Origin of the sequence: Janibacter hoylei PVAS-1 (assembly GCF_000297495.1) — a bacterium.
Lineage (GTDB): Bacteria > Actinomycetota > Actinomycetes > Actinomycetales > Dermatophilaceae > Janibacter > Janibacter hoylei.
Genome location: NZ_ALWX01000068.1, coordinates 1 through 57,209, shown reverse-complemented (window position 1 = coordinate 57,209; position 57,209 = coordinate 1). Strand labels below are relative to the sequence as shown.

The following is a 57,209-nucleotide window of genomic DNA, read 5'->3' as shown; positions in this document are numbered from 1 at the left end:
ACCACCGACCAACGCCGCGTCTCCAGCGGTCAGGCGGAGCGGACCATCCCGGTCTCGTCGAGCAGGGGGTTGTGCGCGACGGGGACGCGCTCCCCTTCGCTCGGCGGGCCGGGAGGCGTGGCACCCGAGGCGAAGGGGGACCCGCCCAGCTGCTCACGACCGTGCGGCTCCAGCCAGTTCGACAGGTCGGGCCCGGCAGGCACGATGCCGGTCGGGTTGATGTCGCGGTGGACCTCGTAGTAGTGGCTCTTGATGTGGACGAAGTCGGTCGTGTCACCGAAGCCGGGCGTCGTGAAGAGGTCGCGCGCGTAGGCCCACAGGACCGGCATCTCCGCCAGCTTCGACCGGTTGGCCTTGAAGTGCCCGTGGTACACGGGGTCGAAGCGCGCCAAGGTCGTGAAGAGGCGCACGTCGGCCTCGGTGATGTGCTCACCCATGAGGTAGCGACGGGTCGACAGCCGCTCCTCGAGCCAGTCCATCGCGGTCCACAGCCGGTCGTAGGCGGCCTCGTAGGCGGCCTGGTCGCCGGAGAAGCCGCAGCGGTAGACGCCGTTGTTGACCTCGGTGTAGACCCGCTTGTTGACGACCGCCATCTCCTCGCGCAGGTGCTCGGGCCACAGGTCGGGAGCCCCCTCGCGGTGGTGCTCGCGCCACTGGGTCGAGAAGTCCTCGGTGATCTGCGGGAAGTTGTTGGTCACGACCTGGCCGCTCGGCACGTCGACCATCGCAGGGACGGTGATCCCCTTCGGGTAGTCGGGGAAGCGGGCGAGGTAGGCGTCCTTGATGCGCGGGATCTGCAGGACCGGGTCGAGGTGGTCCGGGTCGAGGTCGAAGGTCCAGCTGTCGGCGTCGTGCGTCGGGCCGGTGATGCCCATCGAGATGACGTCCTCGAGGCCGAGGAGCCGGCGCACGATGATCGCGCGGTTGGCCCACGGGCAGGCCCGGGAGACGACGAGGCGGTAGCGCCCCGGCTCGACCGGCCAGTCGCTCGACCCGTCCGAGGTGATCCGGTCCTCGATGTACGCGGTGTCGCGGGTGTAGTCCTTCTCGACGTAGCTGCGCTGTGCCATGTCCACCACTTTAGTTGAACCTTGCACTTTTTTCCACCTGTGCGAAGGTGGCCGCGTCGAAGGCGACGATGCGCGCCTCCTCGACGGCCGTCGGTGCCGACCGGATCGTCTCCACCGCTGCGGCGATCGCGTCGTCCTTGGGCCAGCCGTAGATGCCGGCGCTGACGAGCGGGAAGGCGACCGAGCGCGCCCCCCAGCTCGTCGGCCACCTCGAGGCAGCGGCGGTAGCACGAGACGAGCAGCGAGCGATCGCGTTGTCCCGCAGCGTGGTTGGGCCCGACCGTGTGGATCACCCAGCGCGAAGGGAGGTCCCCTGCCGTCGTCCACCCCGCATCACCCGTGGCCAGGCCGCGGGGGAAGCGGGCGATGCAGTCCTCGAGCACGGCCGGGCCACCCGCGCGGTGGATCGCCCCCGTCGACTCCCCCACCACCACGCATGGCGGAGTTGGCGGCGTTGACGATCGCGTCGACCTGCTGGGTCGTGATGTCGCCCCGGACTGCGGTGAGCTGTGGCATGGGCACCATGCTGCCCGGCGGCGTGTCGGACTGCAGTTCATCCCCGTGGACGACGACAGGCCCCGGAAACCGGGGCCTGTCGGTCACGTCGCCGCATGAACTGCAGTCCGACACGCCGTCGCCTGCTGCGGTTACCCCTCACGTGTCGCCATCACCGCGACGACCCCGTCGACCTCGCGCTGCCAGACCTCCTCGGGAACCTCGGGCAGGAGGTCGTCCCACTCGACGGCGAAGGAGCCGATGACCTGGGGCAACCGGGCCGGCCGCACCATGGCCAGGGTGTGCAGGTGCGCGCTGCCGTCGCCCCACTTGCCGAGATGGACCCGGCCCGCGTTGGGCAGGGCGAGCAGCGCGTTGTGCAGGCGGTGCACCAGCCGACCCCACTCCCCCGCGAGCTCCTCGTCCATGTCGCCGAAGTCCATGTGCGCGCGGGTCTGCAACCACAGCGACAGCAGACCGCCGCGCCCTTCACGGTCGGCCGAGAGCACCCACCGCTCATTGCTCCAGACGACCCCCTCATCGGGGTGCTCGCACCGCCAGCACGCGCGCCCCCCTTCGCCGTCACGGACGCGGTCCGCCTCCACTGGTGGGAGCAGCTCCTTGGCGACCACGCGGCCACCCTCGGCCGCCCAGGGGAAGGCGGGCCACTCGACGAAGTCCAGCGAGGGCGCGTCGGTGCGCGCCCTCGCCAGCTCGAAGATCTCCTCGGCGCTCTGCGGCACGTCGGCTCCTCGTCAGCCCTTGGGCATGGCACCGAGCCGCGCGAGCAACAGCGCCTCGGCGGTGCACACCCGCTCGAACTCACCCAGATGCAGCGACTCGTTGGCCCCGTGCGCCCGGGTGTCGGGGTCCTCGACCCCGGTGACGAGGATCGCTGCGTCCGGGAACTTCTCGGCGAAGGCCTGGACAAAGGGGATCGAGCCGCCGATGCCGACGTCGACCGGGTCGGTGCCCCAGGCGTCGGCGAAGGCCGCGCGGGCCTGGTCGTAGACCGGCCCCTGCGCGTCGGCGGCGAAGCCCCAGCCCTGCTCGTCGAGCTCGACCTCGACGGTCGCGCCCCACGGCGCGTAGTCCTGCAGGTGACGCTGCAGCGCCTCCCACGCCTGCGCCGGGTCCTGCGTCGGGTTGAGCCGCAGGTTGATCTTGGCCCGCGCGCTCGCGGCGAGGACGTTGCCGGCCTCGTCGACGGCGGGGGCGTCGATGCCGATGACGACGGCGGCCGGCTTGGTCCACAGCCGCGAGGGGATCGAGCCGGTGCCGATGAGCTCCGTGGCGTCGAGCAGCCCGGACTCCTCGCGCAGGCGCGCCTCGTCGTAGTCGATCTCGGGGGCGTCGGTGTGGACGAGCCCCTCGATCGCGACATCGCCCTGGTCGTCGTGGAGGGTCGCCATGAGCCGGCACAGCGCGGTGATCGCGTCGGGACAGGCCCCGCCGAACATGCCCGAGTGCACGCCGTGGTCGAGCGTGCGGACGGTGACGACCGCACGGAGGGAGCCGCGCAGGGTCGTCGTGAGCGCGGGCGTCCCGATGGCCCAGTTGAGCGAGTCGGCGAGGACGATCGCGTCGGAGGTCAGCTTGTCGCCGTGGCGCTCGAGGATGCGCGGCAGCGACTCGCTGGCGATCTCCTCCTCGCCCTCGACGAAGACCGTCACGCCGACGGGCAGGTTGCCCGCGTGGGCCCGCAGCGCGGCGACATGCGCCATGACGCCAGCCTTGTCGTCGGCGGCGCCACGACCGTAGAGGCGGCCGCCGCGCTCGACCGGCTCGAAGGGGTCGGAGTCCCAGTCGGCGAGGTCGCCGGGCGGCTGAACGTCATGGTGGGCGTAGAGCAGGACGGTCGGCGCGCCCTCGGGGCCGTCGACGTGGCCGATGACGGCGGGGCGGCCCCCTTCGCTGACGATCTCGACGTCGAGGCCCTCCGCGCGCAGCAGCTCGGCCGTGCGCTCGGCGGAGGCCTGGACGTGGGCCTGGTCGAAGGAGTCGAGGCTGACGCTCGGGATCCGGGTGAGGTCCTCGAGGTCGGCGCGCACCTGCGGCATGAGCTCGCGCACACGGGCGCGCAGGGCCTCGATCTGGTCTGCAGTGAGAGTGGTGTCGGTCACGGGCCAGACGCTATCGCGGACGACCCGCTCGGACCCACCGGCGGCGTGCACCTAGAGTTCTCCTCGTGTTCGGACGGAAGAAGCAGCAGGACGAGACCCCCTCCCCGGTGCAGGAGCGCCCGCAGCGCGAGGGTGCGAAGAACCGCCCGACGCCCAAGCGGCGCGACCAGGAGGCGGCCCGCAAGCGACCCCTCGTGCAGGCCGACCGCAAGAGCGCGAAGGCCGCCGACCGCGCCGCCCGGCGCGAAAACGCACAGAAGATGCGCGAGGCGATGATGACCGGCGACGAGCGCCACCTGCCGCCCCGCGACAAGGGGCCGGTGCGCCGCTTCGTCCGTGACAGCGTGGACGCGCGCTTCAACCTCGGTGAGTGGCTGCTGCCGCTCATGCTCGCCGTGCTGGCCCTCAGCCTCTTCGCCGCCGAGTGGGCCACCTACGTCTTCCTCGGTGTCTACCTGCTCATCATCGCCGCGATCGTCGACGCGGTGCTGCTGTGGCGCCGCACTCGCAAGAAGATCCTCGTCCGCTTCGGCGAGGACACCCCGACGCGTGGCCTGGCGATGTACACCGTCATGCGCTGCTTCCAGATCCGCCGCACCCGCATGCCCAAGCCGATGGTCGAGCGGGGCGACGCCCCGCGCTGACCCGGACACACGAAGGGGGCCTGCCACCAGCTGGTGGCAGGCCCCGTTCGTGCTCGCGGCGGTGGGTGCTGACGCGGTCAGCCCGCAGACAACGGCATCGGGCCGTAGACCTCGACACCCTCGTGCATGAGCGTCACCTGGACGACGCCGGCGCCCGCGAGGTCCTCCCAGGACTCCGCGAACCATGCCTCGGCGTCGGCCTGCGTCGGGAAGGAGACGGAGTGGCCGCTCGGGAGCGGCTGCCCGGCCGCGTCCTCGAACCGCCAGCGGTATGACTCGCTCATGTTTCCTCCTCGCGATGCTTCGCCCTCTGCGCGCCTCGCTCGTCCCTCGCTCGCGTGCTCGGCGCCGGCCTCGCTCATGCCTCCCTCACCTGCACCTCGACGAAGGGCGGCTTGGTCACCGTCGCCGCGACCTCACGTCCGCGCACGTCGATGACGACCTCGTCGCCGTCGGCGACCGAGCGATCGAGCAGCGCGAGCGCGATGCCCTGCTTGAGCGTGGGGCTGAAGGTGCCCGAGGTGACCTCCCCGACCGCGGCCCCGTCGACCTTGACGGCGCAGTGGCTGCGCGGGATCCCGCGGCCCGTGACGAGCAGGCCGCGCAGCAGCCGCGAGGACTTCGCGACGCGCTGGGCGACGAGCGCGTCCTTGCCCCAGAAGGTCTTCTTGTCCCAGCCGACCGCCCACGCGGAGCGCGCCATGACGGGGGTGATCTCGGGCGAGAGGTCGTTGCCGTGGAGCGGGTAGCCCATCTCGGTGCGCAGGGTGTCGCGGGCACCCAGGCCGCACGGCAGGCCGTCGTACGGGGCCATCGCCTCGACGATCGCGTCCCACAGCCGGGTGCCGGCGGCGGCCGGCGCGACGAGCTCGTAGCCGCGCTCGCCGGTGTAGCCGGTGCGGCACACCGTGATGTCGTGCCCCTCCCACTGCGCCTCGTCGAAGGACATGTACTCGTGGTCGACGGGCAGGCCCATGGCGGTGAGGACCTCGTCGCTGCGGGGGCCCTGCACGGCGAGCACGACGTAGTCCTCGTGCAGGTCGGTGACCTCGACGCCCTCGGGCGCGGCCTCCTGCAGCATCCGGACGACGGTCGCGGTGTTGGCGGCGTTGGGGATGAGGAAGACGTCGTCCTCGCTGCGCAGGTAGGCGATGAGGTCGTCGACGACGCCACCGGAGTCGTTGCAGCACAACGTGTACTGCGCCTTGCCGGCCGAGATCCGACCGAGGTCGTTGGTGAGCGTGGCGTTGACCAGCTCGGCGGCGCCGGGGCCGGCGACCCGCGCCTTGCCGAGGTGGCTCACGTCGAAGAGGCCCACGCGCTCGCGGACTGCGGTGTGCTCGGCGACGACCCCGCCGCCCGGGTACTCGATGGGCATCTCCCAGCCGCCGAAGTCGGCCATCTTCGCGGCGAGGGCCACATGGCGCTCGTGGATCGGGGAGGTGCGCAGGACGTCACTGTCGGTCATGCGCCAGACGCTACCGTCTCGCCATCCGGGATAGCCTCCCAGTGGTACACCCACCACTCCCCCACCGAAAGGTGCCCGTCTCGTGCCCTCGCTGATCCTCGGTTCCCGTTCGCTCGCCGCGTGGTCCGGCCGGACCCTCGTCGTCGGAGTCACCGGCGCCGAGCCGGCTCTCGCCGCCGGCGTCGACCTCCCGAAGTCCACCGTGACCCACCTCGACGCCGCCCTGCCGGTCCTCGAGGTCGGCACCAAGGTCGGGGCGACGACCACCCTTCCCGCCGTTCCGGGCCTCAAGGCCGACAAGGTCGTGCTCGTCGGGCTGGGCGAGGAGGGCGAAGGGGGTACCGACGCACTGCGTCGGGCTGCCGGTGCCGCGGTGCGCGCCGCGGGCAAGGGATCGGTCGCGCTCGCCCTCCCCCACGAGGACGACGCCGACCTGGCCGCCATCGCGGAGGGCGCCCTCTCCGGGGACTACCGCTTCACCGCGCACAAGTCCGCCCCCGGCGAGGGCGAGGACCGCGAGATCACCGTCTTTTCCACGCTCGACCGCAAGGAGGACCCGGCCTCCGTGCTCGAGACCGCCGCGACGATCTCGCGCAACGTCGCCTGGGCCCGCGACCTCGTCAACACCGCGCCCAACCTGCTCTTCCCGCAGTCCTTCGCCGAGCAGGTCCAGCAGACGGCCAAGGCGTCGTCGGGCAAGCTCAAGGTCGAGGTGCTCGACGACACGGCCCTCCTCGAGGGTGGCTTCGGCGGCATCGTCGGCGTCGGCCAGGGCAGCAGCCGCCCGCCGCGCATCGTCGTCCTCTCCTACGCGCCCCGCAGCAAGAAGGTCCCCCACGTGGCGCTCGTCGGCAAGGGCATCACCTTCGACACCGGTGGCGTGTGCATCAAGCCCTCCGCGGGCATGCTGACGATGAAGTCCGACATGGCCGGCGCCGCCGCCGTGGCCGCGACCGTCGTCGCCGCCGCCGAGCTCGAGCTGGACGTCGCCGTGACCGGCTACCTCTGCCTCGCGGAAAACATGCCGGGCGGCAACGCGCAGCGCCCCGGCGACGTCGTCACGATGCGCAACGGGTCGACCGTCGAGATCATCGACACCGACGCCGAGGGCCGCATGGTCCTCGCCGACGGCATGGCCCTGGCCGCCGAGTCGTACCCGGACCAGATCCTCGACGTCGCGACCCTCACCGGCGCGTGCGTCGTGGCCCTCGGCCCGCAGATCTTCGGCGTCATGGGCAACGACGAGGAGCTGCGCACCGCGATCACCGAGGCCGCCGACCGCGCCGACGAGCCGAGCTGGCCGCTGCCGCTGCCGACCGACCTGCGCTCGGGCCTCGACTCCGCCGTCGCGGACCTCGCCCACAAGGGCGACCGCTGGGGCGGCGCCCTGACCGCGGGCCTCTTCCTGCAGGAGTTCGCCAAGGACTCCGACGGCGAGCAGATCCCGTGGGCCCACCTCGACATCGCCGGCCCCTCCTTCAACGAGGGCGGCGCCACCGGCCACCTGCCGAAGGGGGGCACCGGCGTCGCCGTCGGCACCCTCCTCGAGCACCTCGCCAACCTGGCCTGACCCGCTCCCCGAGAACGGTTCGAAGAAGAAGCGCCCGGTCGACTGGGCGCTTCTTCTTCGAGTGCGCAGTCACGGCAGCGTCAGCGGCGGCAGGGTGGGGGTCGGCCCGACTCATGGAAAAGTCCCGACTCTGGGCACGCACGGTGCCGTGCCTGCATCAGGGGTCGGGACTTTTCCTTAGGGCCACCCCCAGCCCTGCCCCGCGGGCCGCAGCCCTGCCCAGCGAACGACGCTCGCGCGCTCAGGCCCTACGCTGGGGCCGGTCCGTGACCCCGGACACACCCCCGTGCAAAGGAGCATCTCGTGGCAGACCCCGCGACCCCCTTCGACCTCGTCATCCTCGGAGCCGGCAGCGGCGGCTACGCCTGCGCCCTGCGGGCCGCGCAGCTCGGGATGAAGGTCGCGCTCGTCGAGGAGGACAAGATCGGCGGGACCTGCCTGCACCGCGGGTGCATCCCGACCAAGGCGCTCCTCCACGCGGCGGAGCTCGCCGACGGAGCCCGCGCGGGGGCGGCCCACGGGATCCTCACGACCTTCGACGGGGTCGACACCGCAGCGCTGCACGCCCGCAAGGACAAGGTCATCGGGCAGCTGCACAAGGGCCTGACGGGGCTCATCGGGCAGGCTGGCATCGAGGTCGTCCGTGGACGCGGTCGCCTCGTCGACGCCGGCACGGTCTCGGTCGACACCGCCGAGGGCGTCCGGACGGTCAGCGCCAAGACCGTTGTGCTGGCGACCGGTTCGTACGCACGCACCATCCCCGGCGTCGAGCTCGGGCCGCGCGTGATGACGAGCGACCAGGCGATGGACCTCGAGACGATCCCGCAGCGGGTCGCGGTCCTCGGCGGTGGCGTCATCGGCGTGGAGTTCGCGTCCATGCTGCGCAGCTTCGGCGCCGAGGTGACGGTCGTCGAGGCCCTCGACCGGATCGTCGCGGCCGAGGAGCCGTCGATCTCCAAGCACCTGACGCGCGAGTTCAAGAAGCGCGGCATCACCGCGAAGACGTCCACCCGGGTCGCATCCGTCGAGGCCGACGAGCACCGCGCGGTCGTGCACCTGGAGGGCGGCGACGCACTTGAGGTCGACCTCGTGCTCGTGGCCGTCGGCCGCGGACCCCGCAGCGAGGGCATCGGCCTCGTGGAGGCCGGAGTCGCCGTCGAGCGCGGCTTCGTCCCGACGGACGAGCGGCTGCGGACCAATGTCGAGGGCGTGCGCGCCGTCGGCGACCTCGTCCCCGGCCTGCAGCTGGCCCACCGCGGATTTGCGCACGGCATCTTCGTCGCCGAGGACCTCGCCGGGCTCGACCCCGCACCGGTCGACGACGTGACGATCCCCAAGGTCACCTACTGCGACCCGGAGATCGCCTCCGTGGGCCTGTCGGCGGACGCCGCGAAGGGGGCCGGCCGCGACGTCGAGACGGCCACCTATCCCTTGGGCGGCAACGGCCGCAGCATCATCCGCGGGACGACCGGATCCGTGACCCTCGTGCGCGAGAAGGACGGCCCGGTCCTCGGCGTGCACATGATCGGTCTCGGCGTGAGCGAGCTCATCAGCGAGGCCCAGCTGGCCGTCGGGTGGGAGGCGCACCCCGAGGACATCGCCCCGCTCGTGCACGCGCACCCGAGCCAGGGTGAGGCCTTCGGCGAGGCCGCCATGCTGGCCGCCGGCCGACCGCTGCACGCCCATGCCTGAGACCGCTCGGCCGACGGGCCCGGCCGGACGCCGATCCGTGCCACGCGCGAGCGTGGGCCCTGTGGACACCAGCCCACCGACTCGTGAGAGTCTGTGACGTATCCCATCTCGATAGAAGGAGCAGAGGCGCATGTCTGAGCGGGTGACCATGCCGGCACTGGGCGAGTCCGTGACCGAGGGCACCGTGACGCGATGGCTCAAGAATGTTGGCGACACGGTCGAGGTCGACGAGCCGCTGCTCGAGGTCTCGACCGACAAGGTCGACACTGAGATCCCTTCGCCCGTCGCGGGCACGATCCAGGAGATCCTCGTCGAGGAGGACGAGACCGTCGAGGTCGGCGCCGACCTCGCCGTCATCGGTGACGGTGACGCACCGGCCTCCTCCGACTCCGGCGACGACGCGCAGGAGGCTCCTGCGGAGGAGACCCCCGCCGAGGAGCCGCAGGCCGACGAGCCCGCCGCCGAGGCCGAGGAGGCTCCCGCCGAGGAGCCGCAGGCCGAGGAGGCCCCGGCCGCCGAGTCCTCCTCCGGTGACGGCGACGGCACGACCGTGGCGATGCCGGCTCTCGGCGAGTCCGTGACCGAGGGCACCGTCTCGCGGTGGCTCAAGGCCGAGGGCGACACCGTCGAGGTCGACGAGCCGCTGCTCGAGGTCTCGACCGACAAGGTCGACACCGAGATCCCTTCCCCCGTCGCGGGCACCCTGACCAAGATCCTCGTCCAGGAGGACGAGACGGTCGAGGTCGGCGCCGACCTCGCGATCGTCGGTGGCTCCGGTGGCGGCTCGACCGAGTCCGCCCCGGCCGAAGAGCCGAAGCAGGAGGCGCCCACGGAGGAGCCGAAGGCCGAGGAGCCCAAGGAGGAGCCGAAGGCCGAGGAGCCCAAGGAGGAGCCGAAGCAGGAGGCCCCCAAGGAGGAGCCGAAGCAGGAAGCCCCCAAGGAGGAGCCGAAGCAGGAAGCCCCCAAGGAGGAGCCGAAGGCCGAGGAGCCCAAGGCCGAGCCGAAGCAGGAGGTGCCCGCCGCCTCCGGTGGTGACGCCGCCGCCTACGTCACCCCGCTCGTGCGCAAGCTCGCTGCCGACAACGGCATCGACCTCGCCCAGGTGACGGGCACCGGCATCGGTGGCCGCATCCGCAAGCAGGACGTCCTCCAGGCGGCCAAGGCGAAGAACCAGCCGCAGGAGGCTGCTGCTCCGGCCGCCGCTCCGGCTGGCGCCCCCGCTGCTGCGGCCCCCGCGGGCGTCCCGGCCGGTCTGGAGTCCAACGTCCCGCAGTCCAAGCGCGGCACCCGCGAGAAGATGACCCGCCTGCGCAAGGTCATCGCCGAGCGGATGGTCGAGTCGCTGCGGGTCTCCGCCCAGCTGACGACGGTCGTCGAGGTCGACATGACCAAGGTGGCTCGCGTGCGCGACGCCGCGAAGGCCGAGTTCGCCCAGCGCGAGGGCACGAAGCTCTCCTTCCTGCCCTTCATCGCCCAGGCCACGGCCGAGGCCCTGAAGGCGCACCCGGGCGTCAACGCCAGCGTCGAGGGCGACGAGATCGTCTACCACAGTCAGGAAAACCTCTCGATCGCGGTCGACACCGAGCGCGGCCTGCTCACGCCGGTCGTGAAGAACGCCGGTGACCTCAACGTCGCCGGCCTCGCCCGGGCCATCGCGGACGTCGCCGACCGCACGCGCAACAACAAGATCACGCCGGACGACCTGTCGGGTGGGACCTTCACCATCACCAACACCGGCAGCCGGGGTGCACTCTTCGACACCCCGATCCTCAACCAGCCGCAGGTCGCGATGCTCGGCACCGGCGCCATCGTGCGTCGCCCGGTCGTCATCACGACAGACGACGGCGGCGAGACGCTGGCGATCCGGTCGATGATGTACCTCGCGCTCACCTACGACCACCGCGTGGTCGACGGCGCCGACGCGGCCCGCTTCCTCGGGACGGTCAAGGCCCGTCTCGAGGAAGGTCGCTTCGAGGCCTGACATGAGCACACGACGACAGCGCATCGCCATCACCGGAGCCTCCGGACTGATCGGCGGCGCGCTGTCGTCGTCCCTGCGCGCGGACGGTCACGAGGTCGTGCAGCTCGTGCGTCACGAGCCGAAGGGAGACCACGAGCGTCCGTGGGACCCGGCCACCCGCGAGCTCGACCCCGGGGTCCTCTCGGACGTCGACACCGTCGTGCACCTGGCGGGTGCGGGCGTGGGTGATCGGCGCTGGACCCCGACCTACAAGATGCTCATCCGCACCTCACGGGTCCACGGCACGGACCTCGTGGCCCGCCGCGTCGCCGAGGGTGCCGGACCGACCCGGCTCGTCACGGCCTCTGCGGTCGGGTACTACGGCGACCGTGGCGACGAGGTCCTCACGGAGACCTCGGCCCCGGGCCGCGGCTACCTCGCCGGTGTCGTCCGCGACTGGGAGGCCGCGGCCGCACCGGCAGTGCAGGCGGGCGTCCCGGTGGCCCACGCGCGCACCGGTATCGTCCTGGCAGCACACGGCGGCGCCCTCAGCCCGATGCTGCGGCTCGCCCGACTCGGTCTCGGTGGCCCCCTCGCGAGTGGGCGCCAGTGGATGCCGTGGATCAGCCTCGACGACGTCGTCGGCGTCTACACGAGGCTGGTCGAGGACGCGTCGGTCACCGGAGCGGTCAATGCCACCGCGCCGCACCCAGAGCGCCAGCGCGATCTGGCGAGCGCGCTGGGTCGCCACCTCCACCGCCCCGCCGTCCTCCCCGCGCCCCGCCCTGCCCTGCGCGTGGCGCTCGGCGAGTTCGCCGACGAGGTCCTCGCCTCCGCCCGGGTGCTTCCCCTGCGGCTCCTCGAGGTCGGCCACGACTTCGCCCACCCGCACCTCGACGACGCCCTCGACCACCTGCTCTGACCGCCGCTGGGTGCCGCGGACCCCTCAGTCCGCCACAGCCCGGACATCTCGCACCCGCCACGCGTCGTCGTGCCAGGCGAGCACGAGGTCGACCCGCTGCCCACGCCGCCCCGGGCGGGGCGTGCGCTCCCCCTCGGCCGAGACCACCTCATAGGCGGACTCGTCGACGACGACCCGCAGGACGGCCCTGACCCCCGAGGTGCGCTGCAGCCGAGCCGATCGCACCGTCATCGTCACCCCGCGGTAGCGCTCGCCCGTCCGCTGCAGCTCGTCCAGCAGGGCGAGGTCCGCCTCCCGAGCAGGCGAGCCCGGCACGTCGAGCCGCTCGACGGCAGCCCGGTCACGCTCGACGACCACCTGCCGGCGCAGCGAGGTCAGCTCCTGCGCGAGCAGCACCGGCGACTCGCGGGTCGCCGCCCGGTCGGTCTGCACACCCGCGCGGGGCCCACCGGGAGTCTCCGACGGCTGCGACCGGGTGCTCACGGCGTTGGCCGGGTGGCCCGGCCCGCTCCCCCCTTCGGCAGTGGCGAGCTGACGCCACGGCACGAGCACGACGAGGGCGAGCGCCAACCCGCAGGCCACGACGACGGCCGGGCGGCGCGAGCCGGCGCCCGCACCCGCGGCAAGCCGGGCGATGGCCCGGGGTTCACTCCCTTCGGTCGTGGGCTCCACGTCCCGGGTCAGGTCGATCGGCTCGTCCCGCCGACGACGGGGCGCGGCGTGGCGCCCTCCCGTGGACCGGGGTCGCTCGTCCTCCTGACCCTCCCGCTCCCGTCGCTGCCACCACCGGCGGCTCGGTGGTGCCTCCGGCGCGGCGACGAGCTCCTCCTGCCACTGCGGTACGTGCACCTCGTCGTCGGCCGCCGACTCGCGCAGCCGACGGGTCAGGCTGCTCGCCACGTCGCCCGTCGACGTCATCCGCAACGGCTCGGCAGGCGCGGCGTCGAAGACGCCACGGGCCACCTCGTCGGCCTCGGGCCGCGCATCAGGGTCGGTCGACAGGCACGACTCCACGACCGCGACGAGCTCCGGGGCGTCCGGCACGAGGTCACCCAGCTCGGCCCGCTCGGCGATGTGCCCCGGCGGCTCCCCGACGAGGCACAGCCAGGCGAGCGCCCCGAGGGCGTGGACATCGCTCGCCCGGGTGGGGTCGCTCCCTTCGAGCACCTCCGGGGCGACGTGACCGTCGGTGCCGTGCACGTCGCCGGGCGCCTCGCCGGTGAGCCGGGAGCAGCCGAGGTCACCGATGGCCGGGCGACCCGTCGAGTCGAGCAGCACGTTGCCCGGGCTGAGGTCCCCGTGGACGACACCGAGGTCGTGCAGGCCGGCGAGGGCCTGCGCGACCGGCGCGATGACCGTGACCGTCTCGCCGACGGTGAGGTGACCGCGCTCGGCGACGACCCGACCGAGGCTGCCGCCGGCGAGGTACTCGAGGACGAGGGCGGTGCTCGGGCCGTGCTCGGTCTCGACGTCGACGGTCTCGTGCAGGGCGACCACGTGCTCGGCGGCGGTCTGCTGCAGCAGCGCGTACTCCCGCACCACCTCGTCCTCGCTGCCCGCAGCCAGCACCTTGACCGCGACGAGCTCGTCGTCGTCGACCCGACGCCCTCGCCACACGGTGGCGCTCGAGCCGACCCCGATCACCCGGGTCAGCCGGTAGCCGGGCACCTGCGGCGGGATCTCGTCCATGCCGTCACCATGGCGCAGATCGCCGATCCGTCCGCGGAGTTCTCCACAGGGGGCGCGGCGTAGGCTGGCCGGATGCGTTTCGAGGAGCTGGGCTTCGCCCCCGACACCGTCGACTACCTGACCGCCTGGGAGCACCAGAAGCAGGTGCACGCCGCGGTCGTCGCCGGTGAGCTCGAGGACACGACCCTGCTGCTCGAGCACACCGCCGTCTACACCGCCGGCAAGCGCACCGAGCCCCACGAGCGACCGATGGACGGCACCCCCGTCATCGACGTCGACCGGGGCGGCAAGATCACCTGGCACGGCCCCGGCCAGCTCGTCGGCTACCCCATCGCGCACCTCCCGGGTCGCCGCGACGTCATCGCCCACGTGCGCCGGCTCGAGGAGATGATGATCCGCGTGGCCGCCGACGTCGGCGTCACCGCCACCCGCGTCCCGGGCCGCTCGGGCATCTGGGTCCCCGGCACCGACGAGACCCGCGACCGCAAGCTCGGCCAGATCGGCATCCGCGTCTCCCGCGACGTGGCGATGCACGGCTTCAGCCTCAACGTCGACTGCGACCTGTCGTGGACGCAGACGATCGTCCCGTGCGGGATCCCCGATGCCGACGTCTCGACCCTCGCCCTCGAGACCGGTCGTGACATCACCGTCGCCGACATCCTCCCTTCGGCCAAGGCACACCTGCTCGAGGTCATGACGCAGGACCTGCCGCTGACGAAGGGGGCTGCAGGAGCCGTCCCCGCCGAGGCGTAGTCTGGAGTGACTCCGGACACCCTCCGGACCACCGACACTGCCAGGAGAGCTGCGTGACCGTCGCACCCGAAGGACGTCGTCTGCTGCGCGTCGAGGCGCGCAACGCCGAGACCCCCATCGAGCGCAAGCCGGAGTGGATCCGGACCACCGCCAAGATGGGCCCCGAGTACAACCAGATGCGTGGCCGCGTCAGTGGCGCTGGCCTGCACACGGTCTGCCAGGAGGCGGGCTGCCCCAACATCTTCGAGTGCTGGGAGGACCGCGAGGCGACCTTCCTCATCGGCGGTGACGTGTGCACCCGGCGCTGCGACTTCTGCGACATCGCGACCGGCCCGCCCCACCTCGCTCGACATGGACGAGCCGCGCCGCGTCGCCGAGTCCGTCCGCGAGATGGGCCTGCGCTACTCCACCGTCACCGGCGTCGCCCGCGACGACCAGCCCGACGGTGCCGCCGCGCTCTACGCGGAGACGATCCGCGCGATCCACGAGCTCAACCCCACGACCGGTGTCGAGATCCTCCCGCCCGACTTCGGGGCCAAGCCCGAGCTCGTCGGCCAGGTCTTCGACGCCCGCCCCGAGGTCTTCGCCCACAACCTCGAGACCGTGCCGCGCATCTTCCGCAAGATCCGCCCGGCCTTCACCTACGAGAAGTCCCTCAAGGTGCTCTCCATGGCCCGCGAGGCCGAGCTGGTCACCAAGTCCAACCTCATCCTCGGGATGGGTGAGGAGGACCACGAGATCGAGGAGGCGATCCGCGACCTGCACGAGGCGGGCTGCGACATCCTCACGATCACCCAGTACCTGCGCCCCTCCAAGCTGCACCACCCGATCGACCGGTGGGTCAAGCCCGAGGAGTTCGTCCACTGGAGCGAGCTCGCCGAGGCGATCGGCTTCAAGGGCGTCATGGCCGGGCCGCTCGTGCGCTCGAGCTACCGGGCCGGTCGCCTCTACGCGACGGCGATGCGCAAGTGGGGCCGCGCGGTCCCGGAGCACCTGTCGCACCTCGAGGCGGCCATCGACGAGCCGGCCCGCCAGGAGGCGGCGACGCTCGTCGCCAAGAGCCGAGCCCAGGCGATCCTCGACCAGCCGGCCACCGGCACCGACGGCTGACGCCACCCCCTTCGCGAGGAACTAGACTCTCCCCCCATGGCCAGCAAGAGCGACACCCCCTCCAAGCCGAAGCGCGAGAACCCCTTCAAGCGCATCGCCTCCGTCTACCGGACGGTCAAGCAGCTCGACCCGCAGGTCGGCCTGTGGATGCTGCTCGGCTTCGTCGTCGTGCTGGCGGTCGGTGCGCTCATCGGCCTGATCTTCGGGCACGTCATCGCCTCGCTGCTCGTCGCGCTCCCCTTCGCCGCGCTCGCCGCGATGATCGTGCTGTCGCGACGGGGTGAGCGGGCCGCCTTCGCCCAGATGGAGGGCCAGCGCGGTGCCTCCATCGGCGGCCTGTCCGCGCTGCGCCGCGGCTGGTACTACGACCAGGAGCCGGTCGCCGCCGACGCCACCAAGCCGAGCGAGATCGCCACGGCCGCCGTCGTCTTCCGCGCCCTCGGCCGCCCGGGCATCGTCCTGCTCGGCGAGGGCCCCAAGCACCGCGTCGACAAGCTCTTCGCCAAGGAGACCAAGAAGGTCGCCCGCGTCGCCCCCCGGCGTCCCGGTCCACACCTTCATCGTCGGCAGCGGCGAGGGCGAGCTGGCCCCCCGCAAGATCCGCATGACCCTCACCAAGCTGCGCCCGGAGCTGTCGAAGGAGGAGATGTCGGTCGTCAACAAGCGGCTGAAGTCCCTCCCCGGGATCCGTCAGGGTGTCCCCGCCGGGGTTGACCCGTCGCGCGCCCGGATGAACCGCAGCGCCCTGCGCGGCCGCTGACCCACCCGCGGCGCCGGCCCGCGGCGCCACCACCGCCGACCCCCCGGGAGAGCACCCGTGCCCGCAGCCACGACCACCCACGCCGAGGACCTCGCCGACTTCGTCGACGCCTCCCCCTCGAGCTATCACGCGGCCGCCGAGGTGGCCCGCCGGCTGCTCGACGCCGGCTTCACCTCCCTCCACGAGAGCGACGCCTGGCCGCAGGAGCCGGGTCGCTACGTCGTCGTGCGCGAGGGCGCGGTCATCGCGTGGGCCGTGCCGACGAGCGCCGGCCCGACGACCCCGGTGCGCGTCTTCGGCGCCCACAGCGACTCCCCCGGCTTCAAGCTCAAGCCCCAGCCGACCACCGGCCACCTCGGCTGGCTGCAGGCCGGCGTCGAGGTCTACGGCGGGCCGCTGGTCAACTCCTGGCTGGACCGTGAACTGCGGCTGGCCGGTCGACTCGTCCTCGAGGACGGCACCGAGGTGCTCGCCGACTCCGGCCCGCTGCTGCGGCTGCCCCAGCTGGCGATCCACCTCGACCGCGAGGTCAACGAGCGCCTCACCCTCGACCGACAGGTCCACACCCAGCCCGTGTGGGGCGTGGGTGCCGCCGAGTCAGCGGACCTGATCGCCGAGCTCGCCGACCGCGTCGGTGTCGACGCGGCCCGGGTGCGCGGATACGACCTCGTGACGGCCGACTCCGCCCGTGGTGCCGTCTTCGGCCGGGACGACGTCTTCTTCGCCGCGGGTCGTCTCGACGACCTCGCGAGCGCGCACGCGGGCACGGTGGCGCTGGCCGAGGTCGGCGACGACCTGGGCGCCGACCACATCCCGATGCTCGCCGTCTTCGACCACGAGGAGGTCGGCTCGGCCTCGCGCACCGGCGCGGGCGGCCCCTTCCTCGAGGAGGTGCTCGAGCGCATCGGCATCTCCCTCGGCGCCGACCGCGGCGACCGGCTGCGGGCGCTCGCGTCGTCGTGGTGCATCTCGAGCGACGTCGGGCACTCGGTGCACCCCAACTACCCCGGCAAGCACGACCCGCACGTGCGGCCCGTGCTCGGGTCCGGCCCGATCCTCAAGCTCAACGCCAACCAGCGCTACGCGAGCGATGGTGTCGGCGCGGCGGCCTGGCGCGGCTGGTGCGAGGCGTCCGGTGTGCACAGCCAGGACTTCGTCTCCAACAACACCGTGCCGTGCGGGTCGACGATCGGCCCGATCACCGCGACCCGCCTGGGGATCCGCACCGTCGACGTCGGCATCCCGATCCTGTCGATGCACTCGGCGCGCGAGCTCGCCGGCACGAGCGACCTGCTCGACCTGGCGCGCGTGGCGCGCACCTACTTCGCGGGCTGACCCCCGCCCGGCAGGTCCCCCGGACGGAAGGCGTAGAGCGCCTCCAGCCGCGCCGCCGCGAGGGCGCGGTAGCCGGCGGTCGCGGCGCGGGTCCGGTCGTCGGGCACGTACCCGTCGAGCACCCCCTGCTCAACCGCAGCCGCGGTCTCCCGCTGCGTCCAGCCCTGGCGCACCCGCAGGTCGAGGTGGGCCAGGAGGTTGCCGAGGTCGAGGGCCGGGTCCCCGAGACCCAGGGTGTCGACGTCGAGCATCCCGATCGATGCGCCGTCGACGAGCAGCTGCTTGTCGTGGAGGTCGCGGTGCAGCAGCGACGGTGCAGCCGGTCGGGCGAGGGCGGCGATCGTGGCCGCGGCCGCGGCGATCCGCCGGTCCACCACGAGCGCCTCTCGGGGCTGCAGGGCGCGATGCGTGCGCGCGAGATCGAGCAGCGCACGCGTGGCGTCCACCTCGGCTGCGAGGTCGTGGGTGGTCGTCCCGTCCGGCGCGGTCGCCGCCGAGTGCAGGGTGCGCACAGCTCGTCCCACCTCCGTGGCCACGACCGCAGGGACAACCCCTGTCAGCAGGTCGTGCAGGGTCTGCCCGGGCAGGGTGGTCAGCACGATCGTGCCGCCGGCCTCGTCCCACTGGGTGACCTCGGGGGCCGAGAGGCCGGGGACGGCGGCGGCTGCGCGCACCCGGCGGACGAGCTCGGCGGTGCGGCTTGGGCGCACGACCTTGGTGTAGACGTACCCATCGCCGCGCTGGTACCGCACGACCGCGCGCCGCTCGGGGCGGTGCACGACGAGCTCGGCCCCGCCTGCGACGAGGTCGGCCAGAGCAGGCAGTCGCCGGTCGGCCCCGTCGTGCTGGAGCACCAGGCGGGACCCGAGGCGCTCGACGCGGCCGGGGGTGGCGTCGGCGACCCGCGTGGCCTCGGTGGCATCGTCGATCCACTGACCGATGACCCGCTGCCGGTCGGGGCCCCGTAGGTCGAGGTGCAGGCGATCACGGCGCGGGTGAGCCCGGACGAGCTCGAGACCGTGGCCGGTCACCGTGCGCCGGACCTCGTCGAAGGGGGTCATGCCGCCACCTGCAGACCGGCCTGCTCCGCAGCGAGCGCGATGAGATCGGCCGTCAGGTCGGGCCAGCGGGGGTGGCCGGACCTGAAGGGCTCCGCTGCCCTCGACAGCAGGGCGAGTGCGGTGCGTGGGCCCAGGTCGTCGGTGGCCGGCCCCGACCAGGTGCTGGCGTGGCCGGCGAGCAGGGGCTCGCGGAGGCGGGCCACGAGTCCGGCAGCGCCCTCGGCGCCGGGCGTGGCGAGCCGGGTCAGGGCAGCGGCCGCGAGCAGGCTCGCCACGTCGTCGAGCGGGTTGCCGAGACGGACCCGGTCGAGGTCGATGAGCCCGAGGTCGTGGCCGTCCGCGACGACCTGGTCGAGCGAGAGGTCGCCGTGCAGCAGGGCTCCCGGCCCGGTACGAAGGGAGCCCCGCGCCACCTCGGCCACGTGGTGTACGAGGTCGACGTGCGCGCCGAGCACCGGCGCGAGGGCGTCGACACCGGGGCCGTCCATGGCCCGCTCCGGGGCGACGTCGGCACGTCCGGTGGCGTGCAGCTCGCCGAGGCAGGCTCCCAGGCGCCGTACGGCCGCGACGGAGACGTCGCTGTCAAGGGTGCGACCGGGCAGGTGCTCGAGGGCGATGAGGCCGCGCCGGTGGGTGGCGAGCACGCGCGGCAGTCGCAGGGAGGGCGCATGGTCCGGCCGGACGCGTGCGTGGGCGGCGAGCGCGTCGTCGTACCCGCGGCGGGCGTACGCGCGCAGCACCACGTGGCCCGCTCCCTCGGCTCGCGGCAGCCGACCGACCCATCGCCGGGCCGGCTTGTGGGCCAGGGTCTGCGGGCTCGCGTCGGTGGCGACCGGATGCCCGGCCCCGGAGAGCCAGTCGGCGAGGTCACCCGTGCGGACGAGGCGACGGAGCGCGGGCAGGCGGCGATCGGTGCGTGCGTCGACGACGAGCAGCCCCACCTCGGGGGCATCGAGCAGCACCTCGCCCGGAGTCACGTGGCGCAGGGCCTTGCCCCGTTTGTCGGGCGCGGCGTTGCCCCAGGCGTGCGCGATCACGGGCCGGCCGGCGACGTCGAGCAGGGCGACGGCGCTCGTACCGGGCTTGTAGCGCAGGTACGACCTCGTCGTCGGGCCGCCCAGCTGCTCAGCGAGCACGGCGGGCTCGAGCAGCCCGGGCAGACCCGGCAGGCCGAGGTCGGCGACGACCAACCGCTCGTGGGCCTCAGCTGCCGACAGCACTGGCGACACCCCCTTCGTGGCGTGGCCGGAGGGCGTCGTCGAGCTCGCCGGCATGACGGGCCAGCACCTCGTCGGGGCGGCCGACGTCGGTGACGCGACCGGCGTCGACCCAGACGATGCGGTCGGCGGACCGGGCCGCGTCGAGGTCGTGGGTGATGACGATCGTCGTGCGACCGGCCGTCAGCCGGTCGAGCGCCGCGGTGACCTCGACCTCGGTCTCGCCGTCGAGGCCGACTGTCGCCTCGTCGAGGATGACGACGGGCGCGTCGCGGACGACCGCCCGAGCGATCGCGATGCGTTGCCGCTGCCCTCCCGAGAGCGTGCTCCCCCGCTCGGAGACGACCGTGTCGTAGCCCTGTGGCAGGGCAGTGATGAAGTCGTGGGCACCGGCGGCACGAGCGGCGGCGACGACCCGCTCCTCGGTGACCTCGGCCGCCCCCTCGGGAGCGCCCATCGCGATGTTGTCGCGGATCGTCGTGGCGAAGAGCAGGCTCTCCTGGAGCACCACCGCGACCTGGCTGCGCACGCCGTGGACCGTGAGGTCCTGCAGGTCCCACCCGTCGAGGCGCACCGTCCCGGAGTCCGGGTCGTGCATGCGCAGCAGCAGCCCGGCGAGCGAGGACTTGCCCGCGCCGGAGGGGCCGACGACGGCGACCCGCTCCCCCGGGTGGATCCGCAGGCTCACGCCACGCAGCACCGGGTGACCCGGCACGTACGAGAGCCAGACGTCCTCGAGCTCGACGTGGCCGGCGACCCGCCGGCCGGGTGTGGCCCACGAGGCGTCGCGCACGGTGGGCTCGGTGTCGAGCAGGTCGACGACGCGCTCTGCGGAGGCCGCGGCCTGGGCGATGCGCCCGGTGTACTTCGCGAGATCGCGCATCGGCTTGAAGGCCGCCTTGAGATAGGTGATGAAGACGACGAGCTCACCGGGAGTGAGCGCGCCGGCGAGCACGCGCTGGGCCCCGACGTAGAGGACGAGGGCCGTCGCCAGGCCGACGAGCACGTCGGTGGACCGCTCGAGCCCGGCGGAGAGCTTCTTCGCCTTGACCCCGTCCTTGAGCGTCTTGACGTTGTCCGACGCGAAGCGGCTCTGCATCTCGCTCTCGAGCGTGTAGGCCTGCACGACCTTCATCGACCCGAGGGTCTCGGTGGCGAGGGTCGCGAGGTGGCCCTCGGCCTTGCGCTGCTTGCGCGAGACGGTGTGGATGCGGCGGGTGGCGCTGCGTCCGGTGAGGACGAAGACGGGGAAGACGACGAGCATGCACAGCGCGAGCTGCCAGTCGAGCACGAAGACGACGACGAGCATCGCGACGAGGGTGAGGACGTTGCCGGCGAGCGGGAGCGCGGCGGTCACGGCCACCTCCTTGAGCCGGCCGACGTCGCTCGTGATGCGCTGGACGAGGTCACCCGTGCGGGCCCGGTCGTGGAAGGACAGCGACAGGCGCTGCAGGTGCGCGAAGGCATCGGCGCGCACGGCCGTGAGCAGCCGGTTGCCCGCGAGCGCGAAGCAGACGGTCATGCCGTAGCTGGCTGCGGCCCGGAGCAGGACGACGACGAGCAGGCCGAGGCAGGCGAGCACGAGGACCTGCTGCAGGTCGTCGGGCTGGCCCTGGTGCAGGTCGGCGCCGAGGTGGCCGATGACGCCGTCGATGACGAACTTCAGCGGCCACGGCTCGAGCAGGCGCATGACGACCTCGAGTGCCATCGCGGCGCCGCCGCCGGCGATGAGGGTCCGCTGCCGGCGCAGGTGCGGTCGCACGTGCGGCACGAGACGCCGCAGCCCGGGCAGCGCCTCGCGCAGACCCTCGGGCCGGCGCACCTTGCGCAGGGGTGAGTCGCTCACGCGGTCTGCCCCCACAGGTCGTCGGCGAGCGAGGTGCGCGGGGCGGGGACCGTGTCGAGGATGCGCGCGACGACCAGGCTCCAGTCGTGCCGGTCCTCCGCGGCCCGGCGCCCGGCCCGGCCGAGCTCGGCGCGCATCGTCGGGTCCCGGCGCAGGCCGGCGAGAGCGGCGGCCAGCTCGGCCGGGTCACCGGGCCGCACGAGGACGCCGAGGCCACCGTCGTCGAGGATGCCGGGGCAAGGACCGATGTCGCTGGCGACGACGGGGAGCCCGGCGGCGAGGTACTCGTAGAGCTTGAGCGGCGAGAAGTAGAAGTCGGGCAGCCGCGGGTAGGGCGCCACGGCGATGTCCATCGCGGCGAGCTCGGCGGGCATGTCCTCGGGGGCCACCGCGCCGACGAGGTCGACGCGGTCGACGACGCCCAGCTCGCGAGCCAACTCGGCCAGCCCCGTGCGCCGCGGGCCGTCGCCGACGAGCCGCAGGCGTGCGTGCGGGTCGGTACGCGCCACCCGGGCGAAGGCCTCGACGAGCACCTCCACCCCGTGCCAGGGCTTGAGCGTGCCGACGAAGCCGATGACGAAGGGGGGCTGCTCCCCCCTTCGCCCGCTGTGGGCTGCAGGTCGGATGAAGCGCGTGTCCACGCCGTTGGGCACGACGTGCACGGCGGTGTTGTCGGTGCGCTCGGTGACCCAGCGGGCGACGGGCGCGGAGACGGTGACGACCGACCCTGCGGCGTCGAAGGCGGCCGTCGCGATGCCTACGGCGCCATCGCGGTCGGCGAGCACCCGGTGCTCGGCCTGCTCGTCGACGAGCGGCGCGTTGACCTCGAGCACGCTGGCGACGGCCCGCTGCCGGGCCCAGGCCATGGCCGCCGGCGACCACAGCGAGTAGCGCTCGTAGACGAGATCGAGCGGGTCCTCCCGGTGCAGCTGCTCGAGCAGGTCGGCCGCCGCGTACGCGGACCGCCGCGCCGACGCCTCACGCTCGGCGCCAGGCTCCCCGGTGGTGCGGGGCAGCTCGTGCAGGACGACACCATCGAGGCCGCGGGGCAGGTCGCCCCCGACGCGGGCGGCGATGAGGTGCACCTCGCCGCCGCGGCGGAGGAGCTCGCGCACGACGGCCTGCACGTGGACGGAGGCTCCCTTGTGCCCGAAGACGGGGACGCCGGGGTCGGCGCACACGTAGGCGACGCGCCTCATGCGACCGCGCTCCCGCCCTCGGATGCGCATTTCCCTAGGTAAATGCGGTCGTCCTGGGAGGCGATGGCGGCGGCGAAGATCCCCTGCAGCTCCCGGGCGTGGTCGCGGAAGTCGAAGTCCGCCTCGAGCAGGCGGCGCGCGGCCCGAGCCCACCCGGCCGCGGTCTCGGGGTCGTCGAGGACGCGGGCGATGGCCTGCCCGAGCGCCGCGGGGTCGCTCTCGGGGGCGAGCAGCCCGGTCTCCTCGTGGCGCACGATCTCGGGGATGCCGGTGACGGGGGTCGAGACGCACGGCGTGCCGAGCGCCAGGGCCTCGAGGAGCACGGTGGGCAGGCCGTCACGGTTGCCGTCGGCGCCGACGACGCACGGGGCGGCGAAGACGTCCGCGGCAGCGACGATCTCACGGACCCGGGACTGCGGGAGCGCGCCGTGCATCGTCACGACGTCGCCCAGCCCGAGCTCGCCGATGCGCTCGCGCAGCGTCGCCTCGAGGGGGCCGGTGCCGACGAGGTCGACGTGCACGTCCCTGCCGGCGCCGACGAGCTCGGCGACGGCGGTGAGCAGGTCACCGAAGCCCTTCTTCTCCACGAGCCGTCCGACGGCGGCGATGCGGTCGGGGCCGGCGGTCTCCCCCTTCGTCGCGAAGGGGAAGGCCTGCAGGTCGACGCTGTTGTACAGCCGGGTGACCCGGTCGGCGGCGGCGCCGAACTCGCGCTGCAGGTGGCGCCGGTTGTACTCGCTCACGGTCACGGTCGTGTGCGCCTCGCGCAGCTTGGTGGCCAGCTCGGCGGGCACGACCTCCTCGTGGAAGATGTCCTTGGCGTGCGCCGTGAAGGACCACGTGATGCCCGTGAGGCGCGCGGCGATCCGGGCGACGTCGGCGGCGATCGAGCCGAAGTGCGCGTGCAGGTGCTCCAGCCCCGAGCGGCGCACCGCGCCGGCAAGCTCGACGGCGGCCAGGGCGACGTCCTCGGGTGCGGCGAGCAGCTCGTCGAGGTGGTCGGCGACCTGCGGCACCTCGGCTGCTGCGGCCCGCAGCCCGGACCAGAAGAGGCTGGCCTTGTGCTCGCGGGAGAGGTAGGTGACGGGCGCCTGCACCCGGGCGAGCAGCTCGTGGAAGCGCCCGTCGATCGGCAGCCGCAGCGAGAAGATCTCGACGTGGGTGCCGAGGGCCTCCTGCTGGAGGATCTCGTGGACGATGAAGGTCTCGGAGAAGCGCGGGTACATCTTCAGCACGTACCCGACGCGCGGGGTGGGCGTGGACATCAGCTGGCCTCCTCGAGGTCGGCGGCGTGGGTCGCGGCGGTGCGGTGGAGCCGGGTGAGCAGGTGGGGCACCCGGCGCAGCCCGCCGAGCGCGATGGTCTGCCGGTCCCGGACGAAGGGGGCCCCCGTCGCCTGCTCGAGCCAGCCGGCGAGCGCGTGCGGCGTGACGAGTTCGGGGTGCAGCGCGTCGACGAGGCCGAGACCGCTCAGCCGGTCGGCGCGCACGAGCTGCTCCTGGCGGGGGCGCACCCTCGGGACGATGAGCGCGGGCACGTTGCCCGTGAGCACCTCGCACACAGTGTTGTAGCCGCCCATGGAGACGACCGCGTCGGCGCCGGCGACGAGCTCGACGGCGTCGGTGACGAACTCGCGCACGACGAGGTCGTCACAGCCGTCGGCGATCTCCTGCAGCCGCAGGCGCAGGGAGGGCTGCATGTACGGGCCGGTGATGATGACGCCGGTCCGACCGGTCGGGTAGGTCGCGTGGGCGAAGGCGAGGGCGGTGTCGTAGCCGTCCTGCCCGCCGCCGACCATGCACAGGACGTAGGGGCGCGGCACGGGGCCGGCGGGTGGTTCGTCGCGGGGCGGGATGAGCCCCTCGGACCGCCCGTCAACGAGGTAGCCGGTGTAGCGGACCCGGCGGGCGACGGTGGGCGGCAGCTCGTAGTCGGCGACGACGTCGACGACGTCACTGTCGCCGTAGACCCAGACCTCGTCGTAGTGGTCGCGGATCGCCTGCGTCGTGCGGGACGAGCGCCACTCGCGGGCCGCGGTCAGCGGGTCGTCAAGGATGTCGCGCAGGCCGAGGACGACGCGGGGGGCGGGCGCCGGTGGTGTGCCCTCGGACGGCGTGCAGCGCCTCGAGCGCCTGCTCGAGCTCACCGTCGAGACCGCGGGCGACCTTGTCCACGACGACGACATCGGGGGCGAAGCTCGTGAGTGCCGTGGTGATGACGTTGGAGCGCAGGGTGAGCAGCGCGTCGAGGTCCATGGCGAAGGTGGCGGCGGCGTATCCCCCGTCGCTGTCCTTGGCCACCGTCGGCACGGTGATGACCTCGGTGTGGGGCGGCAGCGGCAGCGAGGTCGCCTGCGGTGCGCCGGTGAGCACGAGGACGTCGGTGCGCGGGTCGGCCGCGACGATCGCCCCGGCGAGGGCGAGGTTGCGGCGGATGTGGCCTAGCCCCTGGGTGTCGTGGGAGTAGAAGGCGATGCGGCGCCGTGGTGTCGTGGTCACGGGCACCACCGTGCAGGGCCGCTGTGAGGTGAACGTGAAGTGAAGATGAGGAAGCCCTCATGCTCCGCCCCGACGGTCAGGGAGCGGTGGCGCGCACCACCCGGGTGCCGGCGGCGAGGTCGTGGAGGCCGCGGCCGTCCCCCTTCGCCGTCACGAGCGGGGGGATGAAGAGGCACAGCAGCGCGGCCCGCACCGCCGAGCGAAGGGGGGTCACCCACCCGCCGTGCAGGGCGGCGACGCGAAGCCCGAGCAGGCGGTGGCCGAAGGTCGCCCCGCCGAGGGTGACGCCGACGAGGTTGAGCACGAAGAGCAGGCCGAGCGGGACGAAGGAGAAGGCCTCGGGGCTCAGCTCGACGAGGCGGCCGATGAGGCCGTTGGTGATCAGCAGGCAGGCCACCCAGTCGACGACGAGGGCGACGACGCGACGGCCGAAGGGGGCGGTGCTCCCTTCGTCGTCCGGGGCGGGCTGGGGGCGGGGCGTGGTGCTGCTCACCGGGGCAGCCTATGTGGACCAGCCGTGGACGCTCCCGCCGCCCGGACCGGCCGCTGGCTAGGATCGGTCTCACCACATGGGATCTCGGTCTCGTGTAACACGGGTGAAACATTTGGGTCATGGCCGGGTAATCGGCCCCGCCTAGGGTTTGACCAACAGTTGAAGCGGCAGGTCAGAGCGGCCTGCCGCCCCACCCCAGGAGGATGGTTTGTTCAGCTCCCCTGACGAGGTTCTTGAGTTCATCAAGGCCGAAGACGTCAAGTTCGTCGACATCCGGTTCTGCGACCTGCCGGGCATCATGCAGCACTTCAACGTGCCGGCCGAGTCCATCGACGAGGACTTCTTCACCGAGGGCCAGATGTTCGACGGCTCCTCGATCCGCGGCTTCCAGGCCATCCACGAGTCCGACATGAAGCTCGTCCCGGACATCAAGACCGCCTACCTGGACCCCTTCCGCGAGGAGAAGACGCTCATCGTCAACTTCTCGATCGTCGACCCCTTCACCGGTGAGCAGTACAGCCGCGACCCGCGCAACGTCGCGGCCAAGGCCGAGGCCTACCTCAAGTCGACCGGCATCGCCGACACCGCCTACTTCGGCGCCGAGGCCGAGTTCTACGTCTTCGACGACGTGCGCTTCGACACCCAGCCGCAGGGCTCCTACTACTTCCTCGACTCGATCGAGGCCAAGTGGAACTCCGGTCGCAAGGAGGAGGGCGGCAACCAGGGCTACAAGACGGCCATGAAGGGCGGCTACTTCCCCGTGCCGCCGGTGGACCACTTCGCCGACCTGCGCGACAAGATCTGCCTGAACATGAAGACCGTCGGCCTCGAGGTCGAGCGCGCCCACCACGAGGTCGGCTCCGCGGGTCAGCAGGAGATCAACTACAAGTTCAACACCCTGCTGCAGTCCGGCGACGACATCATGAAGTTCAAGTACGTCGTCAAGAACACGGCCTGGCAGGAGGGCCGCACGGCCACCTTCATGCCGAAGCCGATCTTCGGCGACAACGGCTCGGGCATGCACACCCACCAGTCCCTGTGGAAGGACGGCGAGCCGCTCTTCTACGACGAGCAGGGCTACGGCGGCCTGTCCGACATCGCCCGCTGGTACATCGGTGGTCTGCTCAAGCACGCCCCCGCGCTGCTCGCCTTCACCAACCCGACGGCCAACAGCTACCACCGCCTGGTCCCGGGCTTCGAGGCCCCGATCAACCTCGTCTACTCGGCCCGCAACCGCTCGGCCTGCATCCGCATCCCGATCGCGGGCAACTCCCCCAAGGCCAAGCGCGTCGAATTCCGCATCCCGGACCCGTCGAGCAACCCCTACCTGTGCTTCGCCGCCCAGCTCATGGCCGGCATCGACGGCATCAAGAACCGCATCGAGCCCCCGGAGCCGGTCGACAAGGACCTCTACGAGCTGCCCCCGGAGGAGCACGAGGCCATCGAGCAGGTCCCGACCTCGCTCCCCGAGGTGCTCAAGGCCCTCGAGGCCGACCACGAGTTCCTGCTCGAGGGCGACGTCTTCACCCAGGACCTCATCGACACCTGGATCCAGTGGAAGTACGAGAACGAGGTGCTCCCCCTGCAGGTGCGCCCCCCACCCGCACGAGTTCGAGATGTACTTCGACATCTGATCTTCGGAGGCATGACAAGGGCCAGGATCCCCGGAATATCGGGGATCCTGGCCCTCAGTTTGTGCTCCGGTGCAGACAGGGTAAACATGGCTACCCACTCAGAGAGCGAGCCCGTTGCTACAGCGGTAAAAACCGGCGTGCGCGTCGTGTCACCGTCGTCTTCAATGGAGGCGACGTCATGCCGCAGGTCATGAACGGAAGTCCCGGCACCCGAGCCACCCAAGGAGACCACGACGAAGGGGCAGCGGTGGCAGCCGCGCCGCGCGCCGAGGAGGGCACGACAAAGGAGCAGGACCTGAGCCGGGCCGAGATGAGCGCCGACCGACAGATCTCGTTCCGAAAGTCACCTGCAAGCAGCGGTCAGCCCCTCTCGCCACCTGTCGGCATCAGCCCCGGGTACTGGGAGATCTGGCACTGCACGAGGCGGCAGAACTCCATGTGCCCTGCTGCCGTTCTCAAATTGTCACCCGTTGCTCGTCCTCGCCGCGTGCGCGTATCGGGTGAGGGTGGCGAGCCCGGACTGCGATCATCCTCGCGCAGGCAGACCGGAGTTGGTCAAAAGCTCCCAGTACCGATAATGGCCGCCCGATGCACTCCTACATCTGAGCCGTCTCTGGCGAACTGCGCGGCAGCACTCGCCCCAGCACCATCGACGTACTAGCGTTTTGGTCGTGACCTCCGCCTCCGCAGGCAAACTCGTCGACGAGATCGCTCGTGCCGCCGCGGTCGCCGACGCCCGGATCGCGGTCGCCGAGTCCCTGACCAGCGGGAACATCGCCGCGCGCTTGGGACGGGGGCAGAACGCCAGTCAATGGTTCGCGGGCGCCGTCGTCGCGTACAGCGTCGACGTCAAGACAACCGTCCTGGGCATGACGCGTGGACTCGATCCCGTATCGAGCGCCGCGGCCCAAGAACTCGCGCGCGGGGTGCGTGAGCTGACGGACGCCACCATCGCCGTCTCCGCTACGGGTGTCGGGGGTCCGCAGGACCAGGACGGCCACCCTGCGGGGACGGTGTACCTGGGGTGGTCGACCGCGTTCGAGGAGGGCAGCCGACTGGTGGAGTGCTCCGACGACCCGGCGAAGGCCCTCGAGGACACCGTCGAGTCCGCGCTGCAGGAGATCCACCGACTCCTCCCGTGACCTTCGCCCTGCCCGACGCGAAGAGCCCTGCACGGGTGCAGGGCTCTTCGCGTGGATCGCGGGTCGACTACGTGGAACTCTCGCGATCACGGGTGCTGGACGACTCCTCGCCCCGGTCGGAGGACGCCTCCACTTCGACCGGCTGGGAGGAAGGTGTCCCGACCGAGATCTGTCGCGGCAGCGATCGCTTGTTCACCGGCAGGACGACGGTCAGGACCCCGTTGTCGTAGGTGGCCGACACCTGATCGGGATCGATGTCGTCCCCGAAGGTGAGCTGCCGCCGGTAACTGCCGGAGAAGCGTTCACTGGTCAACCACTGGACCTCTTGCTCGTGCAGGGAGGAGCGGTGAGCGGTCAAGGTCAGGACGCCGCGACCCATGTTGACGTCGATGCTCCCGGGGTCCATGCCCGGAAGGTCCGCGTGGACGAAGTCGAACGCGAGGCCCTTCACACAGCGCCGATCGCAGCTGGTCGACCCCTGCGCCATGACTGACGCGCGGTCTCGCAGTCTCAGGTGCGCACCGGCTCCGCCGTGGCCACGTCGTCGACGACGTCGATGAGGACCTGGAGGTTGGCGATGAGGGCGCCGTACAACGGCCACAGCAAACCGGACAAATCATCGGTCGACAGGTCCTCGGCCAGGACGATGGTGTCGCTCGACATCCGACCGCCGTCCCAGCGCACCGTGGGCCGGCCGATCTCCGAGACGTGCTGGACGCGGACCGGTGACCACCCGGCCACCGGCGGCACGCAGATCCGCGACAAGACCGTGCAGCAGCTCCATCGGGTCGAGCTGTGCTTGGTCGGCCAGCACCACGCACCCGGCGTGCGGCAAGGGGACGGGCAGGTCGTGGCTCCAGCCCGTGGACAGCCCCACCGCCGTCGCGGCCTCGTGCTCGCGCAGGCCACGCGTCGACCTCGATCGGTGTCGGGGGCATAGGTCACCCGCCCGCCGACCCGGGTGCCGACGTCACGGCCGGTGGGCACCTGCACTGGGTCCCGCGCAGGACTGCGACGGGGACGATGGCGGTCGCGCCCGTCAGCGGGTGAAGGTCTCGGGGATCTGCCGAACGGGGACGATGACGACGTCGTCGACCTTCCAGTCGAGGTCACGCGCTACCTGGGCGGCGTGCTCGAGGTCGTCGATGTCGGCGATGTGACCCGCGTGCGGCACGACGAAGCTCTCCACATGGAAGACGTGCCCCATGTCGCGCACGCGGCTGTGGCTGCTGTGCACCCACCCGATCTCCTCGAGTGCCTCGTCGACCTGCTCGGTCAGGGGGTGGCGTCGCGTCCCGTCCACCGTGCGGGCCTGGGCGTCCATGAGCGCGCCCGAGGCGTGTCGCACGTTGGTCCACCCGTCGCGGATGATCGACATGGAGATCGCGATCGCGACGACCGCGTCCGCCCACCACAGCCCGACCCCGATGCCTAGGACGCCGACGATCGTCCCGGTCGCAGTGCGCCAGTCCGCCTTCTGCATGTCCGCGTCGTTGTACAGGACCCGGTCGTGCAAGGTGTCTGCGAGCGGCAGCTTCATCCGTCCCAGGACGACGGGGCCGATGGCGGTGTAGGCCATCGCGGCGATCATCACCCAGCCCGCCCACACCGCATGTCCGAAGAGGTCGACGGTCCCGACCGGAGGGTGCTCACCGTGCAGCAGACCCATCGCCGAGTCGACGATGAGGTAGACGCCCATGCCCAGGAGGGCGACCGCGGCTGCCAGGTGTCCACCACCGACGGCGCGATGGTGACCGTAGGGGTGCTCGGCGTCCACCGGGCGTCGGGCGCGCCGCTGCGCGAACAGGAAGGCGACCGGCGGGATGAGGGCGAGCATGTCCTCCACCCAGGCCGCCTTCATCGCCTGCGAGCTGCCCATCGCGAAAAAGACCACGACGATGCAGGTCGCCATGTACCCCAGGGTCACCCACTCGAGCCGGATGGCCCGCCGCAGGGCCGTGCCCTGCTCGTCCGGTAGCCGGGTGCGCCCGAAGGAGAGCGCTCCCGGCGTGCTCACGGCGCCCTCCCGTGGGTGTCGAGCCACCGCTCGAGCGAGGACTGCGCGGCGTTCTCGCCGGCCGGGACCGCCATCACGTGGGCGCGTGGTCCGTCCGGACCAGGGACCTCGACGTAGGGCCGGGTGAGTCCGACCTTCGAGCTCCATGCGCTCTGGTCTGTGACACCGCCGATGAGGACATCGATGTCACCGCGCTCAAGTGCGGCCACGAGGGCCTCCTCACCATCGACCTGCCAGGCGACCGTGGCACCGAGTGATTCGGCCCATCCCGTGATGATCTCCACCTCGGAGCCGGAGGGCGGGCTCGTCGTCACGTCGGTCCACGGCGGGTGGTGGGACACACCCACCCGGAGCTCGCCCGATGAACGCACCCGGTCGAGCGTCCCGTCAGGGTCCTGCGGGATGCTCCCGCACGCGGCAAGAAGCATCAGGAGCACGACGCAGGCTGCCAGACGCACGACATTCCGCAAGCCGACGACCATGGGGACATGCTAGCCACGCGGCTCCAGTCGGGTCGGACTCCTTGCTCCTCGCGAGCACTGCAGTCACGCACATGACTCCTCCCGTGAGCTCGCCCCGCCCATCGACGGACGCCACCGACGAGGACGGCGCCCTGCGGGTCCTGGCGCCTGCCCTGTTGACGAACCGCCCGGACGCAGCAGAGTGGGGGGATGACGAAGCGACGTGTCCTCATCACCGGTTCGACGGGCGGGGTCGGCACGATCCTGACCCAGCGCCTGCACGACGACTACGACCTCGTCGGGCACGCACGCGAACCCGACCCGGGCGCCGACCCGGTGGTCCGCGGGGCCGACCTGGTCGACTACGACGCGGTCCTGGCAGCCATGGACGGCATCGACACCGTCGTCCACCTGGCCGGTGCGGCATCGCCAGAAGCCTCGTGGGGCCAGGTGCTCGACGCCAACATCGTCGGCACCCGCAACGTCCTGGAAGCCGCTCGTGCGGCCGGGGTGGCACGGGTCGTCTTCGCCTCGTCCAATCACGCGATGGGCATGTACGACCGGCTCGAGCAGTGGCCGGTCTACCCCGGCACACTCCCCCGTGCCGACTCGCTCTACGGGGTGTCCAAGGTCTTCGGCGAGACGCTGGGCCGGTACTACTTCGACGAGCACGGGCTGTCCTTCATCGCGTTGCGGATCGGCTGGGTCTGCGGTGACCCGACCCTCGTCGACACCGATCTCCTCCATGCCATGTGGCTGAGCGAGGACGACGCCGCACAGGTCGTGCGCTGCGCGATCGAGGCGGACATCGACTTCGGCATCTACTACGCGGTCTCCGACAACCTCAATCGCCGCTGGTCGATGACCAACACCATGCTCGAGCTCGGCTACCGACCCCGCGACTCGTGGTCGCACGAGGCACCGACCGACGAGCCCGTCGTCGAGGGCGGCCGCGCCGTCGACGACTCCTGGCCGAAGGGGTCGTGACCGGCCCTGACAGGATGACGCCATGTCCCGTGTCATCTGCCCGCTCCTGAGCACACGCGTCACGACAGCGGAGAAGGCGGTCGAGCACATCCGCCCCGGCGACAACGTCGGGATGAGCGGGTTCACCGGGGCCGGCTACCCCAAGGCGCTGCCGACCGCCCTGCACGACCGGATGGTCGCGGCGCACGCGCGGGGCGAGGACTTCCGCATCGGGCTGTGGACGGGTGCCTCGACCGCGCCCGACGCCGACGGTGTCCTCGCGGAGGCGAAGGGAGTCTCCTCCCGCCTGCCGTACAACTCCGACCCGACGATGCGCAGCCTGATCAACTCCGGCGAGGTCGACTACGTCGACGCGCACCTGAGCCACTCCGCCCAGCACATGTGGTTCGGCTTCTACGGCAACCTCGACGTCGCCGTCGTCGAGGTCACCGCGGTGCTGCCCAACGGCCTGCTCGTGCCGAGCAGCTCGGTCGGCAACAACAAGACCTGGCTCGACCAGGCCGACCGGGTGATCCTCGAGGTCAACCACTGGCAGCCGCGCGAGTTCGAGGGCTTCCACGACGTCTACTACGGCACCCAGCTGCCGCCGCACCGCCGGCCGATCCAGCTGACCGACCCGATGCAGCGGATCGGCGACCCCTACCTGCGGGTCGACCCGGCCAAGGTCGTGGCCGTCGTCGAGACCGACCGACCGGACCGCAACTCACCCTTCACCCCGCCCGACGAGACCTCGCGGGCGATCGCGGGTCACGTCGTCGACTTCCTCCGGCACGAGGTGCGGGCCGGGCGGATGCCCCCTTCGCTCCTGCCGCTGCAGTCCGGGGTCGGCAACGTCGCCAATGCCGTGCTCGCGGGGCTGGACGGCAGCGAGTTCACCGACCTCGTCGCCTTCACCGAAGTGCTCCAGGACGGGCTGCTCGACCTCCTCGACAGCGGGACGGTGCGGGCCGCGTCGGCGACCTCCTTCGGCCTCTCCGACGTGGGCGTAGAGCGCTTCCTCGCCAACATCAGCAGCTACAAGGGCCGGATCCTGCTGCGCAGCGAGGAGATCTCCAACCACCCCGAGCTGGTCCGGCGCCTCGGCGTCATCGCGATGAACGGCATGATCGAGGCCGACATCTACGGCAACGTCAACTCGACGCACATCGCCGGCAGCCGGATCATGAACGGCATCGGCGGCAGCGGCGACTTCACCCGCAATGCCTTCCTCAACTTCTTCCTCACCCCCTCCACGGCGAAGGGGGGCAAGGTTTCCGCCTTCGTCCCGATGGCCAGCCACGTCGACCACACCGAGCACGACGTGCAGATCATCGTCAGCGAGCACGGGCTGGCCGACCTGCGCGGACTCTCCCCGCGCCAGCGGGCGCCGCGGATCATCGACCACTGCGCCGACCCCTCCTTCCGGCCGGCGCTGCACGACTACTTCGCCCGCGCGCAGGCCGCCCGGCCCGACGCCGTGCACACCCCCCACCTGCTCGGCGAGGCGCTCAGCTGGCACGAGCGGTTCCTGGAGACCGGGAGCATGCACGCGGGGTGAGAGACTGCTGCCGGTGAGCAGTGTGTGGACCGCGCGGGGCATGCCCGCGCTGCTGATGGCGACCTTCCTGGGCTTCAGCGGGTTCGCCGTCCTCATGCCCGTGGCACCCCTGTGGGCGGTGCGCGGTGGCGCCGACGAAGGGGGGCGCCGGCCTCGTCAACGGCGTGCTCCTCCTCGTCACCGTCCTCACGCAGTTCACCGTCCCGGCGCTGCTGCGTCGCTTCGGCTGGGGGCCGACCCTGGCCACCGGGCTCGTCCTGCTCGGCGCCCCGTCGCTGGGCCTGGCGGCCAGCGATGCACTCCATTCGATCCTCGCGCTGTCTGCGGTGCGCGGGGTGGGCTTCGGCATCCTCACGGTCGCCGGCAGCGCCGCGGTGGCCGAGCTGTCCGACCCGGAGACGCGGGGCAAGGCGGTCGGTGCCTACGGTCTGGCGATCGCCGGCCCGCAGGTCGTGCTGCTCCCCCTCGGGTCGTGGGTCGCGGAGACGGTCGGCTTCGTCCCCGTCTTCGTCGCGGGCGCCATCCCCCTCCTCGGGGTGCCGGCGGCCCTGGCGCTCGGGCGGGCCCTCGAGACCTTCCCCTCCGGCAGCGACCGCGGCACGGACGTGGGTGGCGCGAGCACGGCCCGCGCGACGATCACACTGCTGCGCCCGATGGTCCTCCTCCTGGGCGTGACGATCGCCGGCGGAGCGGTGCTGACCTTCGGCCCGCAGATGGTGCGCGACCCGGCGGTCGTCATCCCGGCGCTGGCGCTCATGGAGCTCATGGCGGCGATCTTCCGGTGGTGGATCGGCGGCGTCGCGGACCGGCTCGGGGCGGAGCGGTTCCTCGCCCCCTTCGTCCTGCTCACCGTCGTCGGCGTCGGCGGCATGGCGTGGGCCGTGCACGAGCAGTCCGTGCCCGTGCTGATCGTCGGCGCGTTGCTCCTCGGCAGCGCCTACGGGGCGCTGCAAAACCTCACCCTCGTCATCTCCTTCGCCTCCGTGAGCCGACGCCACCTCGGGCTGGCCAGCTCGATCTGGAATGTCGGCTTCGACCTCGGCTCGGCCATCGGCTCGGTGGTCGTCGGCGCGATCGCGGTCGCCGCGGACTTCCCGACGGCGCTCGCCGTGACCGGCGCCTTCGCGCTGCTGACGCTGCCGTTGGCGCTCGTGCGGCTGCGGCAGGGGCGGCCGCGGGTGTAGCCCCTTCGAGACGGTCGCTGCGCGACCTCCTCAGGGAGCGAAGGTGGGGAGCGCTGCGCGACCGCCTCAGAGAGCGAAGATGGGGAGCGCTCCCCCTGATGCAGCCAAACCCCTTGTGGGACACTCGCCGCAACTCAGGGAACGAGCAAAGGGGCACGGGTGAGCAACCCAGCACAGCAGTTCATGGACAGGGCCAGGCAGGTCGCGGACGCGGCCGGCGTGGGGCAGGCGGTCGACCAGGCACTCGGGCAGGTGCAGCAGAGCGCCGGCTTCGACCTCAACGCGCGGGACTTCCCCGCGGCACGGGGCGAAGGGGGGTCCGCCGGTACCCGGATCAATGCCGACCACGTCGCCCTCGACGACGCGGCCGAGGCGCTCAGCCGCAGCCGCTACGAGATGGGCCAGAGCGGCCCGGTCCACGTCATCACGCCGATGGTCATGCCCAAGGGGCGCCGGCTGCAGGCGATGGCGCCGGCCATCCTGCTCGTGCTCATCGGCGTCGCCGGCGGGGTCGTGCTGCTGCCCTTCGGCATCAGCCTGGCGGTCTTCGGCCCGCACTACTGGCTGCTCGTGGTCGTCGCCGCGGCCTTCCTGTGGTGGCGCCAGGGCATGGTCATGGTGCCTGAGGGCTGCACGGCGCTGATCTCCCGCTTCGGCAAGGTCGAGGCCGAGGTCGGTCCCGGTCGGGTGACCCTGTGGAACCCGTGGAAGCGGGTCTCCTACATCGTCAACACGACGCGCGAGTACCCCTTCAACGCGCCGATCCGCTCGGCCCCCACGAAGTCCGGCGTGCAGGCATCGGTCGACCTCTTCCTCCAGTTCCGCATCGTCAGCGCGCGCGAGTTCGTCTTCGTCCTCGGTGCCGTGCAGGGCTTCCAGGACAAGCTCAACAACGCGATCTCGGAGACGACCCGCTCCCTGATCTACGAGCAGGAGGCCTCGGGCATCTACGACCTCGTCGGCGAGAGCACGGCGCGGCTGCTCGACCAGCTCAACGCGCAGTTCGCTCCCGCGGTCGAGCTGACGACGGCCAACATCACCCACGCCGAGCCCTCCGCGCAGGAGTACCGGATGGATCTCGCGGCGCCGGAGATGATCCGGGTGGCCAAGGAGGCCTACACCTACGACTACGAGCTGGGGCTGAAGAAGGAGCAGAACGAGGGTGACCTCAACAAGGACCTCGCCTCGCTCAACGAAAACCTCTCGGCGATCCAGGCCGACATCGCCCGCTACCAGGCGCAGATGGACACCGCCCTCGAGCGGGAGACCAACCGCGCCAATGCCGTGGCCCGCCAGCGCTTCGTCGAGTCCGAGTCCGAGGCCCACGCCAACGCGGCGCTCCTCGAGGCGCAGGCCCTCGACATCCGTGCGCTGAGCGCGGCGCTCGCCCCGGAGATCCTCGACTACCGCTATCAGCAGGACATGCTCGACAAGATGGAGGGCGTCTCCGGGTCGCTCCCCCAGATCGTGCGCGTGGGTGGCGAGTCCGAGGGCGTCGACTACCTGCAGATCGCCCGTCAGCTCGTCGGCGGTCAGAGCAGCCAGCTCTTCAGCGCCGACGACATGGAGGCCATCCGGGCCCGTCAGGCCGACATCGCCGAGCGGGTCGCCGAGCGCGAGTCCGAGATCGCCGAGCTGCTCCAGGCTCCGGAGGAGACCGAGGTCGAGATCCTGCCGGTCACCGAGACGGAGACCGACCCGGCCGGCGAGCAGCGTCTCGACGAGATCCGTCAGTCGGTCACCGAGGAGATCGACCTGCCGGGCGAAGGGGAGGAACCGCCGCCCCCGCCGCCGGGCACCAACCCGCCGGTCCCGCCGGCGGTCGACGAGCCGACCCCGCCGGCACCGCCGGCGCCGCGGGTGACCCCCGCGCCGCAGGTCACCATCAACGACATGAGCGAGGGTGAGCGCAATGAGTGACCAGATGATGGAGCAGGCGGTCCGCGCAGTGCGTGGCCAGGGCATGAGCTCGATCAAGGAGGTCGTCTCCGGGTGGGGCGACGTCGCCCGCTACCTGCGCGGCGGTGACTCCGGCTCGGTCGTGCCGGTTGTCATCCCCAAGGACAAGCGCGGCATGCGCTGGACCTCGCTCATCTGGTTCGGCGCGTGGGCCCTGCTGAGCGGGATCTTCCTCGCGGCGACCGACCACGGCGCACTCGGCGGGCTCGCGATCTTCGTCGCGATCCTCGCCTTCCTCCTGTCGGCACTGTGGTGGTGGCGCTCCTCGATCGTCGAGATCGAGGAGGGCACGGTCGGGGTGCTGACGAAGTTCGGCGCCATCTCCGGGCCCGGCCTCTCCCCCCGGCCGCCACTACCTGTGGCACCCGTGGGCCCGGGTCGCCTATGTCGTCGACGTGACGACCGAGATCCCCTACACCGCACCGGTGCTCAGCTCGCCGACGCACGAAAACGTGCCGCTGAAGTCGATCGAGTTCTTCCTGCGCTTCCGCATCGTCGACGCGATCCGTTTCGTCCAGACGATCGGTGCGGGCAACTTCGACCTCGTGCTGAGCAACTCGGTGCAGGACGCGATCCGGCAGCGCAGCCGGCAGGTGCGCACCGAGCAGGCCTACGACCTGCGCGGCAGCGACGTCAAGGACATGCAGGACCTGCTCAACCGTCAGCTGACCCGCTACGGCGTGCAGATCATGGGCTGCAACATCCCCGACGTGCAGCTGCCCGACCAGTACCGGGAGCACCTCGCCACGCGTGAGCGGGTGGCCAAGGAGCTCGTGGCCTACGAAAAGGAGTGGGAGCTGACCCGCAAGCGCCGCATCGACACCCTGCTGCTGGAGATCGAGCGCTCCAAGAAGGTCCGCGACGCCAAGGTCGTCGAGGTCCAGGCCTCGCTCAACAAGGCCCGCAAGGACGTCGCGCAGATGCTCGAGGAGCGCGAGACCGAGGCGCAGAAGATCCGCTACGAGATCGAGACCCGCGCGCGGACCAACCTCGTCGCGGCCCAGGGTGAGGCCAAGGCGCAGGAGCAGCTGGCCACGGCCTACCGCGACAACCGCGCGGTCCTCGGCTACGAGCTGGCCCGGCGCCGCCTCGACGTCGGCGCCACGCTGGCCGACGACGCCCCGCGCCCGGTCATCGTCCACACCGACGCCGGCTCGGGCGACAGCTCGGCCCTGTCGACGCTGCTCATGGCCCAGCTGCTGCCGCAGCTGCAGTCCGAGGCCTCCGCTCCCCGCAGCGCGCAGCGTCAGGTGAGCGGTGCGGTCAACCAGGCTGCGCAGCGAGCAGCCCAGGCCGTGCAGGAGAAGTCGCAGGGCTGACGACACCCGACCGAAGGGGGCCGCGCCGGGAGACCGGGGCGGCCCCCTTCGTCATGCCCGGGCCTGCGCATTTCCCTAGGCAAATACGGCAGGGGTGCGCATTTCCCTAGGCAAATACGGCCGGGGTGCGCATTTCCCTAGGGAAATACGGGAAGCGTGCGCATTTCCCTAGGGAAATGCGCAGGGGGTCAGTCGGTGGTCGAGCGAGCGTCGAGGACGGCGAGCACCCGCCGGCCCCAGCGCAGGTTTTCCTCCTCGAAGCTGATCCCCCGCAGCAGGGTGAGGTACTGCCCGACCGGCTCGCCCGACGCGAGGAACTCCTCCTCGGTGCGGCCGGCGAGGGTCCGCTCCTCGACGAGGCGGTAGATCGCGAGCTTCGCCTCGAAGGCCTCCATCCGCTCGACGACGTGCTCGCGGATCGCCTCGGGGTCACCGGACTCGAGCGCCGCGACCTGTACGAGCAGCTCGTCGCGGACGGCCAAGGGCTTGGGCGAGCGAAGGGTGTGCGCCCGCAACGCCTTGCGCCCCGCCGACGTCAGGCGAAAGACCCGCTTGTCCGGCCGCTTGGGCTGGGCGACGGTGCGCGCGGTGACCAGCCCCGCATCCTCCATCTTGTCCAGCTCGCGGTAGAGCTGCTGCGGGCTCGCGGTCCAGTAGTTGGCGACGGACACGTCGAAGGCCTTGGCCAGGTCGTAGCCGGAGGACTCGTCGTGGGCGAGTGCGGTGAGGATCGCGTCCTGGAGGGCCATGGGGTGATGGTAGGCGTCCCTTCGAGACAGTCGGCCGCGGACGGCCTCCCTCCTCAGGGACCGAGAGGTTCCTCTTATTCACTTTGTTGAGTAGGTTGGCTGCATGTTCCGAGACGCAGTGGAAGCCAAGGACCTCGACGCGGTGGACGAGCTGCTCGCGGAGGACGTCGTCTTCCGCAGCCCGGTCGCCCACACCCCCTACCCCGGCAAGGCGATCACGAGCGCGATCCTGCGCGAGGTCGTGGAGGTCTTCGAGGACTTCCGCTACGTGCGCCAGCTGCGTGACGGGTCGGAGGAGGCCTATGTCTCGAGGCCACGGTCGACGGGCTCGAGATCACCGGCTGCGACTTCCTCACTCTCGACGACGAGGGCAAGGTCACCGAGTTCATGGTCATGACCCGCCCGCTCAAGGCCTCGCAGGCCCTCGCCGCCCGGATGGCTGAGCGCTTCGAGGCGATCAAGCAGGCGGCTGCTGCCAGCCAGTGAGCTCGGGCCGCTTGGCCACGACCCCGTCGCCGGACGAGCGTCCGGTGAGCCGCCGGCCCACCCACGGCCCGAGGTGGCGGCGCGCCCACGCCGCCTCCGAGCGAAGTGAGCGACGCGGCGGATCCCCTTGCGGCACAACGCCCCACGCATCGACGTCCGGCACCCCGAGCACGTCCGCGGCGGCCATCGCCAGGCGCTCGTGCCCGAGCGGCGACAGGTGCAGCCGGTCGTCGGCCCACGCCCGCCGGTCCTCGAAGATCGTCCCCGTCGTCACCGCAGGCGGCTCCATGCCGTGCTTTCTGGACAGCCACGTGTAGATCTCGTTGAGCACGACCCGCCGTCGCGCGAGGAGCCGGCCCGCGGGCGAGACCGACCGGATGTCGGGGATCGGCACGACGACGAGGCGCGCCCCCTTCGCCGTGAAGGGGGCGACGACGTCGGCGAGCGTCGCGCGCAGCCGGTCGGGCTCGAAGCGCGGGCGCAGCAGGTCGTTCATGCCCGCGGTGAGCGTGACGACGTCGGGCTCCATCGCCAGCGCCGCCTCGACCTGCGTCGCGAGCACCTCGTGGGCACGCTGCCCACGCACGGCGAGGTTGGCGTAGTCGACTTCGCCGTGGTGGGCGCCGAGCAGTTCGGCGAGCCGGTCGGTCCAGCCGCGCGGTGTGCCGTCGGGCCACGGCTCGTCGCCGATGCCCTCGGACAGACTGTCGCCGATGGCGACGTAGCGCCGCGGTGGCGTGGTCATGCGATCAGACCGCGGCGGCCACGCGGGTGCCCTGGTCGATCGCTCGCTTGGCGTCGAGCTCGGCGGCGACGTCGGCACCACCGATGAGGTGCACGGTGACCCCCTTCGCCTGGAGCTCGTCGTGGAGGGTGCGGTTGGGCTCCTGCCCGGTGCACAGGACGATCGTGTCGACGTCGAGCACCTGCGGCGCGCCGTCGACGGTCACGTGCAGACCGTCGTCGTCGATCCGCTCGTAGGTGACGCCCGGGACCATCGTCACCCCGCGGGCCTTGAGCTCGGTGCGGTGGATCCAGCCGGTCGTCATGCCCAGGCCGGCGCCGACCTTGGAGGTCTTGCGCTGCAGGAGGGTCACCTCACGCGGCGCCGACCGGTGCGAAGGGGAGGTCAGCCCACCCGGCGTGGTCTCGGCCTCGTCGATGCCCCAGGTCTGCTGGAAGGCCGCGATGTCGAGGCTCGCGTCGTCGCCGGGGTCGGTGATGAAGGCGGCGACGTCGAAGCCGATGCCGCCGGCACCGAGGATCGCGACGCGCTCCCCCACCTGCGCGCCGCCGCGCAGCACGTCGAGGTAGCCGACGACCTTGTCGTGGTCGACACCCGGCAGCTCGGGGACGCGGGGGGTGACACCGGTGGCGATGGCCACCTCGTCGAAGCCCTCGAGATCGTCGGCGTCGACCCGGGCGCCGAGCTTGACGTCGACCCCGGTGTCGGCGAGCTTGTGCCGGAAGTAGCGCAGGGTCTCGTCGAACTCCTCCTTGCCCGGGACGCGCCGGGCGACGTCAAGCTGACCGCCGATGTCATCGGCGGCGTCGAAGAGGGTGACGTGGTGGCCGCGCTCGGCGGCGGTCGTCGCGAAGGCGAGCCCGGCCGGGCCGGCGCCGACGACGGCGATCCGCTTGGCCAGCCGGGTCGGGCCGATGATCAGCTCGGTCTCGTGACAGGCGCGGGGGGTTGACCAGGCAGGAGGTGATCTTGCCCGAGAAGGTGTGGTCGAGGCATGCCTGGTTGCAGCCGATGCAGGTGTTGATCGTCTCGGGGGCACCGGCGGCGGCCTTGTTGACCAGCTCGGGGTCGGCGAGGAAGGGCCGGGCCATGGAGACCATGTCGGCGAAGCCGTCGGCGAGGAGCTGCTCGGCGACCTCGGGGGTGTTGATCCGGTTGGTCGCGACGAGCGGGACGGTGACGGCGCCCATGAGGCGCTTCGTCACGCCGGCCCATGCGGCGCGCGGGACCTGGGTGGCGATCGTGGGGACGCGGGCCTCGTGCCACCCGATGCCGGTGTTGATGATGTCGGCGCCGGCGGCCTCGACCTCGCGGGCCAGCTCGACGACCTCGTCGTGGGTCGAGCCGTCGGGCACGAGGTCGAGCATCGACAGGCGGTAGACGAGGACGAAGTCGTCGCCGACGGCGGCGCGCACCCGGCGGATGATCTCGAGCGGGAAGCGCATGCGGCCCTCGTAGGACCCGCCCCAGTCGTCGGTGCGCTGGTTGGTGCGCGTGACGATGAACTGGTTGATGAGGTAGCCCTCGGAGCCCATGATCTCGACGCCGTCGTAGCCGGCCTGCTGGGCCAGGCGCGCGCACCGGGCGTAGTCGTCGATCGTCCGCTGGATGTCGACCTCGGTCATCTCCCGCGGAACGAAACGGCTGATCGGCGCCTGGATCGGCGACGGCGCGACCATGCCCGGGTGGTAGGCGTAGCGGCCGGTGTGCAGGATCTGCATCGCGATCTTGCCGCCCTCGGCGTGGACCGCGTCGGTGATGAGCCGGTGGTCGGCGACGTCGTCCTCGGTCGTCAGCGTCTTGCCTCCGGGCAACGGGGCCCCTCGTCGTTGGGCGCGATGCCGCCGGTGACGATGAGGCCGGCTCCTCCCTTCGCCCGCTCGGCGTAGAAGGCTGCCATCCGCTCGAAGCCGTCGGGCTGCTCCTCGAGGCCGACGTGCATCGAGCCCATGAGGAGGCGGTTGCGCAGGGTGGTCCGCCCGACGGTGATCGGCTCGAGCAGGTGCGGGTACGAGTGAGGCATGGTCGACGACTCCAATGGTCAATTTGTTGTCTAGGCGGAGTCTGCCACGAGGTCGGCGTCGACGAAAGGTGCGGTGACTCAGCCGACGCCCTGGTCGACGAGGCGCCACCGCTCGTCGTCGCCGTTGCGCGCGATGACATAGCCCCAGCTCGTGCGACGCGCCGGGGAGAAGGATCCGTCGGACTGGAGGACCCGGAGCGGCACCGGCACGTACTGGACCTGCTGCCACCCCTCCAGCCCCGTGCCGGCCAGCCAGTAGTCCCGCGCCCGACCGATGCTGTCGTCGGTGACGACGAGGTCCTGCTGGGTCAGCGGGTCGACGTAGGACGGCACGAAGTGATCCGGCCGGTCCTCCGACGCGATCGCCCGCATCGTGCCCAGGTCGTGACCGGGATCCTCACCAAGGAGACGCGTGACGTCGACCTCGACCGGTAGTCGACGAGGGCGAAGGGGGCGGACCGGCCGGACCGGCCGGTCCGCCCCCTTCGTCATGTCGTGGTGCTCAGGTGCGTCGCTCGACGACGTCGAGCACGGCGTCGGCAGCAAGCCGGTGCCACCTCCACGGGCGGTCCATCAGCGCGTGGCCGCCACCGGGTACACCGTCCCAGGTCGCGTCGGCACCCTCGGCGCGCAGCCGCTCGACGAGCTCCCGGGAGCGTTGGGGGCTGCACACGTCGTCGGCCTCGCCGTGGATCACCCGAACGACCCGATCGTGCAGGTGCTCGTAGGTCTCGTCCTCACCCACCCAGGGCGCGAGGGCGACGCTGCCGATCACCGCGTCCTGCCCGCCGCAGCGCAGCGCCGCCCAGCCACCGCTGGAGTGGCCGAGCAGGACGACGGGGCGACCGTGCTCCTCGTGGAGGCGGCGGACGATCTCGCGGGTCTGGAGCAGGCCGCTGCCGGAGGGGGCGACCCATCCCCCGTCGCTGTTGTGCACGAGTACGGGGGCGACCCGGCCGCGGGCGGCTCGGGTCACCGCGGTGACGAAGGGGAGCATGCGCAGGTAGGAGATGTCGCGATGGCGCCGGGGCTGGGTCGCGTCGGCACGACCGCCGTGCAGGAGCAGCGCGATCGCGCGCGTGCGTGGGCCGACGCGGACCCGGCCCTGCCGGATCGATGACATGAGGGTCTCGAGGTCGGGCGGGGTCGTCATCGCACGAGTCTCGCAGGTCGTCGACCGCTACGGCATGGCCGCTTCGTCGACGTGCTGCAGCTCGCAGTCTCGAGGCGGGTGACCATCTCGCGGGCGTCGTCCTGCGCCAGCGATCTGAGGGGTGTCGACGACTCCCTGCGCGAGGTGGAGGAACACGAGGAGGGCCACGAGCCCGCCGGCGATCCGGGCAGCCCACCGCAGTGCTGTCCTGGTCCGGCCACCGTGGGCGGGGTGCGCCGCCTACGCCACGGTGCCGCTACCCGTCGCCGGGGGACGAGGGGTGGCTCAGCCCGCCGAGTCCGTGGCAACGGCGAGCAGGGTCGCCGTCGCGGTGCTCATTCGAGCACCCTTGCGCCACACCGCTGTCAGTGGACGGTCGAGGTCGAGGGTCGTCGGCACGACGACCAGTGCTCCGGTGTCCACCTCGGCGGCGACGGCCCGCTCCGACACGACCGCCGGCCCGAGGCCGGCACGGACGGCGCCGAGGAGCGCGGCGGTCGAGCCCGCCTGCAGCGCGACCGTCGGCCGCCGCCCGAGCGCCCGCTCGAAGGTGCTGCGGGTCCCGCTGCCCTCCTCGCGCAGCACCCACTCGGCCGCGCCGAGTGCGGGCGCGGTCAGCGGGGAGCGCCGGCGCGCCCACGCGTGACCGGGTGGCACCACGACGACGAGCCGGTCGGTGCCGACGACGCGGTGCTCGAGACCCGGGGTTGTCATCGTCGTCTCGACGAAGCCGATGTCGACGAGCCGGCTGCGGACCATGTCGGCCACCCGGTCGCTGTTGACGACGTGCAGCTGCGGGTGGACCTCGAGCCGCTCACGCAGCTCGCCGAGCCAGCGCGGCAGGATGTGCTCGGCGATCGTCAGGCTCGCGGCGACGCTCACCTCGCCCCGCCTGGCCCCGCGCAGCGCGGCCAGACCCGAGCGCATCGTGTCGGCCTCGCGCAGCACCTGCCGTGCCCAGGCCACGACGGCCTGACCGTCGGTGGTCAGCCTCGAGCCTCGGGGGGTGCGGTCGAGCAGGGTCAGCTGCCAGCGCGCCTCGAAGGCCCGCACCCGGGCGCTCGCCGACGGCTGGCTCAGCCCGCGCGCCCGAGCGGCCGCACTCAGGCTCCCGGTGTCGTCCACGGCGACGACCAGCCGGAGGGTCTCGATGTCGAGGTCGGGCAGCTCAGCCATAGCCAAAGACTATGACCTGTGGCGTAACCGGGGTCTACTGGACGGCCTCGATGACGGGCACCGTGGTGGTCATGCAGACGATGACCGGACGGCCCCCTTCGAGACGCTTGCTGCGCAAGCTCCTCAGGGAGCGACGGTCGGCAGCGACGCTCGTCGCGCCGCTGGCCGCTGCCGCAACGGCGTTGGCCCTGAGCACGGTGGTCCCGCTGCTCGGCCCCCTGCTCATCGCCCTGGCCATCGGCGCGGTCGTGGTCAACAGCCGCCTGGGCACCCTCCCGGCCATCGCCGGTCACGACGCCGCCACGAAGTTCCTCCTCCGGCTGGGCGTGGCCGCGCTCGGGCTGCGCCTCCCCTTCGCCGACATCGTCTCGATCGGCCCGAGCGGGCTCGTCGTCATCGCGGTCACGGTGCTCGCGACCTTCACGGGGACGCGATACATCGGTCGTCGCCTCGGCCTCGAGGAGGGGCTGGTCCTGCTCATCGCCACGGGATTTTCGATCTGCGGCGCCGCGGCGATCGCCGCCGTCGAGGACACCGTCCGGGCCAGGCAGCAGCACGTGGCCCTGGCCGTCGCCATGGTCACCCTCTATGGCTCGGCGATGATCGCCGCCGTGCCGTGGCTCGCGGGAGTCATCGGCCTGAGCGATGAGCAGGCGGCGATCTGGGCCGGCGCGAGCATCCACGAGGTCGCGCAGGTGGCCGCGGCGGGCTCGCTCATCGGCACGTCCGCCGTGGCGCTGGCCATGACGGTCAAGCTCGGCCGGGTCGCCCTGCTCGCACCGCTGTCGGCCGTGCTCGCCCGCACCACCCCCGGGGCGAAGGGAGCGACCACCCCCCTTGTGCCGTGGTTCATCGTCGCCTTCGTCGTCGCCGTCGCGGTCCGCACGAGCGGCCTGCTGCCGCAGGGGGTCCTGTCGGTCGCCGATGTGCTGACGACGCTGCTGCTCGCGGCCGGCATGTACGGCCTCGGCATGGGCATCCGCGCCCGTGACCTGTGGCCGCTGCCGCTGCAGGTGCTCACCCTCGCGACGATCTCGACGATCATCGCCGCAGGCACCTCGCTGGCGCTGGTCCTGCTTGTGGGCTGGGGGGCGTGACGCTCAGGTCGACGTGCGGCCGTAGAACAACTCGGAGGTCAGATCGTTGAGCACCATGTCGGGACGCTCACCGCAGGTGAGGACAGAGTTGATCCGTGGCCTCGTACCCCTGATCGGGGTCACCCGGTGCAGGGCCCACTCGCCGCGGAAGAAGGCCAGGGTGCCGGCAGCACTGGGCAGGACCTGCAGGCTGGTCCGGTCTCCCTGCAGCACTCGTTGGACGCTCGGATGGTTCTCGTCGTCGCCGGAGCGCAGCCCCGGCAGGTACTCGAAGTCGCCGCCCTCCTGCGCCTGCTGGTACATGACACACCGGGACGGCGACCTCATCGAGATCCAGAGGGCTGGGTGTCGGCGATCTGGGCCCGCCGGACGGTGGCGATCTGGCCGGCGCTGCTCTTTCGGCAGCCAGCGATCACATCGGCGATGGTTCAGCGCGAGTTGGGTCTGTCACAGCCGGCCGTAGACGCCGTCATCGCGCGCCGGCGTGACGCTGGCGTCGTCACCAAGGCGGTGGGCCTGCAGCGTCGACGTCGGGTGGGCGGCTCCGCAGGTGACGTCGGCGCTCGACGTCTTCGCCGAACGGGCCAGGCGCGGCTGACCTCAGACCGCGAGATCGACCTGGTCACCGACGGGCGAGAGCACGATGACCTCGGGCTGAGCGAGCAGGTGCGGCGCGACGGCCTGGCTGAAGTCAGCGAAGGCGTCCATCTCGCCGTGCCGCTTCAGCGCCTCCGTGGAGTCGTAGGCCTCGAGGAGGATGTAGTCACCCTCGCTCTTGGCGACGCGCTGGAGGTCGTAGCGCAGACACCCCTCGTCGGCGAGGAATGTGCCGCGGGCCGCGGCGACGGCGGCCTCGACGGCGTCGGTGGACTCGGGCTTGGCGGAGATGCGGGCGACGACGTTGATCATGGGTCCACTATATGTGAATCATGGTTCAGATCAGGTGCAGCGCGTCGCCCTCCGACAGCCACGTCCTGCCCCCACATCACCAGGGCCTCATCGAAATGGCCGAGCGCACGGACCTGCTCGTGCACGAGGCGATCGGCGTGAAGGGGGGCCGGGCTCGGCGCGGCCAAGGTCGACAAGAACCAATGCCGCCGCGATGCGCAGAAGGGCTACCGCGGCAAGGTGACGATCGGGCAGGACCTCGACCGCTTCACCCTGCCGCTGCGCAACAAGGGACGAGGTCGCGGCTGACGCCCTAGAGCAGCTCGTCGAGTCACCACTCGGGGTGCGGGCCCCGGTCCAGCCGGTCACCGCATCGTCGGGCAGGATCTCCGACCCGGCCACCCGGGGCCGGAGCCACCGGTGCGCAGTGACTCTTGCCGGGCGCGCTCCGCCACTGCTCTAGACCCCGCAGGGTCAGTTCGGCCAGCTGGCCCGCACCGAGGCCGCTGCTCGTGCTCTTCGTCAGATCACTCATCGCCACTCCCCTTCGTCCTCCACCGACGAGGTCAACACCAGGTGCGGCCACCGACAACGCTCGGGGGTCGAATGGCTTCGAGGCTCCTTCGTCGCACCTCAGCCAACATGCGGGGAGCGCTCCCCCTGTACGCGGGTCGCCGGGGCCGCAAGGCTGTCGCTCATGACGACCTTCCCGCTCCCCCTCCCGTCGACCCAGCCCGAGCCCCAGCCCGCCGTCGACCTCGGTGGTGGCACCGTGGCGACGCTGCGCTGCGCGGGTGAGGTGGCTCCCTTCGCCCGGCCGGTCGTCGACCGCTACCGCCGCTACCAGGAGGCCGGCGAGACCCGCGACCGGCTGCGGACCGGTGTGGGCTTCACCTTCTGGCAGCTGCGGCAGGACCGGGAGACGCAGTTCGCGATCACGGCGCCGGACTACGCGGCGGAAGACTTCGTCGACGCCACGACCGACGACCTGACGCTCGCGCTGTGGATCGAGGCCGCCCAGGCGGACGTGCTCAGCCGCGCGGACGTCGACGGCGAGGAGATCGACCTGTCGATGCGGGTGCACTTCACCAAGGCGGCCCTGACGGTGGTCGAAAAGGGCCGGACCGACGAGCTCGTCCTCGTGCGGCGCCCGTCGACGTCGGAGGACGACTCCGGCTGGCTGGTGCGCACGGCCGAGAAGTCCTTCCTGCGCAACAAGGAGGTTGAGGTCCTCGCCGGGCTGCTCGTGCAGTCGGCCCCCTACCTCGTGCCCCTGCTCACGCTGCCCACGGGGACGGTGGCGCGGGTCGCCGGCGGCCGCTTCGTCGGCGCCTGGGCGACGCGGTCCGCCGATGGCACCGTCACCGATGCGGACCGGCAACTGCTCGACGCCGACGGTCGCGGCGCGGGCGCTCCCATCGGCGAGAGGAGCCCGGCGGCACCCACCACCGAGACGATCGAAGAGGTCGTCGACGGCGTGACCCTGCGCGCGCGGACCCACCCGCAGCTCGCGCCGCTCGCCGGCAGCGTCCTCATGGCCTTCGCCGCCGGCGCGGCCGGTCCGCTGGAGCCGGGCGCCCGGCTGCAGATGTCGTATGCGCCGTACACGCTCGAGGCCACGGACGAAGGGGGCGTCCTCCTCGTCACGACGCCGGACTTCTCCTCTCCCGAGGCCTATCGGGAGAGGACGACCGACGACCTCACCGGCGCCCTCATCTGGCAGGTCGAGCAGGTGCAAAAGGCTCGCCAGGCAGGCGTCGACGCGGCGCCGGTCAGGGCCACCGAGACCATCGCGATCCAGTCGGCCGCGCTCGACGCGATCGTCCTGGGTGAGCCCAGCGCCTTCATCATGGAGCGCTACGAGCTCGATCCCGGCACGGACACCCTCACCGACGGCACGCGGCGGTCCGGGTGGTCGATCGTCACACCGTCGGCCCAGACCGACGAGGAGCGCGCGCTGCGCAACATCGACGCGGGCGAGCTGCAGGCGTGCGACCGCACCTTTGGCCCCTACCTGGCGCTGCCGGTCGGGTCGCTGCTGCAGTTCGCCGGTGGTGAGCTGCAGTCGGCGCACCTCGTCGACCAGGCGAAGCTCGACGAGGTGCTCGCGCGGGGTGAGTACCGCACGATGGGTGAGGTGCTGGCCTCGGGTGAGGCGTCGCGGCCCCTTTTCGTCGACGCTGGCTGAGGGCGAGCACGGCAGCGGACGCCGCCCGGGGGGCTGTCAGTCGGGATTGTCGGGTGACTGGAGCGGCAGCAGTTCGAGGGCTTCGCTCGTGAGGCGCGCGGTGGTCTCGAGCAGCTCGCCGAGGGACGACGACCGCAGCAGCGTGAGCTGGTCCAGGGCGCCGAGCTGGGCGATCCATGCCAACTGCCAGCTGCGGGTGACCGGGTCGTCGGCCAGCTCGATGTCCGCGGGCAGGGCCGGCGAGCGGTACTCGCTCATCACCGTGAGCGCGCGTCGCACGGTCCGCTCGGTCTCGGCCAGGCGCGGGGCGTCGCCGTCGGCCCACGTCAGGTCCGGCAGGCGCGTGATCTCGGCTCGCGGATAGGGATCGTCGGGCAGCCACCGGGCGACCTCGATGCGCTCCTGCCCGCGAGCGATGAGACCGACCCGACCTCCGCCCATCGGCCGGACCTGCTCGATGCTCGCGACGCACCCGACAGCGAAGCGCTGATTTCCCCACCGACCTCGAAGCCCCGATCGATGAGCACTACCCCGAAGCGCCCGTCGCCGTCCGCGACATCGCGCAGCATCGTCAGGTAGCGCGGCTCGAACACCTGCAGCGGCAGGGGCTGCCCGGGCAACAGCACCGTCCCGAGGGGGAACATCGGCAGGACGTCCATGGACTCAACGTCGCACATCTACGACCGGCCTGGGCTGCTGGTGAGCGACCATCACACGATCTCGCCACGCTCCCGCATCCGCGCCTCCTTGTAGGCCGACAGCGCGGCAGCCTCGTCCGGGTCGGTCTCTGCCAGCAGCTCCAGGGCTTCCCCGTCGGAGTCCATGTAGTTGGGTCCGGGCACCCACGCGCTGACGAGCGGCACGCCCTCCCACGCTCCCCCGCGAGCGACGGCTACGACGGCGTGCGGGGCACGGAAGTCGAGATCGACCCGCTCCACGTCCACCTGCTCGAAGCTCGGCGCGGACCCAACCCGGTCCAGCGCCGTGAGCGCAGCCGCCCGAAACCCGTCGGCGTCGTACTCCGCCCGCACCGACTGCACGCAGCTCGTCGCCGCGCCAGGCTCGTCGGGCAGGATCGCGTGGCCGGCCTCGGCGACGCCGGGCGCCTCGGTGAGGTCGAGCGTCTCCTGAGCCGACCACGACGGCACCTGGCTGCGCCACTGCTGCGGCCTCCCCCAGGCGTCGGTCGGCAACTCTGCGCGCGCCAAGTCGGTCATCTGCACCCGCGCTGCCCTGGACCGCCAGCCGAATCCCCGGCGCGGCAACCCGTGCGGTCGCTCGCCGTGCCACAGCGCGCCGTCGTCCAGCAGCGCCACGACTTCGTCGACGGCCTGCCAGACCTGCGCCGGAGCGACCCTCGGGTGAGCGCGCACGCTGATGACGTCGATGCCGTCCTCGGAGTGCGGCTTGGCCACGAGGACGGCCCCGGCAGCGGCAGTCTCGACGATCGTCTGCAGGCCCCCACCGAGCCTCAACCACTGGCCGCCGCCACCGGTGGTGAGCTGCTCGGTCCACTGTGGCTCGAGGACGAGCGCCGTCGCCAGCACGATGCGGGTCAGCTCGGTGACCTCGAGTGGGAACTGCGGGATGAGTCCGCGTGTGCGCTCTGACGCCCACGCATCCAGCCGGGCCTGGTCAGGGATCGGCCGCTCCACCCCGACGGGTGTCACCGCATCCCCCGCAACCCAGGCTCCAGCCGCAGCAGCGAGGGTCGGGTGCGGTGCGCCGAGCAGCCGACGTGCGGCAGCACTCGCCTCCCCGACCGGCATGCCAAGGATCTCCTCGAGCACGGCGCGGTCGTCGCCGGTGACGTGCTCAGCGACGGAGGCGAGAAGCAGCCACAGCCCGGCGTGGGAGACGACGGAGGTCGTCGCCTGGCCGAGCTTTTCGCGGCAGCGAGCGGCGTACCGGGTGATCGCCCGGGCGACGGTGCAGTCGGGTGGCGGCGCCGGCATGAGGTCGGCTGGGCCCCCTTCGACCGCCTCTCGCTGACCGCAGGTCAGGCACTCGACCGTCCACATGCCCGGCACGATCAGACACCCACCGAGCCGCTGCCACGGCGTGGCCGCGACCTGCTCTGCCGTCTCGGCGGTGGGCATCCCCATGACGCGCTGGTGGGTGGCGTGGGACCCGCAGCGGTCGCAGCGCAGTCTCGTCGTGGTGGTGGCTTCGCTCACGTCGTCTCCTGTCGATCGCGCGCCTCGGGGAGGAACTCGTCCTCCCAGCCGTCGATGATCCGGAAGAGGTGCTCCACGTGCTCCAGCACGTGCTCGGGCACGAAGGGTCTGGCGAGCATGTCGACCATGACGAGGAAGTCCTCGTCGTCGAGCACGACGAACTTGAGCGCGTGCATGCACCCGTTGAGCCGCTGGGCGATCCGGGTGGCCTCGTCGAGGTCACGCTCGTGGTGCGGCAGCGTGCAGCACATGCGGATGCGCGGTGCGCGCCTCGACGGCCGCACCAGGATCGACGTGCCGGGGAAGTGGACGATGGCGTCACCGTCATCCGTGGTGTCCACCTCACCCACGAGCGGGCGAAGGGCGATGGCGACGAGGGCATTGACCTCTGCCCGGCTGGTGGGTCGGGCGCCGTCGGCGAGCAGCGGGCTGGTCTCCCAGGGCTCGCGCGTGGGTGGAGTCAGGACGGGGCTCGGGCTGGTGAGGAGCGCCGGGTCGAGGACACCGAACCCTTCGCGCAGTGCCGTGATAACCGCAGCGGCCGCCTCGTCGGGCCGCGTGATGTCGTAGTACTTGCCGTAGGTCGGCTCCTGCCGCGTCGGGCACGCCATGCCCAGCCGGCGGACCCTCGCCTGCTGGGTGCGACTCATGCGCCACGTACGAGCCAAGGTCATGTTGGAGGCGACCTCGACGAGCACCTGCGGCAGGACGACGTTGAGCTCGACGAAGGGAGCGTCCCCCGCCTCGTAGACGCTCGTGCGGTCGAGTGAGATCCGGAAGATCTCGCCCTCGCCGAACCGTTCGATGGCCACCACGAGACGCTCGTGGAAGTCCCTCCACGCTGCCTCGACCCGCTGATCGAACATCAGCCACTCCCCTCCGTCGACCTGCTCCACAGCGTAGGTGGGACCACCGACAATGATCCGGCTGAGCGTTTGACACCCCACCGAGGGACCACAAGTGTTCATACATGGCACAAGGGATCTACTGCTTCGAAGGTGAATGGGGCCCTGCCCGCGACCGACGGACCGTCGAGCCAGTGCTCGGCCTTCTCCAGGACTGCGAAGGGACCCCCTACGTCCACCGCAACGTCGCGACAAGGGACGCCCTCGAGTTCTATGCAAAGAAATGGCGTCGGCTCACCTCGATGCCCATCGGCTACTTCGTCTGTCACGGCGCTCGTGGGCAGCTCTGGTTCGGCGATGAAGGCGTGACGATCAAGGAGTTCGCTGAGATTCTCGGGAGCAGGTGTGAGGACAAGGTCTTGTTCTTCGCCTCGTGCTCGACGATGGCCGCCAAGGATCAAGAGCTCATAGACCTCTGTCGGGCCACCAACGCCAGGGCAGTCGTCGGGTACACCAAGACGGTGGACTTCGTCGAGGCGGCCGCGTTCGAGGTCCTGCTCCTGCGCGATCTGCTGTACACGACCAACTTAAAGTCGGCCTACACACGAATGGAGCGCGAGCACCCTCGGATGTCGCAGCGGCTCGGCCTTCGTATGGCACACAAGACGTGGGCCTCATCTCGAAGTGTTGCTCAGCAAGCCCTCGATTCCGCTTGAATGCGCCCGGCGGACAACAACTGCACCGATCTCCTCCGCCATCACTCGCCTTACGCCGCTGCGAACTCGTCGTCCGTCTCCAGACGGGGTGAAGCCTCGGTCACGGGTGCTTCGGCTGGTAGGTCCATCTCGGGCATGAACCGTGCCTCCTGCCACCCAATAGGAAGGGCCGTACAGCGCCACTCGACGAGGGGCAGCAGTCACACGGGCGGTCGAGGACAGGGACTCTGCGCACCCTGTCTAGACGACCTTTCAGCCGATCATGTCGATAGCGCGGTCGCCACCGTCGAAGCTATGGTGACCTGCGCGTCGACCTTTGAACCGCACTCGGCCCTATAGAGGCTCGTGACCTTGGAAACGAGGATGAGCACACACCGAAGGAGCAGGTGCCTGGGAAGCCGCAGACGCGGCGTTGTAACCGCAGGAGAAACGACCCGCACCTCGGGCCCGTGGCGCACCGTCGACGATCTCTCGCTCCACCCCGAGCGCGTCTTCAACCGCAACCTCGCCGCGGCGTCCGGCATCAAGCGGTCCCGGGAGCGCACCGACCTGAGCACGATCCGGGACTGGTTCGGCGCGGACCCTCGCACGGGCGAACTCATGCACCGAGAAGCTGCCTGAACACGCCGGAGAACGTTGTCGACAACGGCTATACGTTGCACGGTCTCCTCGTCGACGTAGCTCTCTTCCGCCTCCTGAGAGCCCGAGGCCAAGCTTGCGGAGCGGACGGGATCAACGGCCTGAAGCTCGAGCTCAGTCTCGTGGCCAGGAAGCCGATCAGCAACCCCCGCAAGGACGGGTGGGCGTGGCTCTCCGAGGGCAACCAGCTCCACGAAATCGTCGAGCGCATGCGCCCACATCGTCGCTGTCGCAGCCAAGCCCAGTCCCACCTCGACACCGCCAGGTGGCCTCAGGGATCGCCTGTGAGGCAGCGCCGTAGGACGAGGTCAACTGACTCAACCTGATCAAGGTCGCCGCCACCCAAGGGCATATAGAACTCGCCGAGCGCAGTCTCAACTACGACGTCTACGACCGCATCGACGACTACCAGCCACCGATTGACCTGCCCAAGAGGACGCGCGGTGTGGTCAAGAAGGAAGGCTCGGGAAACGCAAACTCGTCCTCGCGCTGTCGGCGGTTCCCACTAGTATTGCCGGCGTGTTGATCACCGTCGTAGAGGGAGACATCACCACCCAGGAGGTGGATGCGGTCGTCAACGCGGCAAACCGGCGAATACGAGGCGTCGATGGGGCGATCCATACGGCTGGTGGCTCGGCGATCCCCGAGGACTACATCACCCGCTTTCCCAACGGACTGGACGCCGGCGACACCGGATGGACGATGGCAGGCGAGACCGACCGAGACCACCTGACCTCGCGCTACACGCGTGCCTTGGGGCACGCGGACGAGCTCGGTGCCCGCAGTGTCGCCTTCCCCCTAGTCAGTGCTGATACCTACGGCTGGCCGAAGGAAGACGCAATCGCCGCGGCGGTGGAGGCGCTCAACGCTGCGTCCAGTGCTGTTGATGAAGCCCGCCTGGTCGCATTCGGCCAGCCCACCTATGCCGCGATCGCTCGCTCGCTGGCGAGCCAAGCCGAAGATTGGATTCACTGACATGCCGCAGGAACACGAGTCGCTGAAAAAGGCGCTCGACGACAAGACCTTCGTCATTGCGGACTACCAGCGGCCGTACGCTTGGACTGACAAGCAACTTGGCGACCTGTGGGGCGACCTTGACCTGCTTGGCGATGGCGAACATTTCGCCGGCACGCTGGTGTTGCGAGAGACCGGACATAAGAAGACCACGTCAGCTGGCGAGACTCTGAAGGAGTACGAGGTCGTCGATGGTCAGCAGCGTCTCACGACCGTAACGATCCTCATGACTCGTCTGGCGAAGGCACTCGACCAGATTCAGGGCGTCACGGACGAGGGACTGGCTGATGGCGTACTCGAAGCCAAGCGTCAGATCGGCGCCCTCGTGCGCATTCAACTTCTGGGCACGCAGGAGCCACGGCTCCAACTAGGGACAGACCTCCGAGGCTTCTGGCGCGATCACATCATTGAAGACCTTCCGGCACCCAGTGACCCCATCGCGTCTGCACGCAGGTTGCTCCGTGCCGCGACCTTCTTTGACCAGCGACTCGTGGAACTCGTGGAGGGTGCAGCACCTGAAGTCGCCGCAGGGCGCCTGCTGGACCTCCGGCGCCGCCTCACGTCCGGTCTCCAGTTGCTTGTCTATCCGATCAAGTCGACTGCCGAAGTGGGCGTCATCTTCGAGACGCTCAACGACCGCGGGATCCTCCTCACCGATCTTGAGAAGATCAAGAATTACCTTCTCTACCTCGCGTCCCAGCTCGACGACGTTCGCAGAACGAAGCTCGCGGATCTGATCAACGAACGATGGTCGGGCGTGTTCAAGAACCTGGCTGGACTCCCGTCCGACAGCGAGGACCGACTCCTCCGTTCACACTGGCTAGCCACCCAGGAGCCGAACATCCGCCTGTGGGAGCGGTCTGAGTCGATCAAGAAGAAGTTCCCACGTACGCACTACGTTCACGGCTCTCAACGCCTCCGCGATGACGATGCAGGCGACAGGACCGACCCAGAAGCAATGCGGCAGCGGCTGTTCGACGACGTCTCCGACTACGTCGACCAGCTCTGGCAATGCTCTGCGTTCCTTCGCGATCTGGAGGGGACCTCAACAGCATTCGCATCGTCGACAGCCGACCCCGCGGACATCGCTCGCGTGTCCAGGAACTCGCAAGCTCTTGTCCGCAGCGGGGTCGTTGCTCAGTTCCTCCCCCTACTGTTCGCGACCCGTCTGGCGTCCCCCGGCAACGCCGCCGGCTACGCAGATGTACTCGTCGCGTGCGAAACCTTCGCGGCACGCGTTTTTGCCATCTGCGCGCGTAGATCCGGCGCGGGCAGGCAGGCTCTGGCTGGTCTGGCGCATCAGGTCTTTAAGGGATCGACCTCAATCGGTGACGCCGTCACGCGAGTCGGTTCACTGACCTGGGAGTACGCACCGGACAGCCTCGTGCGAAACAACCTCACGGTGGAGACCAACTGGTATGTGCGGAGCTCCCACAAGTATGTCCTCTATGAGTACGAACTGTCGAAGGGGAAGACGGTCGCCGTACTGAAGCCGTTCGAGACCTTCACGAAGAACTTTGAGAAGACCACCGAGCACATCCTGCCCCGCAACCCGAAAGACATCGACAAAGCGTCGCCCACTTACGCGGGGTCTTGGCGGGACATCTTCAGTGACGATGAGCGAAAGAGTCACACGCATTCGCTGGGCAACTTGATTCTGACGATGGACAACAGCTCCTACAGCAACAAGGAGTACGTCGAGAAACGCGGCAAGACCGGTCAGACGCAGCCCCCGTGCTACTTCACAGCAGCCTTGGCGAGCGAACGCGAGGTCGCCGAGAAATGGCCCAGCTGGACCGCTAAGGCCATCGAGGAGCGACTCGCTGCACTCACGACCTGGGCCGTGTCCGAGAGATGGCCAGCCACAGGGCCGTCAACGTCCGAACCGACGGTAGATGACCCAGCCGACGACGCGGACCAGGCACCCTGACTCCTCACCAAGCCAGATTGCTTCATCCATGTCGACCTAGCGGGACTGCCAAATGCCGGGGCTGGGACTGCTGCACGGATAGGTGACATCTGATCTGTGGCGTCGAGGGACGCTGCTGGAAGGATGGACACCGTGCCCAAGCCCTACCCCAAAGAGTTTCGTGACGATGTCGTGCGGGTCGCTCGCAACCGTGAGCCGGGTCAGCAGTTGAAGCAGATTGCTGCTGACTTCGGGATCAGCGAGTCGTGCCTGACCAACTGGCTCAAACGCGCCGACGTCGAGGACGGCACCGCGCCGGCCGTGACGAGTGAGCAGGCAGCCGAGCTGCGTGAGCTCGAGCGCCGTAACCGATTGCTGGAGCAAGAGAACGAGGTGTTGCGGCGCGCGGCGGCGTACTTGTCGCAGGCGAACCTGCCCCCAAAATGATGTTCCCGCTCGTCCGCGAGCTGGCTGGCAAGGGAGCCCGGATCCGGGTGCCTGTGTCGGTGACGTGCCGGGTGCTGAAGTTGTGTCGTACGCAGTACTACCGGTGGCTCACGTCCCCGGTCACCGCCTCCGAGCTGGCGTGGGCGCATCGCGCGAACGCGTTGTTCGACGCTCACCGTGATGACCCCGCCTTCGGTTACCGATACCTCCACGAGGAAGCCGCCGACGCCGGGACGGGCATGTCGGCTCGCACGGCGTGGCGGATCTGCTCAGCGAACGCCTGGTGGTCGATCTTCGGGAAGAAGCGCTCGGCCCGTCCGCGGCCCGGACCACCGGTGCACGATGGCCGGCTCGCGGTCGAGGACGAGGTGGGCCGCGTCACGCATGACTTCACCAGCGCGGCGGCACCGAATCGGGTGTGGCTGACCGACATTACTGAGCACTGGACCGGTGAGGGCAAGCTGTACCTCTGCGCGATCAAGGACGCCTGCTCCGGGCGGATCGTGGGCTACAGCATCGACTCACGCATGACGTCGCACCTGGCTGTCACCGCGCTGAACTCAGCCGTCGCACGCCGCGCCGCTGACGGCGCCGACGTGGCCGGGTGCATCGTGCACAGCGACCGAGGCTCGCAAGGCGAATTCAACCGGTCGTCGCAACACCTTGATCGAGAGGTGAAGCGATGGGAACAACCCCACGGCAGAAGCGGGTCCGTGCGTATCGAGGACAGATCCCGTCACCGGGACGGCCCTCGGTCGCGTGGCGGCAGGACCGAGTCACGTTCTGGGCGGCTATCGCTCGCGGCGTGAAGA

48 protein-coding genes and 8 pseudogenes are annotated in these 57,209 nt (G+C 71.0%); 25 read left to right on the top strand and 31 right to left on the bottom strand.

Annotated elements, in window-relative coordinates; translation table 11 throughout:
* Positions 1-29: 29 nt before the first annotated feature.
* The 5 genes and pseudogenes from B277_RS13380 to B277_RS13370 form a co-directional block, all read right to left on the bottom strand.
* On the bottom strand, positions 30-1,070 hold the full coding sequence (locus tag B277_RS13380) for a glutathione S-transferase family protein (protein WP_007929114.1): 1,041 nt from the start codon (positions 1,068-1,070) through the stop codon (positions 30-32).
* A 10-nt stretch (positions 1,071-1,080) separates the two neighbouring features.
* Positions 1,081-1,453 (bottom strand): annotated as a pseudogene (locus B277_RS17020) (macro domain-containing protein).
* Positions 1,404-1,586, bottom strand: a complete 183-nt coding sequence (locus B277_RS20375) for a hypothetical protein (RefSeq protein ID WP_420795274.1) — start codon at positions 1,584-1,586, stop codon at positions 1,404-1,406. The pseudogene B277_RS17020 and the gene B277_RS20375 overlap by 50 nt, the downstream one beginning before the upstream one ends.
* A gap of 131 nt (positions 1,587-1,717) precedes the next feature.
* A complete protein-coding gene (locus tag B277_RS13375; RefSeq protein WP_007929108.1) occupies positions 1,718-2,308 on the bottom strand; it encodes a hypothetical protein in 591 nt (196 codons plus the stop codon).
* Between the two features lie 12 nt (positions 2,309-2,320).
* Positions 2,321-3,688 (bottom strand): dipeptidase, encoded by a 1,368-nt coding sequence (locus tag B277_RS13370; RefSeq protein WP_040881610.1) that lies wholly within the window; start codon positions 3,686-3,688, stop codon positions 2,321-2,323.
* Between the two features lie 65 nt (positions 3,689-3,753).
* On the opposite strand from B277_RS13370, the gene B277_RS13365 reads away from it, so the two are divergent.
* On the top strand, positions 3,754-4,332 hold the full coding sequence (locus tag B277_RS13365; protein ID WP_007929103.1) for a DUF3043 domain-containing protein: 579 nt from the start codon (positions 3,754-3,756) through the stop codon (positions 4,330-4,332).
* A 77-nt stretch (positions 4,333-4,409) separates the two neighbouring features.
* Here the strand turns inward: B277_RS13365 and B277_RS13360 are convergent, their stop codons facing one another.
* Positions 4,410-4,616, bottom strand: coding sequence for a hypothetical protein (locus B277_RS13360; RefSeq protein WP_007929101.1), 207 nt, complete (start codon positions 4,614-4,616; stop codon positions 4,410-4,412).
* A 74-nt stretch (positions 4,617-4,690) separates the two neighbouring features.
* Entirely contained in the window at positions 4,691-5,800 is a 1,110-nt protein-coding gene (gcvT, locus tag B277_RS13355; protein ID WP_007929098.1) for a glycine cleavage system aminomethyltransferase GcvT, read from the bottom strand.
* Positions 5,801-5,882: 82 nt separating this feature from the next.
* Here gcvT and B277_RS13350 point away from each other — a divergent pair, with 82 nt between their 5' ends.
* The 4 genes from B277_RS13350 (at position 5,883) to B277_RS13335 (ending at position 11,944) form a co-directional block, all read left to right on the top strand.
* Complete coding sequence (locus B277_RS13350) at positions 5,883-7,370, top strand: leucyl aminopeptidase (protein ID WP_007929096.1); 1,488 nt, start codon at positions 5,883-5,885, stop codon at positions 7,368-7,370.
* A 303-nt stretch (positions 7,371-7,673) separates the two neighbouring features.
* Positions 7,674-9,062, top strand: coding sequence for a dihydrolipoyl dehydrogenase (gene lpdA / locus B277_RS13345; RefSeq protein ID WP_007929095.1), 1,389 nt, complete (start codon positions 7,674-7,676; stop codon positions 9,060-9,062).
* Between the two features lie 130 nt (positions 9,063-9,192).
* Positions 9,193-11,043, top strand: a complete 1,851-nt coding sequence (gene sucB, locus B277_RS13340; protein ID WP_007929093.1) for a 2-oxoglutarate dehydrogenase, E2 component, dihydrolipoamide succinyltransferase — start codon at positions 9,193-9,195, stop codon at positions 11,041-11,043.
* 1 nt (position 11,044) lies between these two features.
* Positions 11,045-11,944 carry a TIGR01777 family oxidoreductase gene (locus B277_RS13335; protein WP_007929091.1) on the top strand — a complete coding sequence of 300 codons (900 nt, stop codon included), beginning with the start codon at positions 11,045-11,047 and terminating at the stop codon, positions 11,942-11,944.
* Positions 11,945-11,968: 24 nt separating this feature from the next.
* Here the strand turns inward: B277_RS13335 and B277_RS16195 are convergent, their stop codons facing one another.
* Positions 11,969-13,633 carry a serine/threonine-protein kinase gene (locus B277_RS16195; protein WP_007929089.1) on the bottom strand — a complete coding sequence of 555 codons (1,665 nt, stop codon included), beginning with the start codon at positions 13,631-13,633 and terminating at the stop codon, positions 11,969-11,971.
* A 72-nt stretch (positions 13,634-13,705) separates the two neighbouring features.
* Here B277_RS16195 and lipB point away from each other — a divergent pair, with 72 nt between their 5' ends.
* The 5 genes and pseudogenes from lipB to B277_RS13310 all read left to right on the top strand — a co-directional run bounded on the left by lipB (position 13,706) and on the right by B277_RS13310 (position 17,591).
* The gene (gene lipB, locus B277_RS13325) at positions 13,706-14,386 is read left to right on the top strand and encodes a lipoyl(octanoyl) transferase LipB (protein WP_007929087.1); all 681 of its coding nucleotides are present in this window, start codon (positions 13,706-13,708) and stop codon (positions 14,384-14,386) included.
* Positions 14,387-14,439: 53 nt separating this feature from the next.
* Positions 14,440-15,496: pseudogene (gene lipA / locus B277_RS13320) on the top strand (lipoyl synthase).
* A gap of 36 nt (positions 15,497-15,532) precedes the next feature.
* Positions 15,533-15,976: pseudogene (locus B277_RS13315) on the top strand (DUF4191 family protein); the annotation flags it as partial.
* A 79-nt stretch (positions 15,977-16,055) separates the two neighbouring features.
* Complete coding sequence (locus B277_RS20370; RefSeq protein ID WP_420795273.1) at positions 16,056-16,256, top strand: DUF4191 family protein; 201 nt, start codon at positions 16,056-16,058, stop codon at positions 16,254-16,256.
* A 57-nt stretch (positions 16,257-16,313) separates the two neighbouring features.
* Positions 16,314-17,591: a M18 family aminopeptidase gene (locus B277_RS13310; protein WP_007929083.1), complete on the top strand. Its 1,278-nt coding sequence runs from the start codon at positions 16,314-16,316 to the stop codon at positions 17,589-17,591.
* Here the strand turns inward: B277_RS13310 and B277_RS13305 are convergent.
* The 8 genes from B277_RS13305 to B277_RS13275 form a co-directional block, all read right to left on the bottom strand.
* Positions 17,576-18,652, bottom strand: coding sequence for a phosphotransferase family protein (locus B277_RS13305; protein ID WP_007929082.1), 1,077 nt, complete (start codon positions 18,650-18,652; stop codon positions 17,576-17,578). The genes B277_RS13310 and B277_RS13305 overlap by 16 nt on opposite strands.
* The gene (locus B277_RS13300; protein WP_157986920.1) at positions 18,649-19,872 is read right to left on the bottom strand and encodes a phosphotransferase; all 1,224 of its coding nucleotides are present in this window, start codon (positions 19,870-19,872) and stop codon (positions 18,649-18,651) included. The genes B277_RS13305 and B277_RS13300 overlap by 4 nt, the downstream gene beginning before the upstream one ends.
* Positions 19,856-21,715, bottom strand: coding sequence for an ABC transporter ATP-binding protein (locus B277_RS13295; protein WP_238148146.1), 1,860 nt, complete (start codon positions 21,713-21,715; stop codon positions 19,856-19,858). Before B277_RS13295 ends, B277_RS13300 begins: the two co-directional genes overlap by 17 nt.
* The gene (locus B277_RS13290) at positions 21,712-22,914 is read right to left on the bottom strand and encodes a glycosyltransferase family 4 protein (protein ID WP_040881604.1); all 1,203 of its coding nucleotides are present in this window, start codon (positions 22,912-22,914) and stop codon (positions 21,712-21,714) included. Before B277_RS13290 ends, B277_RS13295 begins: the two co-directional genes overlap by 4 nt.
* Positions 22,911-24,179, bottom strand: a complete 1,269-nt coding sequence (locus tag B277_RS13285; protein ID WP_007929077.1) for a glycosyltransferase family 4 protein — start codon at positions 24,177-24,179, stop codon at positions 22,911-22,913. Before B277_RS13285 ends, B277_RS13290 begins: the two co-directional genes overlap by 4 nt.
* Entirely contained in the window at positions 24,179-25,060 is an 882-nt protein-coding gene (locus tag B277_RS13280; RefSeq protein ID WP_051988065.1) for a glycosyltransferase family protein, read from the bottom strand. Before B277_RS13280 ends, B277_RS13285 begins: the two co-directional genes overlap by 1 nt.
* Positions 24,963-25,412, bottom strand: a complete 450-nt coding sequence (locus B277_RS18035) for a hypothetical protein (protein ID WP_051988063.1) — start codon at positions 25,410-25,412, stop codon at positions 24,963-24,965. The genes B277_RS13280 and B277_RS18035 overlap by 98 nt, the downstream gene beginning before the upstream one ends.
* A gap of 76 nt (positions 25,413-25,488) precedes the next feature.
* On the bottom strand, positions 25,489-25,905 hold the full coding sequence (locus B277_RS13275; protein WP_007929075.1) for an RDD family protein: 417 nt from the start codon (positions 25,903-25,905) through the stop codon (positions 25,489-25,491).
* A gap of 208 nt (positions 25,906-26,113) precedes the next feature.
* On the opposite strand from B277_RS13275, the pseudogene glnA reads away from it, so the two are divergent.
* Both glnA and B277_RS13265 read left to right on the top strand, forming a co-directional pair.
* Positions 26,114-27,539: pseudogene (gene glnA, locus B277_RS13270) on the top strand (type I glutamate--ammonia ligase).
* Positions 27,540-28,210: 671 nt separating this feature from the next.
* On the top strand, positions 28,211-28,681 hold the full coding sequence (locus B277_RS13265) for a CinA family protein (RefSeq protein ID WP_007929071.1): 471 nt from the start codon (positions 28,211-28,213) through the stop codon (positions 28,679-28,681).
* Between the two features lie 67 nt (positions 28,682-28,748).
* Here the strand turns inward: B277_RS13265 and B277_RS13260 are convergent, their stop codons facing one another.
* The 4 genes from B277_RS13260 to B277_RS13245 all read right to left on the bottom strand — a co-directional run bounded on the left by B277_RS13260 (position 28,749) and on the right by B277_RS13245 (position 31,180).
* On the bottom strand, positions 28,749-29,132 hold the full coding sequence (locus B277_RS13260; protein ID WP_007929070.1) for an Hsp20/alpha crystallin family protein: 384 nt from the start codon (positions 29,130-29,132) through the stop codon (positions 28,749-28,751).
* Between the two features lie 59 nt (positions 29,133-29,191).
* Entirely contained in the window at positions 29,192-29,446 is a 255-nt protein-coding gene (locus tag B277_RS17620) for a hypothetical protein (RefSeq protein WP_128277150.1), read from the bottom strand.
* Between the two features lie 274 nt (positions 29,447-29,720).
* Positions 29,721-30,698 (bottom strand): cation diffusion facilitator family transporter, encoded by a 978-nt coding sequence (locus B277_RS13250; protein WP_007929066.1) that lies wholly within the window; start codon positions 30,696-30,698, stop codon positions 29,721-29,723.
* On the bottom strand, positions 30,695-31,180 hold the full coding sequence (locus B277_RS13245; protein WP_007929064.1) for a transporter substrate-binding domain-containing protein: 486 nt from the start codon (positions 31,178-31,180) through the stop codon (positions 30,695-30,697). The genes B277_RS13250 and B277_RS13245 overlap by 4 nt, the downstream gene beginning before the upstream one ends.
* A gap of 189 nt (positions 31,181-31,369) precedes the next feature.
* Here B277_RS13245 and B277_RS13240 point away from each other — a divergent pair, with 189 nt between their 5' ends.
* From B277_RS13240 to B277_RS13220, 5 genes and pseudogenes are all read left to right on the top strand, one after another.
* The gene (locus B277_RS13240; RefSeq protein ID WP_007929063.1) at positions 31,370-32,146 is read left to right on the top strand and encodes an NAD-dependent epimerase/dehydratase family protein; all 777 of its coding nucleotides are present in this window, start codon (positions 31,370-31,372) and stop codon (positions 32,144-32,146) included.
* 22 nt (positions 32,147-32,168) lie between these two features.
* Positions 32,169-33,683, top strand: coding sequence for an acetyl-CoA hydrolase/transferase family protein (locus tag B277_RS13235; RefSeq protein ID WP_007929062.1), 1,515 nt, complete (start codon positions 32,169-32,171; stop codon positions 33,681-33,683).
* A 125-nt stretch (positions 33,684-33,808) separates the two neighbouring features.
* On the top strand, positions 33,809-34,867 hold the full coding sequence (locus B277_RS13230) for an MFS transporter (protein WP_007929061.1): 1,059 nt from the start codon (positions 33,809-33,811) through the stop codon (positions 34,865-34,867).
* A 159-nt stretch (positions 34,868-35,026) separates the two neighbouring features.
* Entirely contained in the window at positions 35,027-36,787 is a 1,761-nt protein-coding gene (locus B277_RS13225; protein WP_202865233.1) for an SPFH domain-containing protein, read from the top strand.
* Between the two features lie 389 nt (positions 36,788-37,176).
* Positions 37,177-38,145 (top strand): annotated as a pseudogene (locus tag B277_RS13220) (SPFH domain-containing protein); the annotation flags it as partial.
* A gap of 188 nt (positions 38,146-38,333) precedes the next feature.
* Here B277_RS13220 and B277_RS13215 read toward each other — a convergent pair.
* Positions 38,334-38,894 (bottom strand): PadR family transcriptional regulator, encoded by a 561-nt coding sequence (locus B277_RS13215; protein WP_007929057.1) that lies wholly within the window; start codon positions 38,892-38,894, stop codon positions 38,334-38,336.
* 103 nt (positions 38,895-38,997) lie between these two features.
* On the opposite strand from B277_RS13215, the gene B277_RS13210 reads away from it, so the two are divergent.
* Positions 38,998-39,291, top strand: a complete 294-nt coding sequence (locus B277_RS13210) for a nuclear transport factor 2 family protein (RefSeq protein ID WP_007929055.1) — start codon at positions 38,998-39,000, stop codon at positions 39,289-39,291.
* Positions 39,292-39,351: 60 nt separating this feature from the next.
* On the opposite strand, the gene B277_RS13205 is transcribed toward B277_RS13210, so the two are convergent.
* The 5 genes and pseudogenes from B277_RS13205 to B277_RS13185 form a co-directional block, all read right to left on the bottom strand.
* Positions 39,352-40,125 carry an SGNH/GDSL hydrolase family protein gene (locus B277_RS13205; RefSeq protein WP_007929053.1) on the bottom strand — a complete coding sequence of 258 codons (774 nt, stop codon included), beginning with the start codon at positions 40,123-40,125 and terminating at the stop codon, positions 39,352-39,354.
* Between the two features lie 4 nt (positions 40,126-40,129).
* A pseudogene (locus tag B277_RS13200) lies at positions 40,130-42,148 on the bottom strand (oxidoreductase).
* Positions 42,149-42,226: 78 nt separating this feature from the next.
* Complete coding sequence (locus B277_RS13195) at positions 42,227-42,640, bottom strand: hypothetical protein (RefSeq protein WP_040881584.1); 414 nt, start codon at positions 42,638-42,640, stop codon at positions 42,227-42,229.
* A gap of 10 nt (positions 42,641-42,650) precedes the next feature.
* A complete protein-coding gene (locus B277_RS13190; protein WP_007929049.1) occupies positions 42,651-43,301 on the bottom strand; it encodes an alpha/beta hydrolase in 651 nt (216 codons plus the stop codon).
* A 285-nt stretch (positions 43,302-43,586) separates the two neighbouring features.
* Positions 43,587-44,477 (bottom strand): LysR family transcriptional regulator, encoded by an 891-nt coding sequence (locus B277_RS13185; RefSeq protein WP_007929044.1) that lies wholly within the window; start codon positions 44,475-44,477, stop codon positions 43,587-43,589.
* Positions 44,478-44,548: 71 nt separating this feature from the next.
* On the opposite strand from B277_RS13185, the gene B277_RS13180 reads away from it, so the two are divergent.
* Entirely contained in the window at positions 44,549-45,574 is a 1,026-nt protein-coding gene (locus tag B277_RS13180; protein WP_169330619.1) for a YeiH family protein, read from the top strand.
* A 3-nt stretch (positions 45,575-45,577) separates the two neighbouring features.
* Here B277_RS13180 and B277_RS13175 read toward each other — a convergent pair whose 3' ends face one another.
* Together B277_RS13175 and B277_RS13170 are read right to left on the bottom strand one after the other, a co-directional pair.
* Entirely contained in the window at positions 45,578-45,877 is a 300-nt protein-coding gene (locus B277_RS13175; RefSeq protein ID WP_007929037.1) for a hypothetical protein, read from the bottom strand.
* A gap of 297 nt (positions 45,878-46,174) precedes the next feature.
* On the bottom strand, positions 46,175-46,483 hold the full coding sequence (locus tag B277_RS13170) for a putative quinol monooxygenase (protein ID WP_007929027.1): 309 nt from the start codon (positions 46,481-46,483) through the stop codon (positions 46,175-46,177).
* Positions 46,484-47,159: 676 nt separating this feature from the next.
* Between B277_RS13170 and B277_RS13165 the strand changes: the two genes are divergently transcribed.
* Positions 47,160-48,650, top strand: a complete 1,491-nt coding sequence (locus B277_RS13165; RefSeq protein WP_007929025.1) for a hypothetical protein — start codon at positions 47,160-47,162, stop codon at positions 48,648-48,650.
* 36 nt (positions 48,651-48,686) lie between these two features.
* Here the strand turns inward: B277_RS13165 and B277_RS13160 are convergent.
* From B277_RS13160 to B277_RS13150, 3 genes and pseudogenes are all read right to left on the bottom strand, one after another.
* A pseudogene (locus B277_RS13160) lies at positions 48,687-49,294 on the bottom strand (LON peptidase substrate-binding domain-containing protein).
* Between the two features lie 66 nt (positions 49,295-49,360).
* Entirely contained in the window at positions 49,361-50,827 is a 1,467-nt protein-coding gene (locus tag B277_RS13155; RefSeq protein WP_007929018.1) for a serpin family protein, read from the bottom strand.
* The gene (locus B277_RS13150) at positions 50,824-51,693 is read right to left on the bottom strand and encodes a T3SS (YopN, CesT) and YbjN peptide-binding chaperone 1 (RefSeq protein WP_128277152.1); all 870 of its coding nucleotides are present in this window, start codon (positions 51,691-51,693) and stop codon (positions 50,824-50,826) included. Before B277_RS13150 ends, B277_RS13155 begins: the two co-directional genes overlap by 4 nt.
* 104 nt (positions 51,694-51,797) lie before the next feature.
* Between B277_RS13150 and B277_RS13145 the strand changes: the two genes are divergently transcribed.
* The 5 genes and pseudogenes from B277_RS13145 to B277_RS20020 form a co-directional block, all read left to right on the top strand.
* Entirely contained in the window at positions 51,798-52,388 is a 591-nt protein-coding gene (locus B277_RS13145; protein WP_128277153.1) for a DUF6642 family protein, read from the top strand.
* A gap of 1,158 nt (positions 52,389-53,546) precedes the next feature.
* Positions 53,547-54,002 (top strand): macro domain-containing protein, encoded by a 456-nt coding sequence (locus B277_RS13135; RefSeq protein WP_007929011.1) that lies wholly within the window; start codon positions 53,547-53,549, stop codon positions 54,000-54,002.
* Position 54,003: 1 nt separating this feature from the next.
* Positions 54,004-55,971 carry a DUF262 domain-containing protein gene (locus B277_RS13130; RefSeq protein ID WP_007929010.1) on the top strand — a complete coding sequence of 656 codons (1,968 nt, stop codon included), beginning with the start codon at positions 54,004-54,006 and terminating at the stop codon, positions 55,969-55,971.
* 132 nt (positions 55,972-56,103) lie between these two features.
* Entirely contained in the window at positions 56,104-56,397 is a 294-nt protein-coding gene (locus B277_RS13125; protein WP_007929009.1) for a transposase, read from the top strand.
* A pseudogene (locus B277_RS20020) lies at positions 56,394-57,020 on the top strand (DDE-type integrase/transposase/recombinase); the annotation flags it as partial. The gene B277_RS13125 and the pseudogene B277_RS20020, both read left to right, overlap by 4 nt.
* Positions 57,021-57,209: the final 189 nt, after the last annotated feature.

What these genes read in the sequence shown, in the direction of transcription:
- B277_RS13380 (WP_007929114.1), bottom strand. Translation starts at nt 1,070, where the DNA reads ATGGCACAGCGCAGCTACGTCGAGAAGGACTACACCCGCGACACCGCG.
- B277_RS20375 (WP_420795274.1), bottom strand. Translation starts at nt 1,586, where the DNA reads ATGCCACAGCTCACCGCAGTCCGGGGCGACATCACGACCCAGCAGGTC.
- B277_RS13360 (WP_007929101.1), bottom strand. Translation starts at nt 4,616, where the DNA reads ATGAGCGAGTCATACCGCTGGCGGTTCGAGGACGCGGCCGGGCAGCCG.
- gcvT (WP_007929098.1), bottom strand. Translation starts at nt 5,800, where the DNA reads ATGACCGACAGTGACGTCCTGCGCACCTCCCCGATCCACGAGCGCCAT.
- sucB (WP_007929093.1), top strand. Translation starts at nt 9,193, where the DNA reads ATGTCTGAGCGGGTGACCATGCCGGCACTGGGCGAGTCCGTGACCGAG.
- B277_RS13335 (WP_007929091.1), top strand. Translation starts at nt 11,045, where the DNA reads ATGAGCACACGACGACAGCGCATCGCCATCACCGGAGCCTCCGGACTG.
- B277_RS16195 (WP_007929089.1), bottom strand. Translation starts at nt 13,633, where the DNA reads ATGGACGAGATCCCGCCGCAGGTGCCCGGCTACCGGCTGACCCGGGTG.
- lipB (WP_007929087.1), top strand. Translation starts at nt 13,706, where the DNA reads ATGCGTTTCGAGGAGCTGGGCTTCGCCCCCGACACCGTCGACTACCTG.
- B277_RS13305 (WP_007929082.1), bottom strand. Translation starts at nt 18,652, where the DNA reads ATGACCCCCTTCGACGAGGTCCGGCGCACGGTGACCGGCCACGGTCTC.
- B277_RS13290 (WP_040881604.1), bottom strand. Translation starts at nt 22,914, where the DNA reads ATGAGGCGCGTCGCCTACGTGTGCGCCGACCCCGGCGTCCCCGTCTTC.
- B277_RS13285 (WP_007929077.1), bottom strand. Translation starts at nt 24,179, where the DNA reads ATGTCCACGCCCACCCCGCGCGTCGGGTACGTGCTGAAGATGTACCCG.
- B277_RS13245 (WP_007929064.1), bottom strand. Translation starts at nt 31,180, where the DNA reads ATGGTCGTCGGCTTGCGGAATGTCGTGCGTCTGGCAGCCTGCGTCGTG.
- B277_RS13240 (WP_007929063.1), top strand. Translation starts at nt 31,370, where the DNA reads ATGACGAAGCGACGTGTCCTCATCACCGGTTCGACGGGCGGGGTCGGC.
- B277_RS13235 (WP_007929062.1), top strand. Translation starts at nt 32,169, where the DNA reads ATGTCCCGTGTCATCTGCCCGCTCCTGAGCACACGCGTCACGACAGCG.
- B277_RS13215 (WP_007929057.1), bottom strand. Translation starts at nt 38,894, where the DNA reads ATGGCCCTCCAGGACGCGATCCTCACCGCACTCGCCCACGACGAGTCC.
- B277_RS13210 (WP_007929055.1), top strand. Translation starts at nt 38,998, where the DNA reads ATGTTCCGAGACGCAGTGGAAGCCAAGGACCTCGACGCGGTGGACGAG.
- B277_RS13205 (WP_007929053.1), bottom strand. Translation starts at nt 40,125, where the DNA reads ATGACCACGCCACCGCGGCGCTACGTCGCCATCGGCGACAGTCTGTCC.
- B277_RS13195 (WP_040881584.1), bottom strand. Translation starts at nt 42,640, where the DNA reads ATGACGAAGGGGGCGGACCGGCCGGTCCGGCCGGTCCGCCCCCTTCGC.
- B277_RS13190 (WP_007929049.1), bottom strand. Translation starts at nt 43,301, where the DNA reads ATGACGACCCCGCCCGACCTCGAGACCCTCATGTCATCGATCCGGCAG.
- B277_RS13185 (WP_007929044.1), bottom strand. Translation starts at nt 44,477, where the DNA reads ATGGCTGAGCTGCCCGACCTCGACATCGAGACCCTCCGGCTGGTCGTC.
- B277_RS13180 (WP_169330619.1), top strand. Translation starts at nt 44,549, where the DNA reads ATGCAGACGATGACCGGACGGCCCCCTTCGAGACGCTTGCTGCGCAAG.
- B277_RS13175 (WP_007929037.1), bottom strand. Translation starts at nt 45,877, where the DNA reads ATGTACCAGCAGGCGCAGGAGGGCGGCGACTTCGAGTACCTGCCGGGG.
- B277_RS13170 (WP_007929027.1), bottom strand. Translation starts at nt 46,483, where the DNA reads ATGATCAACGTCGTCGCCCGCATCTCCGCCAAGCCCGAGTCCACCGAC.
- B277_RS13165 (WP_007929025.1), top strand. Translation starts at nt 47,160, where the DNA reads ATGACGACCTTCCCGCTCCCCCTCCCGTCGACCCAGCCCGAGCCCCAG.
- B277_RS13150 (WP_128277152.1), bottom strand. Translation starts at nt 51,693, where the DNA reads ATGTTCGATCAGCGGGTCGAGGCAGCGTGGAGGGACTTCCACGAGCGT.
- B277_RS13145 (WP_128277153.1), top strand. Translation starts at nt 51,798, where the DNA reads ATGGCACAAGGGATCTACTGCTTCGAAGGTGAATGGGGCCCTGCCCGC.
- B277_RS13130 (WP_007929010.1), top strand. Translation starts at nt 54,004, where the DNA reads ATGCCGCAGGAACACGAGTCGCTGAAAAAGGCGCTCGACGACAAGACC.